The organism is Vibrio pomeroyi, from assembly GCA_041879425.1.
Lineage (GTDB): Bacteria > Pseudomonadota > Gammaproteobacteria > Enterobacterales > Vibrionaceae > Vibrio > Vibrio pomeroyi_A.
The window spans coordinates 1499457-1557127 of the sequence record CP090855.1 but is presented as its reverse complement, the minus strand read 5'-3'; the positions used below and the strand labels follow the sequence as shown (position 1 = coordinate 1557127).

At 45.2% G+C, this 57671-nt stretch carries 49 protein-coding genes and 1 pseudogene (2 of these 50 cut by a window edge); 24 read left to right on the top strand and 26 right to left on the bottom strand.

Annotated features, from left to right (window positions below):
* Positions 1-1594 carry the 3' portion of a methyl-accepting chemotaxis protein gene (locus tag L0992_22760; GenBank protein XGB69213.1) on the top strand. Its footprint begins 68 nt before the window's first position, so 1594 of the gene's 1662 nt are visible here — the last part of the coding sequence; its start codon lies beyond the left edge, outside the window; the stop codon is at positions 1592-1594.
* Between the two features lie 126 nt (positions 1595-1720).
* On the opposite strand, the gene L0992_22755 is transcribed toward L0992_22760, so the two are convergent.
* Positions 1721-2404, bottom strand: coding sequence for an endonuclease (locus L0992_22755; protein ID XGB69212.1), 684 nt, complete (start codon positions 2402-2404; stop codon positions 1721-1723).
* Between the two features lie 4 nt (positions 2405-2408).
* Positions 2409-3278 carry a LysR family transcriptional regulator gene (locus L0992_22750; GenBank protein ID XGB69211.1) on the bottom strand — a complete coding sequence of 290 codons (870 nt, stop codon included), beginning with the start codon at positions 3276-3278 and terminating at the stop codon, positions 2409-2411.
* Positions 3279-3540: 262 nt separating this feature from the next.
* On the opposite strand from L0992_22750, the gene L0992_22745 reads away from it, so the two are divergent.
* Positions 3541-3888, top strand: coding sequence for a DUF3316 domain-containing protein (locus tag L0992_22745; GenBank protein XGB69210.1), 348 nt, complete (start codon positions 3541-3543; stop codon positions 3886-3888).
* A 152-nt stretch (positions 3889-4040) separates the two neighbouring features.
* On the opposite strand, the gene L0992_22740 is transcribed toward L0992_22745, so the two are convergent.
* The gene (locus tag L0992_22740) at positions 4041-5678 is read right to left on the bottom strand and encodes a methyl-accepting chemotaxis protein (GenBank protein ID XGB69209.1); all 1638 of its coding nucleotides are present in this window, start codon (positions 5676-5678) and stop codon (positions 4041-4043) included.
* Between the two features lie 259 nt (positions 5679-5937).
* Between L0992_22740 and L0992_22735 the strand changes: the two genes are divergently transcribed.
* A complete protein-coding gene (locus L0992_22735) occupies positions 5938-6363 on the top strand; it encodes a DUF3010 family protein (protein XGB69208.1) in 426 nt (141 codons plus the stop codon).
* 63 nt (positions 6364-6426) lie between these two features.
* Here the strand turns inward: L0992_22735 and L0992_22730 are convergent, their stop codons facing one another.
* Positions 6427-7326 carry a DMT family transporter gene (locus L0992_22730; protein ID XGB69207.1) on the bottom strand — a complete coding sequence of 300 codons (900 nt, stop codon included), beginning with the start codon at positions 7324-7326 and terminating at the stop codon, positions 6427-6429.
* Positions 7327-7450: 124 nt separating this feature from the next.
* On the opposite strand from L0992_22730, the gene L0992_22725 reads away from it, so the two are divergent.
* The 4 genes from L0992_22725 to L0992_22710 all read left to right on the top strand — a co-directional run bounded on the left by L0992_22725 (position 7451) and on the right by L0992_22710 (position 12799).
* Complete coding sequence (locus tag L0992_22725) at positions 7451-8878, top strand: PLP-dependent aminotransferase family protein (protein XGB69206.1); 1428 nt, start codon at positions 7451-7453, stop codon at positions 8876-8878.
* Positions 8879-8997: 119 nt separating this feature from the next.
* The gene (locus L0992_22720) at positions 8998-10002 is read left to right on the top strand and encodes a LacI family DNA-binding transcriptional regulator (protein ID XGB69205.1); all 1005 of its coding nucleotides are present in this window, start codon (positions 8998-9000) and stop codon (positions 10000-10002) included.
* A gap of 145 nt (positions 10003-10147) precedes the next feature.
* Positions 10148-11611, top strand: a complete 1464-nt coding sequence (nhaC, locus tag L0992_22715) for a Na+/H+ antiporter NhaC (GenBank protein XGB69204.1) — start codon at positions 10148-10150, stop codon at positions 11609-11611.
* A 12-nt stretch (positions 11612-11623) separates the two neighbouring features.
* Positions 11624-12799 (top strand): pyridoxal phosphate-dependent aminotransferase, encoded by a 1176-nt coding sequence (locus L0992_22710; protein XGB69203.1) that lies wholly within the window; start codon positions 11624-11626, stop codon positions 12797-12799.
* A gap of 93 nt (positions 12800-12892) precedes the next feature.
* Here the strand turns inward: L0992_22710 and L0992_22705 are convergent, their stop codons facing one another.
* The 5 genes and pseudogenes from L0992_22705 to L0992_22685 all read right to left on the bottom strand — a co-directional run bounded on the left by L0992_22705 (position 12893) and on the right by L0992_22685 (position 17731).
* Positions 12893-13441, bottom strand: coding sequence for a carboxymuconolactone decarboxylase family protein (locus tag L0992_22705; GenBank protein XGB69202.1), 549 nt, complete (start codon positions 13439-13441; stop codon positions 12893-12895).
* A 277-nt stretch (positions 13442-13718) separates the two neighbouring features.
* Positions 13719-14282, bottom strand: coding sequence for an N-acetyltransferase (locus tag L0992_22700; protein ID XGB69201.1), 564 nt, complete (start codon positions 14280-14282; stop codon positions 13719-13721).
* Entirely contained in the window at positions 14283-15503 is a 1221-nt protein-coding gene (locus tag L0992_22695) for a methyltransferase domain-containing protein (GenBank protein XGB69200.1), read from the bottom strand.
* Positions 15504-15567: 64 nt separating this feature from the next.
* On the bottom strand, positions 15568-16554 hold the full coding sequence (gene yidZ / locus L0992_22690) for an HTH-type transcriptional regulator YidZ (protein ID XGB69199.1): 987 nt from the start codon (positions 16552-16554) through the stop codon (positions 15568-15570).
* Positions 16529-17731, bottom strand: a pseudogene (locus tag L0992_22685) (MFS transporter). The gene yidZ and the pseudogene L0992_22685 overlap by 26 nt, the downstream one beginning before the upstream one ends.
* 435 nt (positions 17732-18166) lie before the next feature.
* Between L0992_22685 and L0992_22680 the strand changes: the two are divergent.
* Entirely contained in the window at positions 18167-19330 is a 1164-nt protein-coding gene (locus L0992_22680) for a tyrosine transporter (GenBank protein ID XGB70412.1), read from the top strand.
* Positions 19331-19449: 119 nt separating this feature from the next.
* On the opposite strand, the gene L0992_22675 is transcribed toward L0992_22680, so the two are convergent.
* Positions 19450-21429 carry a methyl-accepting chemotaxis protein gene (locus L0992_22675; GenBank protein ID XGB69198.1) on the bottom strand — a complete coding sequence of 660 codons (1980 nt, stop codon included), beginning with the start codon at positions 21427-21429 and terminating at the stop codon, positions 19450-19452.
* 395 nt (positions 21430-21824) lie between these two features.
* Between L0992_22675 and L0992_22670 the strand changes: the two genes are divergently transcribed.
* Positions 21825-21998 carry a hypothetical protein gene (locus tag L0992_22670; protein XGB69197.1) on the top strand — a complete coding sequence of 58 codons (174 nt, stop codon included), beginning with the start codon at positions 21825-21827 and terminating at the stop codon, positions 21996-21998.
* On the opposite strand, the gene L0992_22665 is transcribed toward L0992_22670, so the two are convergent.
* Complete coding sequence (locus tag L0992_22665; GenBank protein ID XGB69196.1) at positions 21995-22879, bottom strand: SDR family oxidoreductase; 885 nt, start codon at positions 22877-22879, stop codon at positions 21995-21997. The genes L0992_22670 and L0992_22665 overlap by 4 nt on opposite strands.
* A 36-nt stretch (positions 22880-22915) precedes the next feature.
* Positions 22916-23515 (bottom strand): hypothetical protein, encoded by a 600-nt coding sequence (locus L0992_22660; protein ID XGB69195.1) that lies wholly within the window; start codon positions 23513-23515, stop codon positions 22916-22918.
* 202 nt (positions 23516-23717) lie between these two features.
* Here L0992_22660 and L0992_22655 point away from each other — a divergent pair, with 202 nt between their 5' ends.
* Together L0992_22655 and L0992_22650 are read left to right on the top strand one after the other, a co-directional pair.
* Positions 23718-24263 (top strand): TetR/AcrR family transcriptional regulator, encoded by a 546-nt coding sequence (locus tag L0992_22655; protein ID XGB69194.1) that lies wholly within the window; start codon positions 23718-23720, stop codon positions 24261-24263.
* 168 nt (positions 24264-24431) lie between these two features.
* Positions 24432-25016 (top strand): TetR/AcrR family transcriptional regulator, encoded by a 585-nt coding sequence (locus tag L0992_22650; GenBank protein ID XGB69193.1) that lies wholly within the window; start codon positions 24432-24434, stop codon positions 25014-25016.
* 120 nt (positions 25017-25136) lie between these two features.
* Here L0992_22650 and L0992_22645 read toward each other — a convergent pair whose 3' ends face one another.
* Entirely contained in the window at positions 25137-27002 is a 1866-nt protein-coding gene (locus tag L0992_22645; GenBank protein ID XGB69192.1) for a fructose-specific PTS transporter subunit EIIC, read from the bottom strand.
* A gap of 345 nt (positions 27003-27347) precedes the next feature.
* Between L0992_22645 and L0992_22640 the strand changes: the two genes are divergently transcribed.
* Entirely contained in the window at positions 27348-27650 is a 303-nt protein-coding gene (locus tag L0992_22640; protein ID XGB69191.1) for a PTS fructose transporter subunit IIB, read from the top strand.
* Between the two features lie 7 nt (positions 27651-27657).
* Positions 27658-28431: a PTS sugar transporter subunit IIA gene (locus tag L0992_22635; GenBank protein ID XGB69190.1), complete on the top strand. Its 774-nt coding sequence runs from the start codon at positions 27658-27660 to the stop codon at positions 28429-28431.
* Positions 28432-28579: 148 nt separating this feature from the next.
* Here L0992_22635 and L0992_22630 read toward each other — a convergent pair whose 3' ends face one another.
* A complete protein-coding gene (locus L0992_22630) occupies positions 28580-30358 on the bottom strand; it encodes a transporter (GenBank protein ID XGB69189.1) in 1779 nt (592 codons plus the stop codon).
* 604 nt (positions 30359-30962) lie between these two features.
* The gene (locus L0992_22625) at positions 30963-31802 is read right to left on the bottom strand and encodes an AraC family transcriptional regulator (GenBank protein ID XGB69188.1); all 840 of its coding nucleotides are present in this window, start codon (positions 31800-31802) and stop codon (positions 30963-30965) included.
* 378 nt (positions 31803-32180) lie between these two features.
* Between L0992_22625 and L0992_22620 the strand changes: the two genes are divergently transcribed.
* The 4 genes from L0992_22620 (at position 32181) to L0992_22605 (ending at position 37534) form a co-directional block, all read left to right on the top strand.
* Positions 32181-34085 (top strand): fructose-specific PTS transporter subunit EIIC, encoded by a 1905-nt coding sequence (locus L0992_22620; protein ID XGB69187.1) that lies wholly within the window; start codon positions 32181-32183, stop codon positions 34083-34085.
* A 90-nt stretch (positions 34086-34175) separates the two neighbouring features.
* Positions 34176-35393: a mannose-6-phosphate isomerase, class I gene (gene manA / locus L0992_22615; GenBank protein ID XGB69186.1), complete on the top strand. Its 1218-nt coding sequence runs from the start codon at positions 34176-34178 to the stop codon at positions 35391-35393.
* A gap of 259 nt (positions 35394-35652) precedes the next feature.
* On the top strand, positions 35653-36093 hold the full coding sequence (locus L0992_22610) for a PTS sugar transporter subunit IIA (protein ID XGB69185.1): 441 nt from the start codon (positions 35653-35655) through the stop codon (positions 36091-36093).
* 13 nt (positions 36094-36106) lie between these two features.
* The gene (locus L0992_22605; protein ID XGB69184.1) at positions 36107-37534 is read left to right on the top strand and encodes a fructose-specific PTS transporter subunit EIIC; all 1428 of its coding nucleotides are present in this window, start codon (positions 36107-36109) and stop codon (positions 37532-37534) included.
* A gap of 76 nt (positions 37535-37610) precedes the next feature.
* On the opposite strand, the gene L0992_22600 is transcribed toward L0992_22605, so the two are convergent.
* Positions 37611-38387: a transporter substrate-binding domain-containing protein gene (locus L0992_22600; GenBank protein XGB69183.1), complete on the bottom strand. Its 777-nt coding sequence runs from the start codon at positions 38385-38387 to the stop codon at positions 37611-37613.
* A gap of 124 nt (positions 38388-38511) precedes the next feature.
* On the opposite strand from L0992_22600, the gene L0992_22595 reads away from it, so the two are divergent.
* Complete coding sequence (locus L0992_22595; protein ID XGB69182.1) at positions 38512-39252, top strand: amino acid ABC transporter permease; 741 nt, start codon at positions 38512-38514, stop codon at positions 39250-39252.
* Positions 39253-39397: 145 nt separating this feature from the next.
* On the opposite strand, the gene ugpC is transcribed toward L0992_22595, so the two are convergent.
* The 8 genes from ugpC to L0992_22555 all read right to left on the bottom strand — a co-directional run bounded on the left by ugpC (position 39398) and on the right by L0992_22555 (position 48820).
* Positions 39398-40528, bottom strand: coding sequence for a sn-glycerol-3-phosphate ABC transporter ATP-binding protein UgpC (gene ugpC / locus L0992_22590; protein XGB69181.1), 1131 nt, complete (start codon positions 40526-40528; stop codon positions 39398-39400).
* 56 nt (positions 40529-40584) lie between these two features.
* Positions 40585-41319, bottom strand: coding sequence for an HAD family hydrolase (locus tag L0992_22585; GenBank protein ID XGB70411.1), 735 nt, complete (start codon positions 41317-41319; stop codon positions 40585-40587).
* The gene (locus L0992_22580; GenBank protein ID XGB69180.1) at positions 41309-42790 is read right to left on the bottom strand and encodes a CehA/McbA family metallohydrolase; all 1482 of its coding nucleotides are present in this window, start codon (positions 42788-42790) and stop codon (positions 41309-41311) included. Before L0992_22580 ends, L0992_22585 begins: the two co-directional genes overlap by 11 nt.
* A 104-nt stretch (positions 42791-42894) precedes the next feature.
* A complete protein-coding gene (locus L0992_22575) occupies positions 42895-44175 on the bottom strand; it encodes an extracellular solute-binding protein (GenBank protein XGB69179.1) in 1281 nt (426 codons plus the stop codon).
* 6 nt (positions 44176-44181) lie between these two features.
* Positions 44182-45129, bottom strand: coding sequence for a carbohydrate ABC transporter permease (locus L0992_22570; GenBank protein ID XGB69178.1), 948 nt, complete (start codon positions 45127-45129; stop codon positions 44182-44184).
* A gap of 23 nt (positions 45130-45152) precedes the next feature.
* Positions 45153-46037 carry a sugar ABC transporter permease gene (locus L0992_22565; protein XGB69177.1) on the bottom strand — a complete coding sequence of 295 codons (885 nt, stop codon included), beginning with the start codon at positions 46035-46037 and terminating at the stop codon, positions 45153-45155.
* A gap of 84 nt (positions 46038-46121) precedes the next feature.
* Complete coding sequence (locus tag L0992_22560; protein ID XGB69176.1) at positions 46122-47024, bottom strand: LysR substrate-binding domain-containing protein; 903 nt, start codon at positions 47022-47024, stop codon at positions 46122-46124.
* A 170-nt stretch (positions 47025-47194) separates the two neighbouring features.
* Positions 47195-48820 (bottom strand): ABC transporter substrate-binding protein, encoded by a 1626-nt coding sequence (locus L0992_22555; protein XGB69175.1) that lies wholly within the window; start codon positions 48818-48820, stop codon positions 47195-47197.
* 143 nt (positions 48821-48963) lie between these two features.
* Here L0992_22555 and mpaA point away from each other — a divergent pair, with 143 nt between their 5' ends.
* The 3 genes from mpaA to L0992_22540 all read left to right on the top strand — a co-directional run bounded on the left by mpaA (position 48964) and on the right by L0992_22540 (position 51202).
* Entirely contained in the window at positions 48964-49662 is a 699-nt protein-coding gene (gene mpaA, locus L0992_22550; GenBank protein ID XGB69174.1) for a murein tripeptide amidase MpaA, read from the top strand.
* Positions 49663-50024: 362 nt separating this feature from the next.
* Positions 50025-50495 carry a hypothetical protein gene (locus tag L0992_22545; protein XGB69173.1) on the top strand — a complete coding sequence of 157 codons (471 nt, stop codon included), beginning with the start codon at positions 50025-50027 and terminating at the stop codon, positions 50493-50495.
* A gap of 503 nt (positions 50496-50998) precedes the next feature.
* Positions 50999-51202 carry a hypothetical protein gene (locus L0992_22540; GenBank protein ID XGB69172.1) on the top strand — a complete coding sequence of 68 codons (204 nt, stop codon included), beginning with the start codon at positions 50999-51001 and terminating at the stop codon, positions 51200-51202.
* Between the two features lie 360 nt (positions 51203-51562).
* Here L0992_22540 and L0992_22535 read toward each other — a convergent pair whose 3' ends face one another.
* The gene (locus L0992_22535) at positions 51563-52372 is read right to left on the bottom strand and encodes a helix-turn-helix transcriptional regulator (GenBank protein ID XGB69171.1); all 810 of its coding nucleotides are present in this window, start codon (positions 52370-52372) and stop codon (positions 51563-51565) included.
* A 104-nt stretch (positions 52373-52476) separates the two neighbouring features.
* Between L0992_22535 and L0992_22530 the strand changes: the two genes are divergently transcribed.
* A complete protein-coding gene (locus L0992_22530) occupies positions 52477-53283 on the top strand; it encodes a sulfite exporter TauE/SafE family protein (protein XGB69170.1) in 807 nt (268 codons plus the stop codon).
* Between the two features lie 205 nt (positions 53284-53488).
* Here the strand turns inward: L0992_22530 and L0992_22525 are convergent, their stop codons facing one another.
* Positions 53489-54502 carry a hypothetical protein gene (locus L0992_22525; protein XGB69169.1) on the bottom strand — a complete coding sequence of 338 codons (1014 nt, stop codon included), beginning with the start codon at positions 54500-54502 and terminating at the stop codon, positions 53489-53491.
* A 1341-nt stretch (positions 54503-55843) separates the two neighbouring features.
* Here L0992_22525 and L0992_22520 point away from each other — a divergent pair.
* Complete coding sequence (locus L0992_22520) at positions 55844-57049, top strand: DUF1611 domain-containing protein (GenBank protein XGB69168.1); 1206 nt, start codon at positions 55844-55846, stop codon at positions 57047-57049.
* Positions 57046-57671: the 5' portion of an alanine/ornithine racemase family PLP-dependent enzyme gene (locus L0992_22515; GenBank protein ID XGB69167.1), read on the top strand. The gene runs 511 nt beyond the window's last position; the window shows 626 of its 1137 coding nt (coding positions 1-626); it begins with the start codon at positions 57046-57048; the stop codon falls past the right edge of the window. The genes L0992_22520 and L0992_22515 overlap by 4 nt, the downstream gene beginning before the upstream one ends.

The following is a 57671-nucleotide window of genomic DNA, read 5'->3' as shown; positions in this document are numbered from 1 at the left end:
GATGATGAGCGTGACGTATATGAAGAGCACCGAGCTAACCGCACAACAAGTAGAATCGACGCGTAGCAATATGATGGCGATGAAAGAAAAGGAACTTAAAGCGTATCTGCAAATGGCTCAATCTTCTATCAGCCCGTTCTTGGACAGAGGTGCAACATTAGAAGAAGCCTTACCGACATTAAGAACACTCGAGTATGGTGAATCTGGCTACATCTTTGGCTACGACTCTAAAGGCATTCGAGTAGTGGTTGGGCAAAACAACGATGGTATTGGTAAAAATTACTATGACCTGCAAGACAAAAAAGGTAATTACCTGATTCGTGACCTAATCAAGAACTCAAAGCTTGGCGAATTCACCACTTACTACTTTCCAAAACTTGGTCAATCTGAAGCCTTACCAAAACTCAGCTACTCGATATTCATCCCACAATGGGATTTGATGCTGGGTACCGGTTTTTATACTGACGACATTGATGCGGTCATCGCAGAGATGAAAGAGAGTTCGAATGCTGCGCTGCAAAGCTCACTGACTGCCATCGCTATTTTCTGTGGCTTAATCGCTCTTGTGGTTGCCGTGTTTGCAGTCGCAGTGAACCGCACAATTATGAAGCCACTTGAGCAGTTTGACCGTTCAATCAGCGCGTTTGCGAGTGGTGAAGCCGATTTAACCGCTCGAATGGAAACCTTCAAAGCACCCGAATTCACTAAGCTGAGCGAGAACTTCAATGCCTTTGTAGCAAGCCTGCAAACCATCATTCGCAGCGTCAGCGATGTGGGTCAGCAAGTCGTAGCCGAAACGTCTAGCATGTCTTCTCGCGCAGCTCAGGTGGACGAAATTGCCACAGGCCAACGTGAAGAAACTGAACAAGTTGCAACAGCGATGACTGAGATGACCACAACCGCGCAAGAAATCTCGAGCAACGCAAGCCAAGCGGCGGATTCAGCCAAGCTTGCAGAAGGTAACGCGAAAGAAGCGCAGCAAATCGTAAACGCAGCTGCGGATTCTGTTGCAGGCCTTGCTAGCGAAGTGTCAGAAGCCAACACTGTGGTATCACGTTTAGAAGGCGATGTGCAGAACATCTCCTCTTCGTTGGCGGTGATTCAAGACATTGCAGAGCAAACTAACCTGCTTGCATTGAATGCCGCAATTGAGGCTGCTCGTGCAGGTGAACAAGGTCGTGGTTTTGCAGTAGTAGCAGACGAAGTTCGTAAGCTGGCAAGCCGAACTCAAGAGAGCACCGGCGATATTCACAAGATGATTGAGCAGCTAAAAGCCGCGTCAGACGCCGCGGTAAAAGCAATGGATTCAAGCCAAAACCGCAGTGCTCAAACGGTTGAAGAAGCAAACGCTGCTGCCGCTGCACTGGCGAAGATCCAAGAGTCGATCGATACCATCATGGACATGAACTCGCTTATTGCTACGGCAACAGAACAGCAGAATATTGTCGGCCAAGAGATATCTCAACGTATCGTCGTGATATCCGATCAAAGCTCGCAATCAGCCGCACTAGCAAACCAAAATCGTACTGGTAGCCAAAACCTAAACAGCCGTGCGAATGAGCTTTACCACTTGGTGGATCGTTTCACGGTATAGAACTATTTTTATCTCGTCACGGACAAGTAAACGACTCGGAATTTAATATAGCTCGGGCTTCAGAACCTTCATTCTGAAGCCCGATTTTTTTCTTGAGATGATTTGGCAAATGAGGAGCAACGTCGTTTAAGCCAAAGCTTCAACGCCATTTTTTATGCAATCTTGAGTTAAAGGACAATATTGGCACTTCGGTTTGGGGTTACAGAACTGCTGTCCATGATCGACTAGCAAGCCATGATAGTGACCGTACCTTTTTGTATCCAAAGGGATTGTACTTTCCATTAAGGCTCGGAACTTCTCATACGATTTAGGCACATCGAGTCCGTTGCGAGTGAAGATCCTTCTGGCGTACGCATCAATCACAAAAGACGGCTTACCTATCGCATAAACCAAAATCGCATCAGCCGTTTCGCCACCAATTCCTTTAACTTCTAATAACTCTTTTCGAAGCTGATCTTTGTCCTGCTTGCGAACCACCGACATATCGTATTGGTACTTCCAAAACCATTCGGTCACAGCCTTTAATTTAATGGCTTTTTGATTGTAATAACCACTGGATCGAATCTTTTGGGCAAGCTCATCAAGGTCCATTTCAGCAACCGACCTTGGGTTGCATTGCTCACCTAAGTTAATAAGTGCTTTCTCTGCGTTCTTCCAGTTGGTGTTTTGGACCAAAATAGCGCCTAAAACGATCTCGTAAGGATCATTCCTTTGCCACCAATCAAAATAGCCGTAATGCTGTTCGAGTGTATCGAACACGCTGAGTATCAACTCGCTTTGACTTGCTGAATGACGCTCAATTTCGGTCATAGAATTAATCCAATTGCTCAGAAAGGAAATCGACGAGCAAACGAACCTTTGAAGACAGGTTGCGGTTCTGCGGGTAGAGCGCCCAGATCCCCTCCTTATCATCTCGATAGTCGGATAACACTTCGACCAACTCACCAGAGTCAAGATCTTCACTCACGTAGTATTCTGGAAGTTGCACCAAGCCGATGCTCTGCTTAGCCGCATCCAATAAAGCTAAACCACTATTACACTTGATTCGCCCATTAACACGAACCGAACGAGGGCGACCGTTTTCTTTAAAACGCCAGTGCTCAAAGCCACCGACTAGGCATTGGTGATGGCTTAACTCAGAAAGCGTATGCGGCTCGCCATAACTCTCAATATATTCAGGGCTTGCACACACGTAGAGTTGTCGTTGGGAGAGCTTCTTTGCCACAAGGCTTGAATCTTCTAAGCGACCAAGACGAATCGCCACATCAACGCCAGAATCGATAAGGTCGAGCTTTTGGTTGGTCAGCATTAGCTCTAGCTCGACTTGCGGGTGAAGCTTTAAGAATTGGTGAAGTATCGGGGCGAGTTGGCGTTCACCATAGGTCACGGGCGCAGTCACCTTCAATAAACCTTTTGGTGTGGATTGCATCTGCGTTACGGCTAATTCCGCAATCTCTAAACCCTCGACCAACAACTTACATTGCTGATAATAGAGCTGCCCAGCTTCGGTGAGAGACACCTTACGAGTCGTTCGATTAAGTAGTTTTACCGCGAGGCGCTCTTCAAGGTTAGCCACTCGACGACTGATTTGAGCCACTGACGTAGCAAGCTTCTGCGCCGCACCAGTAAAGCTCTCACGCTCTGCTACTGCAACAAACTCACTTACCCCTTCCCAATTGGCCATGCCTTTACCTTATATTGAATGATGGTTACCCATACAGTGTATTGAAGTTACAAATTGCTGTCACCTTGCTTGATATGCTTTGCGCATAAATCTTCGCCACCTACAATCGTTCAAAATCATTCCAACCAACTGCTGACATTTCTCATTATTCCTTACCGAACACTAACAAAATCGTCGTCTCCCCTGACACTCCTCCTACCACTTCATTGATATGTTGGTTCTGTACCGGAACACAGGTACTTCAACACAGTAAGGTACTCCTATGAAAAAATTAATCATACTTGCATCAACTCTTGTACTTAGCACAACAGCGTTCGCAGCAACCAAAACAACGATTCAAGAAACAACGCTAAAATCTGATACATTTGTTACTGAAGCGGAAGCATACGATGCAGGAACTAACCTTATGGATGAGTTAAGCGCAAAGACACCTTTTGAGCTTTCTAGAGAACTGCCACAGTTCCAACAAACCACAAAATACGATTCGTTCAAGATTGATGACGCGAACATGGAAGTGAAAAAAATCACTAACATGAACGGCGATGTTCATTACCAAGCGAACGTAAAAGTTGACTACCGTTACACATACAAAGACGGTCGCAGCAGCTAACACTGAATGATTGATTCGGTCCAAAAGCCGATCACACGTTTAAAAAGAAAGCCCGCACTCATAGAGTACGGGCTTTTTTCGTTAAGCGCTGATTAATGGAACCCAAACGAGCAACCATTATTAGCTCATGTTCGTCAGTCTACTTTTGAAAATTAAACTTCAAACTGAGAAACTAGGCTATCAAGCGCTTCACACTGCTCTGCCAATGTCATACATGCGTTCTCCGCGCTGCTTGCCATCTCAACCATTTGCATGGTGCTTTCTGCGATGCGTTGAACATTCTTGTTCACTTCTTCAGATACTTGAGATTGCTGAGAAGCTGCCGTGGCGATTTGTGTGTTCATGTCGTTCATCTTACCGATCGAATTACGAATCTCACCCAAAGATGACGCTGCTGTACCCGCTTGAACAATGGTTTTCTCGCCGCTGGCTTTACTCTCGTTCATCACACCAACTGCATGTTTTGCGCCTACTTCCAAGCGCTCAATCATAGATTGGATTTCGCCCGTGCTGTCTTGAGTTTTACTCGCCAAAGCGCGAACTTCATCCGCAACCACAGCAAAGCCACGCCCTTGTTCACCCGCACGTGCCGCTTCGATTGCTGCGTTTAGTGCCAGTAGGTTTGTTTGCTCAGCAATGCCTTTGATCACGCCAAGAATAGACGCGATGTTCTTCACATCGGTATCCAGTTCTTGAACCACTCCGCCCGCGTTCTCGATATCTTGCGCAAGGCGTTCAATCGATGTCACGGTTAAGCCGAGTGTAGTATCTGCCGATTCCACTTCATGGTTCGCCACATTACTTGCCGTTGCCGCGTCTAATGCGTTACCACTCACCACTTCACTGGTTGCTTGCATTTCATGAACGGCAGCCGCGACCACTTCACTTTCTCGCTGTTGATTCGACGAGAATTCAGCAACACTTTGCGTTAGTGATTTGATGTTTTCCATTTCTGAGCGAACGGCATTCGATGTGAAGATCACTTGCTCTACAGTGACATGAATCTTGCCAACAAACTGGTTAAAGGCAGAGCTTAAACGAGCGATCTCGTCATTACCTTCGACCTTCATTCGTTGAGACAGATTACCGTCACCCGAAGCGATTTCATTCATCGCTTTTTCAACGTTCTGAATGGGTTGAATAATGAAACGGTTCGACAACCACATCGCGAAAATTGCAGCAAATACAGCGACAGCCATACCCACTTCGATGATCAACTTACTTGATTCGATAGAGTCATCGGCTTGCTGACGAAGCTCTTTCTGCTTTAGTTCAATCAGCGTTCTGATATCACGCAGTTGCTTACGAATAATCGCAAATTCAGCGTCTAACGCTGGCGAGTAATCAATGTTGTATTGGTGCGCGTTCGCAGGGTCTGCAAACATAGGCTCGTGCAGCGAAACCCACTTACTCATCGCGTTAACCAGCTTTGATAGCTCACCACGAGAAGAAGGATCCAACACACCTGCTCTGTAAAGCGTTTCAACGCTCTCAAAACGAGGAACCGCTTTATAAGCGTTGTCTTTAAATTCGAACTTTTGGTATTCAATCGCTGCCTGATCTTGAGCAAGTAGCAGACCTTGTGCCGAAGCGATGATTTGGTAGATATCGCGGTAGCCGTCTTCTAGGTTATCTAGAACCGGTTGAACCACATTATTGAGCTCGTTATTAATCGCAGCTTGAGCATTTGATCTGATAACGTTGAGCACGGTAACGGTAGAAAAAACAATCACGATCACCAACAGCGGGATCGCGATTTTACTCTTAATCGAAAGATTATTGATATTCATTGGGATTAATAACCACACTTCAAATAGGGATGCGCGCGCAATATACAGCACACATATGAAATCCCGCTAAGCTTTTGTGAGCTTCATCTCATAGCAAACGATACCGTAAATTCGTGTGTTGTTTTTTCAATCAAAGGTTAACTTTCGGCGACTAAAATACTCTCTGATTTAGACTTATTTGCCGCTGATACGCGCAAATACTGGAGAAGTGTTAGAAATAACACCATAATGTAGGGCTCTAAAATAAGTAGGTAAGAACATGAAAATTTGTGGTGTTGAAATCAAAGGTAACGATGCAGTCATCTGTCTTCTTTCTCTGTCAGACGGCGTATTTAACATTCCTGATTGCCGAGTTTCTAAGGTTGCGATTAGCGACGCAAACGACACACAGAATATGAAAGACTTTCAATTCTCTTTTGCAAAGTTAATGGAAGATTACCAAGTAGAAAAAGTTGTAATTCGCCAACGCCAAACTAAAGGCAAATTTGCTGGCGGTGGCTTCGGTTTCAAACTAGAAGCTGCAATTCAGCTTATCGACGGCCTAGACGTAACCGTTGTGTCTCCAGCTGAAATCAAAGAAAGCCTTAAGCGCAACCCTCTTATGATGAAGTTCAAAGAGACTGGCCTTAAGCAATACCAAGAAGCACCGTTTACAACGGCTTACGCTTGTTTGATGAAGCGCTAATCATCAATCGCTAGCGAAAAATTGAGTAAAAAAAGAGCCTGCATTGTCAGGCTCTTTTTTGTTTTAACGATTCAAAGCCGCTTGTCTCCGCAACTTCACCAACTCAGGCTTCTTCACCACCAGATAAACCGCATCGGCAGACAAGGCGAAGCCCATTGCACCATAGATATCGAATGATTCACCGAAGATCAGCCACGCTTGAATTGCGGTTGTCGGCGGAACGAGATAGAACACCGATGCAACACTTGAAGATGCTCCGTGTTCCACCATGTAAAGCAACAACAGTATTGCGACACAAGATAAAACGACCACCAGCCAAATCAGCGTCAACGTAAATTCTACTGTCCAATTCACTTGCATGGTTTCGTAGCGCATCGCAAACGGCAGGAACAACGCTGCAGAAGCCAAGTATTGCACCATCGCACCGCCCACCATATCAGTCCCTTTACAAAAACGCTTCTGGTACAAAGTGCCGCAGGTAATACCGACCAGCGAGACTAAACATAACAATGTCGCCAGACCTTTTTGGTCATCCGATTGCCATTCAATATTACCCATTAACACTAAGCTAATACCCGCAAAACCAAGCGCTAAACCAAGCCATTGCGCAAAATTAAAACGCTGCGAGGTACAGCTGACCATGATCAGCGCGGTAAGTATCGGTTGAAGACCTACCAATAAAGAACTCAACCCTGCAGGCATCCCCATATCAATCGCCAGATATGTACCACCTAGGTAAAAACCGTGAATCAATATCCCAACCACACACGCATGGAAGAATGCTCGGCCACGAGGGATACGGCGCTTAAGGATTGCAATCAAAACCAAGAACAGCGCCACGTTGGCTACCATCCTAAGTGAAAGTAACGTCGCGGGTTCGGCGTATTCCACACCAAGACGTGCGCCAACAAAGCCTGACGACCACAATATTACAAACACGAACGGAATCATTTTAATCAGCATTACAAACCTCTGGTCAACTCTTCATCAATACTGTTACCTTAGTTGGGTACAGATAACTAATAAAGATACAGATATAACACTTTAAATGGTTACAGATTGAGAGTGAGCAACGAGGGAGAACAACGTGGAAGCAGAAGTCAGCGGCAATAAATATCTCGCTACCGAACAACATATTAAGGCTCAAATCGATAAAGGGCTCTTTCACCCAGACGATCGACTCCCCTCGATCCGCCAGTTAAGTGAACAATTAGGTGTCAGCAAAAACACCGTGATTCGAGCCTATCAAGAATTGGAGGCTACGGGTTGGGTTTACTCGGTTCCCAAGTCCGGTTATCGCGTTAAAGCACCGAACACCACAAGCTGGGATGCGCCCAGCCAACCACAAAAAGTTGACCTGTTGTCTGTCACCAAATCGGTACTCTCTCGTCCAAAAGGTCGTATGAAGCTATTGGCTGGATCAGCTCATCCAAATATCAACAATCCCGCTATCCGGAGCTTGTACGCCGAGATCGGTCGCCACAGTCGTTTGCAAACTCAGCTTCCTGGTTATTACCAATTGCCCCCAGGTGACGAGCAATTAGTAAAACAATTGTTAAAGATCACCCATGATCTGGGCGTACACGCAGGATCGAAAGAGATTGCGATTACTCACGGGGCACAACAGGCGATCAGCTTAGCGTTACGAGCATTAACCAAGCCGGGTGACATCGTGGCAGTAGAGTCACCGTGTTACTTTGGCAACTTACTGTTACTTGAGTCGCTTGGTTTACAAGCCCTTGAAATACCAAGCAGTGTTAGCCACGGAATAGATATTCCTTCACTACAAAACGCTCTAGATAAATGGGAAGTGAAAACGCTGCTTCTGACACCAAACTTTACCAATCCGACAGGCTCAAGAATGCCTCTGGCTAATCGAAAAGCGTTATTGGAGATAACCGGATCTTTGCCGATTATCGAGGATGATGTGTTCGGTAGCCTAGCGTTTGATGCGCCGATAGCTAGCCTAAAAGAACTGGATGACCAAGACCGAGTCATCTACGTGAACTCACTATCCAAAACTTTGGACTCTCGCCTTCGTGTCGGTTGGCTGCTTTCAGGGCGTTATCAGCCCTTAATTGAGAAGTATCTGTTATGCGATAACATGGGCAGCTCGAACCTCATGCAATCAGCAGTCGGCCAATTTCTCACAACGGGCAAATACCGCAGCCATTTATCCAAAATGAAACGACTCTATCAAACCAATCAAAAACAGTTCCAAAACCTATTAATACAAGCATTAGATAGTTACCCACATCTTGTCGGACGCTACCACCTATCAAAGCCGGAAGGCTCATTTCTCAACTGGATAACACTGCCAGAATCGGTCGACAGCTACGCCGTCTATCAGGATTGCTTGAAACATAAACTAGGCATCTTACCCGGCACCGTTTTTGGCACACACGACCAATACAAACACTGCCTGCGCTTCACTGTCGCCAACATCGAAGAGAGCAAAGATTGGAAAGAAGGGATCGTGACGTTGGCTAAGTTGATAGCTAAGCATGCACATTAGATATTCCAATATTCGACTAATATTCTCAGCCCAGAGTTAATAGCTTTGACCTTAATAACATATTAAACATTAGAGATTCGCTACACTCGCAGCCTTTCTATGCTTGGCAGAATTAAAACGTGGCAACAATAAAAGATGTAGCAGCACTTGCAGGGGTTTCAACAGCAACGGTTTCTCGTGTATTAAACCGTACCTGCTATGTTGAACCCATAACGCTAGAACGTGTAGAACGAGCAGTAAAAGAGCTTAATTACCACAAAGACGCGCGAGCAACCGCCTTGGCAAGTAGAAGCAGCAACACACTTGGGTTGCTAACGGGTAACCTTGCGGATCCATTTTTTGCCTTAGTCGCAAAAAGTGTTGAGGAAGTGGCGAGAACCAACGGGTATCAATTGGTCGTGGTAAGTGGCGAACACAATGCTCAGCGAGAAAAAGAAGGCCTCGACTTTCTGATCAGTCAAGGCTGTGAAGCGATGGTCATCCATTCAAAGATGCTTGAGGACGCTACATTACTGCGTTACTCGGCTCAATTACCTGCAATGGTTTTACTCAACCGTACGATCGCTCAAATATCGAATCGCTCGGTTTGGGTAGATAATCAACTTGGGGCTCAAGTATCGGTACAGCACCTCATCGAATTAGGCCATCGAAAAATTGCCTATGTCTCGAGCGACCTTCCAATCCAAGACAGAACAGACCGTTTACAAGGCTACCGAGAAGCCATGAAAGCGGCCAATATCGAAATACAACCTAATTGGATCATCAACCAAAACTTTAGTGAATCAGGTGGTGAAGCTGCAGGTGACATCTTGGTAAGCCAATGCCCAGAGGTCACAGCCGCAGTCACCTTTAATGATGTTATGGCAGCGGGATTAATGACGAGCTTACAAGATCAAGGTATCTCAGTTCCCAACGATATTTCAGTCATCGGCTTTGATGACGTTTTGCTCGCTCGCTACCTTTACCCTCGGCTAACCACCATGCACAACCCTATCGACGAGATGTCGACTTACGCGGCTAACCTTGCAATTAAACTTAAAGCAGCAGGATACGCACCTCCCAAGCAACATAGATTCGAAGCGACACTGGTTGAAAGACAAACAGTTAAGCCAATCAAGCACTAAAATGAGACAAAATGTGACCAAAATCTCATGTACACACCTCATGTAACCGCTTACATGAAAACAGCATTGAAGTCGCACTTTCGATTTCATAGCAGGCTTATTATCCATTCCGAACAAACCCTACATTCACCTGAGGACAACAAATATGAATAACTCAAAGCCTCTACCATCGTTCGGATTAGCATTAGCGCCTATAGCCGTTATGTTTGCGCTGCTTGCTATTGGATACGGTGTTTTAGGACTTCGCATTGAAGTTCTACTTCTGATTTCTGCTACTTTCACGGCATGTATTGCTTGGAAGATGGGCTACAACTGGGATGACATCATCAACGCGATTGTTGAGAAACTCGCAAAAGCGATGCCTGTTATCTTGATCTTGGTTTCAGTGGGCGGCCTTATCGCGAGCTGGATGATCAGTGGCACCATCCCTTACATGGTTTACTGGGGACTTAAAGTCATCAGTGCTGAATACATACTCATTGCTGCCTTTTTTGTTACTTCTGTTGTCTCTGTATGTACTGGTACTTCTTGGGGATCTGCGGGTACTGTAGGTGTTGCACTGATGGGTGTTGCGGCAGGTTTAGATGTATCATTGGCTGCTGCTGCCGGCGCCGTTGTTTCTGGTGCATATTTTGGCGATAAGATATCGCCTCTTTCAGACTCAACGAACTTTGCACCTGTCGTTTCAGGTACAACCTTATACGAACACATTCAACACATGCTTTACACAACGCTACCAGGCTTTGTGATTGCTTCTGTTGTCTTTTTCTTCGCAGGCCAAAGTGCCGATATCAGCACAGTTGGCGAGCCAGAAAAAGTGACTCAAATCCTTGCTGGGTTAGATAGCCTTTATAATTTCAATATTCTTCTGATTATTCCGCCAGTGATGATTCTTTGGGGTGCATTAACCAAAAAGCCTGTTCTGCCGCTGATGTTAGGTGCGTCTGCCCTTGCGGTCGTATTAGGTATGGTTCTACAAGGTTTCTCTCTACAGCAAGGTTTCCAAGCTTATGTCGACGGCTTTAATGTCGCTCTGTTTGAAGCGAAAGGTACTGCGATTGATGGCCTGATTCCTGATGTGTCTAAGCTGCTAAACCGTGGTGGTTTGTTCTCAATGATGAGCACTATCCTACTGGTTTTCTGTGCGTTCTCTTTTGCAGGTATTTTAAGCTTAACCGGAGCACTGAATGTGGTGTTAGGTCGTTTCTTGCATATGATTCACTCAACAGGACAACTTATCGCATCAACAGTGATCGCGACCATTACTGTGGTTTTCACGACATCAGATGGCAAACTAGCCCTTCTTATCCCAGGTGAGTTGTTCCAAAACGCTTACCGTAAAATGGGATTAGATACCAAAAACCTATCCAGAACCATCGAAGACGCAGGCACAATTATTGAGCCACTGGTTCCTTGGACAGCTGCGGGTATTTACATGGCAAGCACACTCGGTGTAGCAACGTTAGACTACCTACCTTGGGCTATCCAATGTTACACCGGTGTCGTTTTCGCTTTGATTTATGGCTTCACTGGGTTTGGTATTACACGCGCAAAACCTGAACAATCAGAAGGCTCCATAGAAACTTCTCTAGCTCACAGCACTAAGTAAGGCTCACATCTTATGAATTCTTTCGACAATACGATTAGCCGCCGAAATACAGGGTCGGTAAAGTGGGACTTTATGGAGCAGAAGCTAGGACTAGAAGGGGCTGACTTGTTGCCAATGTGGGTGTCTGACTACGATTTCCAAGCTCCCCAGAAAGTTCTCGATCGTTTAGCTCAAGATATCGCTCATGGTATTTTTGGGTACTCAGAACGTCAGGATGACTATTACCAAGCTGTAATTGATTGGTTTAGAGACCAACATGACACTGAAATAAAAAAAGAGTGGATAACCACGATACATGGTGTGTTACCGGGTATCGCAATGGCGCTGCAACTGCTCACTCAAGAGAATGACCAGATCGTTATTCAAAGCCCAGGCTACGGTTCATTTCGTAAGATCATCGAACTGAATGACCGCAGAGTTTTGAACAACCCGCTGATTGAATCTGATGGTCACTACCAGCTTGATTTTGCTCACTTGGAAGACTGCTTTGCTAGTGGTGCAAAGGCGTTGATCTTCTGCAATCCTCATAACCCAACAGGCAGAGCATGGAATGAGGAAGAGATAACCCAAGTTGCTGAGCTTTGTAAAAAACACGATGTGTGGCTGATCAGTGATGAAATTTGGAGTGACCTAACGCTAACACCTAATGTATTCCATTCGACGTTAAGCTTACCAAATTCGCTAACCGACAAACTTATTGTGGCGACCGCGGCCAGTAAAACGTTTGGTTTGTCATCATTGAGAATCTCAAACTTCATTATTCCAAATTCGGTGTTGAAGGAGCAGTTTGTTCGCCGTTTGGATGCTCATGGCATGGATTGCTTCAATAGCCTATCAATGTCAGCGGCAACCACAGCGTATCAAGAGTGTGAAACTTGGTTAGTGGACTTAAAACACTACCTGCAAGACAATATAGAAACGCTGAACGGATTCATAAAAGCTGAATTGCCTCATATTCGCTTCATGAAACCCGAAGCGACGTATCTTGCGTGGCTAGATTGTCGTGCAATGAAACTAAGCGATGCAGAGCTAGAACGAAAACTCATTGCTGCTGGTATTGTACCGAGTATGGGGTACGCATTTGGCGAAGAAGGTTCAGGGTTTATTCGATTAAATCTAGGATGTCCTGCTGAAGTATTAGCAGACGCTTTGGTAAGACTTAAAGCAGCATTAGCTCCAAATAGATAAGCAATAAGAAAACATAACCCAATCAATACAACAAAGCCCCACTCAACCGAACGGGGCTTTCATCATTCTTACCATTTAATTGGTTAAATGCGATTAACCTTCCCAAGCAAACTGTTCGAATACTTTGTCTACGGGTGTTTGAGCAACGTGGTTTACGTAGTTACTGATCACTTTCTGTGACAGGCCAAGAATCACTTCTAAAACTTGCTGTTGGCCGTAACCCGCTGCGAAGAATACTTCCATTTCGTTTGCTGGCACATTGCCGCGATTACGAACCATGCTCAGTGTGAAGTCGTGCAGAGCTTGCAGCTTTTCTGTTGGCATTGCGGTGCGATTACGCAGTGCTTCAGTGATCGCAGGATCAACCTTCATTGAATGTGCAATGCCTGTGTGCGCAGGTACACAGTAGTGACACTCATGTTCAACGTTAATGGTTTGCCAAACAACGGTAAGCTCTTCGGCATCAAAAGATGAATCATTAAATAGTTGGTGAAGCTGAGTGTACGCTTTCAGCGTGTTCGGGGATTCAGCCAAAACACCAAATAAACCCGGAACTCGACCCATCTGCTTTTTCGCACCTTCAAGAATAGGTTGGCTTTGTTTTGGTGCTGATTCTACTGAGTGAATTTTGAAATTGCTCATCGTTCTATTCCTATCAATTCTGATTCTAAATTTTTTCATTTACGGAGATTTAGCTACTGCTCTCCGTTGGTGTGAAAACAATATAAACCAAATTAGAACGATCGTTCAAGTAATATTTTGAACAACCGTTCAAAATAAATATCGAGTAAGAAATTAGAAGGAAAAATAGACTATTTAAAATCGAGCTATTTTTAACTTATCCTTTTGATTAAAAACAAAAAAGCCCATCAAGTTCACTTGATGGGCTTTCATTCATCTAAGATTTTGTTTTTAGCGACTACCAGTATTCAGCGTGAGCCAAAGCTTCAACACAGCTAGACTGTTCGCTCGTCACTTTAATTTCACTGTCAGTCAGCGATTGAGCGATCCAACCGTGAGGGTAGCTCAACTCAAATGGCGCTGGGATTTGTTCAACAGAGATTTTCTCAAAGCCCACTCTTGAATAGTAACTAGGATCACCGTATGTCACTGCAAGTTCAACGCCCTGTTCTTTTAGAGTCTGTAAGCCGGAGTTAATCAGCTTTTGGCCAATACCGCGCTTTTGAACCTGTGTGCTCACCGCTACTGGTGAAAGCAAGTACGCCTTGGTTTCATCGTCAAATGAAAGTGGCGTAAAGATAATCGCGCCAACAATCTTGCTGTCAGATTCACTAGAATCATCTTCAGCAACAAAACAGCGTAGCTCTGTCGAATCCGTAGTCGTCAAAAGATCGTTGGCAAGCTTACCCACTGTTTTACCTTCGTTCTCGCCTTCCGAATCGGTAAAGGTTTGAGTAAAAAGTTGAGTGATCGTTTCGATCTCGCTTGAATCATGTTGTCTAAACTTCATAGTGTTCTTCACTTACTGTACTTTCTTCAACACAAAGAAGTGATAATCAAAATCACGCTTAGCTGAACCTTGAGAACCTTCCACAAGTTCGCTCTTATTGAAGAATTGTTTAATTTCATTGTCGCAATCTGCGAGCGCTTTTGAGTTTGGCATCGCTGCTTTCAAAGACTCGACTTGCTTTTGCAAAGGCTGATAATAGGCAAGCCACCCTTCATCGCTCATCGCAAAGTCACCCAAGACTTGATACCCCGCCGCCTTAGCATGCTTGATACGTTCAGCTACCGTGGTCATATCTGGATACTCTCTTTGCCAGAACGCTTTGATTGATTCGCTCGGGGCCTCCGTGTTCCAAACCAAATCATTCACAACCAAGATGCCATCATCGGTAAGTAGCTTCCGCCACTGTTTCAATGCCTTCTGGACACCCATGATGTAAGCGCTGCCTTCTGACCAGATCAGGTCGAATGACTTAGCTTCAAACGGCAAGTCCATCATGCTTGCGCACACGGTTTGAACATTACTTTCTAATCCAGATGCTTGTGCTTGCTGAGTTAGAATGTCCAAACTCGGTTGATCATTGTCGACTGCAATAATGTGTACGTCGGCTTGGTGCTTTTTGATGGCCTTCGCTAACACATTGGTCGCGATGCCTTTGCCACAACCAATCTCAAGCACGTGCTTCGGTGAAATCGGAACTTGTGCCAATGCCGCTAAAGTATCTTCAGCCGTTCCTGGTCCTAAACGCTCTAAGCCCTCAAAGATGGTGCCAAAATCGGCCATGTATTGATCATGTTCATTCATGTCTTTCGATAACCACTTCAATCGCAGAGCCTGTTTCTCATCAAAGCCCTGCTTAATCAACCAATCGAGGTGTGCATCTGGCGCAAGCTTATCCATCGACTCATGCCACTCTTCTAATCCGCTTTCTCCTAACATTGCCGCTAGTAGGTCGCGTGATCGTTGCTTTTGAACGAGATCTTCATCCAACTGCTTAAGGCGATTTTCCAGTAAGCCACGCTCTATCTTTGCATCTAAACAAGCTTGGCACTCTTTGAGCGTCAGCCCACCCGCTTGCAGTTGCTGTAACAACCGAACACGCTGCAGATCCTTTTCAGAATAAAGACGATAGCCATTGCTCTGGCGTTGCGCTTCAATCAAACCGAGCTTGCCGTAATACAGCAATGTGGAGCGACTCAGCCCAACTAAATCGGCCAATTCAGAGATACGATACATGCACTTCCCCTCTCATTTCGGTAGCAAAGATAAACTATGAAGCTGTAGTCAGGTCAACAAAATTCTAGACATTTATTTTGTCTTTTCCTTCTTTGCCTTCAAATTGGTAAAGCTCTCTGAGCGTGTCTTTTAACCATAGAACGATCGGATTGTAGGCATTGCGTTTGTGCCAAATCATGGTGAATGGGATCAGCAACTTATTGGCACTCTCTTCATCTAAAGGGATGGGCAAGCAGGTAAGATTGGGGTGAAGTTGCTCTGCGTAACGTCGGCAGTAGTTGGGGGCAACCGTCGTCATAGTGTGATTGGATTGAGCCGCCATAAACAGAGACTGCTCGAAGCCTGCAAGCGTAAGGGCAATGTTTCGGTCTAGTTGCAGATCGGTAAGCACTTCATCCAGTGCCCACGTTTCGCTTTTTTCCCACACAATATTGATATGCGGGTATTTGAGAAAAGCATCGAGGTTCCACTCCTCCAGCAAAGCTGGGTGATCTTTTCTAAGATACACCACTGGCATATCGTGGAATAACACCTCAAAATCAATAAAGTATGGCAGCGCATCTAGAGACTCTTTCGAGCGCGGATGGCTTTCTCGTCCGGAAAATCCGATATCAGATTCGCCACGCACGATAGAGTCTATTGAATCGTAATCCCAGTTGCGCATTTTGATCTTCGCATTTGGATAGCGTTGATATACGCTTTGCGTCAGCGCATTAAGCATGATCAGTGACAGAGGGGATTCTGCCTCTAGATTCAATCGCACATCTTTCGGCGCTTCGTCACCACGAGTAGTGAGAATTTGGCTGCCAATCTGTAGCCAGTCTTGAAGATCTTTCACCATGCTTAGTGCGAGTGGTGTCGGCGTTAGACCTCTTGGTGTTTTCACAAACAGAGGATCATCGAACCAGTCTCGAAGCTTGGTCAGTGATTTACTCACCGTTGAAGGCGTAACATTAAGCTTTTTAGCAGCTTTTGAAACACTCTGCTCTTGCAGCAGTAATTGCAGAGTGAACAACAGATTCAAATCAAGACGGGCTAGTGGCTTCTTCATAATCACTTTTAACTTGGGAAGGACCTACCCATAGTATTAGAGCAATACTGATAACTCCACCAGCAGCCAGTATAAATACCAACATATTCAATGCACTGAGTCCGATAGCGCCCATCAACCAGATAAACAGTGCCGACGTACACACCTGAGAAACGCCCAATATCGAGCTCGCGACACCTGCTCGATGTGAATAACAGCTCAATGCTTGGCTCATCGCGACACCAAAACCTAGCGAGAAACCACCACACATAAAAGCAAAGCCCAGCAGGGTTACATAATGCCCTAACCCACCATCAATCGATGCAAGCAGCAAGATAGCTGCAATAACAAAGCACGTTTGAGATGTCAGCATCAGGCTTTTCTGCTTAAACACATTCAGTGCAAACGGCGCAGAGAACGACACCAACATACTGACTAATGCTGTGAGAGCCATGGTATACGAGTATTGACCACGGTCGAAGCCAAGCTCTGTCATGATCAACATTGGAGACACATTCACGTAAGTCAGAATCGCCGTCACGCCCAAACTAGTCATGATCACTCGGCTGATAAACAAGGGTTCCTTAAAAGTTTCGGTTGAAGATGATTGAGACACAGAAGCTTATGTTACTTCCGAATCTTTTCTATTCGGCTTAGTTTCTCTTAGTACTAACACCGACAGCAAACACACCACTACGCCCATACTTGCCATAGTCGTAAATAGACCCGGCCAAGGATACACTGTCATGATTAGATGACCGATCACAGGCGCAAGCACTGGCACAATACAGGTAATGCCATTCATCATCGACAACACCTTGGCGCGCTTTTGGTCGTCTAACACATCTCGCAAAATTGCGAATGCCACTACATAACATGAACCCGCACCAACACCTTGGAAAAAGCGCACCGCTAGAAACGGTTCCGCGCTAGTCACAATTCCACCTAACATCGAAGAGATAGCAAAGACAATCGCACCGAAAATCGCGACAGGCTTTCTTCCTACATTGTCGGCAAATTTACCGGCGAACAGCATGGTAGTTGCCATGCCCGCAAGATAGATAGAAAACGCCACATGGAGTTGCGCCTCCGAGGCATTTAAGTCAGCAGCGATTTGAGGCAAACCAACCAAATACAAATCAATCGCAGTTGGATACAAGAGAACAAGCGCGAAACTACAAAACAGAAAACGATACATAACACCCCCACATAATTGGTGTGAGGACAATAAGAGCGAAACGCCAAACTACCGAGTGGCATCTACGACAACGGATCTTTCCATTTACGACAAACCCTCAGTATGTCGAAAAGGCACAGACAAGCATTCATGCAATAAGCAAGGTTTTGACTCAATTCTACTGAAATTAAGACACCGATTTTTCAGCTGTAAACCGCTTCCTATTAATCGGCGAGCAATTTACAAAAGTTATCAGAACGATAAATAAAGTCACCGCGTGAATGTTTAAATTAACCACCCATATCCAACGTAAATTCCTGCTTAAATTTTTTAGAAAAATTCAAAAATAATTAGAATTTAACCCCTAACTTTACTGAGTAATTTGTTAGGCTTGGCAACAAATATTTACAATCCAACTAAAAATTAATTGGATACTTTAAGGTTGCTTTCTTGAATATGAAATTATTCGGCAGTTCTTTGATTCTTTCAGGAACTGCATTAGGGGCTGGCATGCTTGCTATTCCCATGGTGTTGGCCCAGTTTAGCTTCATGATCAGCTCAGTGCTGATGCTACTTATCTTTATCGGCACCACTTACTCTGCACTCCTACTGGCAGAGGCGTGTACCAAAACTAAAGACAACAGTGGCATGAGCAGTGTTGCTTACCTCACTCTAGGCAGCAAAGGTAAACACTTTATCAATGCACTCTTTTACCTGCTGTTGGTATGCATGCTCATCGCTTATATCTTGGGCGTGGGTGACATCATCCATAAGCTACTGCTCGACGTCGGCGTAAGCATCTCTGCTTCTGCTGCTTATACCGTTTTCAGCCTATTTATGGGTGTGATTGTGGTAGCGGGTAAGTCTTATATCGACAAGTTGAACCGTGGCCTATTCATCATGATGGTGGTGATGCTGTTTATTGTTATCGCTTCTCTGTTTAGCAATATCCGTCTTGATTACCTAACTCAAACTAGCCAATACACGGCCAATGACGTGGTGCAATACAGTGCGGTTATCTTTACCAGCTTTGCCTCTATGGTGGTGATCCCGTCACTGGTTATCTACAACCGTGAATCGACTCAAAAACAAATCCGCAATATGATTCTGCTTGGCTCAGTGATTCCGCTCGTGTGCTACCTCACTTGGTTGTTCGCGATTATCGGTAACCTTGGTACAGACGCGATCAGCCAATTCCACAACATTTCAGAGCTAATCTCTGCGTTTAGCGGACAGTCTGCTTGGTTAAAAGTAGTGATTGCTCTGTTCTCAGCACTGGCATTGGTAACCTCTTTCCTTGGCGTGTCCATGGCGCTGTATGACCAAAACAAAGACGCGGTAACCAACAACAAGCTAATGGCTTACGCTCTGACCTTTGTACTGCCTTTAGTATTAGCAGAGTTGTTTGCTAACCAATTTGTAAGCATGCTCGACTATGCAGGCATGGTGTTGGTGTTCCTAGCTATTTGGGGACCACTCGCAATGGTGGTTAAGGTTCGTAGACCTGACTTCCCTCACCTACAAACCGAGGGCAGCTACACAGCAGCCGGTGGCGACACCGCACTAATGGCGACATTCGGTTTTGGCGCGTTGATTTTCGTGTCTTGGTTTATGGGCTAGAACTTATGGGTTAGCCTAAACATTGCTGATAAAAAAGCCCGTGAGTCATAAGATTCACGGGCTTTTTAGTTTTTACTGGGACAGCTCTAATCGAACTGCCTTTGGGCTATTTTAAAAGACTAGCTCTTAAACGTACTAGCGATCTCTTTCAATGAAGCCGCCAGTTCAGCTTGCTCTTTAGCTGTTGCTGCAATTTGAGTTGCGCCTGTGGTCGACTCTGTCGATTTCTGCTCAACTGCCATGACGTTTTGCGCGATGTCTTGAGTCACAACGGCTTGCTCTTCTGTTGCGGTAGCGATCTGTTCCGTCATACTGAAGATCTCGCTTATCGCTGCTGAGATACTTTGTAAGGTGTGTTCAACCTCTTTGGAATCTTCTACCGCTTTTGATGACATCTTCTTGCTGTTATCAATCACGTTGAAGGCTGTTTGCACATCAGACTGTAATGAACTGATAAAGCCTTCAATCTCCAATGTCGATTCTTGTGTGCGCTGAGCCAGTGTACGAACCTCATCGGCAACCACCGCAAAACCACGACCTTGCTCACCCGCGCGCGCTGCTTCAATCGCCGCGTTCAGTGCCAGTAGGTTAGTTTGTTCTGCTACCGACTTAATCACATCAATCACACTGTTAATGTTATTACTGCTCTCGTGCAGGTGCGTGATCTTTTCAGCGAGGTCATTAATTTCAGATGCCAGCTTTTCGATAGAGTGGTAAGAATTTTGAACTGTACTCAAACCTTCTTGTGACTGTTCATCGACCAGTTTAGCGGAGCTTGCTGTCTGCTGAGTTTTCGCGGCCACTTCATTTACCGTTGCTGATAATTCTTCTGTCGCCGTCGCAACTAGACCGATTTGATCTTGTTGTTGAACCAAGGTGTTCGAGTTGTAGTGACAGGTTTGCGAGGTTTCTTCAGCGGCTGAAGCCAAAGTCAGACTCGATTGAGACAGATTGTCGATAACGTTTGAAAACTTCTCTAAGGTTTCGTTGAGTGCCGAAGAGATCTGTCCAAGCTCGCTGTTACCAACGTACTTAGCACGAACCGTTAGATCATTGTTATTACGAACTTTAGACAACATCACTGTCAGGTCTTTCACTCTCATCGTCAGGTCGCTGATCGCCTTAAAGCTCACGAAGGTTGCGAACAACGTAATCAAAGCAAACAGACCAATACTCATCATCATCGCAGACTGCGCCTCTGACATCTTTTTCTCGGTCAGCGTAATCAGTGATTCAGCTAGGTGGTTTTCTGTTTTCTTTAGCTGAACAATACGAGCAGTAGATTGAGAGAACCAATACACAGGGTCAACATCAAAGCCGCTCATCTTAGATTCAGCCAAGCTACGAAGCTTTTCTACTTCTGCCACAGAGCGGTCATTCAACTGTTGCTCAAAGAAACGTACGTTCGCTGGGTTGCTCAACACATCGAAGTTTGAGAAGTAGGTATTTTGCTCTGTCACCAAAGAGATGAATTTCACCAGCATACCCGGGCCAAATTCATTTTTAGAAAAGGTGTTATTTAGGACAGCACGCTCGATACCCGCTCGCTCTTTACCTTGCAAGAAGTTGTAGTAAGCGATGGTTTCTGTAGTGATGGTGGCGTCAGAACTTAATTCAGCAATCAACGCCGATACGCTAAGTAGTTTTGCATTCAGTTGGGTGTAGTAACCCAAAGCCTCAGAAAGTGGGATAGATTGAGAATCCACTCGATTACGAATCGTCGTTATCTGATTAAGGCTTTGGCTTATCTCTGTGTTCAGGCGATTAATCTGTGGAAGATTGATATTGGCAGACTGCCAGTAATCGTTTCTTTCATTACGTCGGTTGTCGGCATTGGTTCTCTGCGCGGCTAATTCACTGACAAATTTGGTTCCTTGAGAGCCAATAAAGCCAGCTGTCATGCCTCGCTCTTTTTGTAACTCATGCACTAACTCACTGTACACAACCGAAAGGCGTGTCAGTTGATTCAATGAGGACATTTCAGTCTTTGTTTCTACGCCTTTGGATATCGCAGAAACACTGAGCCAGAGAAACCCTAAGATCGGTAAAATAAGCAAAGCGATGATTTTTTGCTTAAAAGACATATCGGTTAATTTCATTTTTATTTCCTAGCGGCTAACGAATCTTTATCTATCGTGTAATTAGACACACTTCTAAAACGGTGTACCTTTACTGAGATCATAATAATATTTAGTTTTATCAATTACCGTGCCATATTGGACGACAATCGATAACGCTAGCATTTAACCTTACAGAATTCATTGACTTATTTATAAAACTGTTAGCTATGCAACTTTAGAAAACACAAAAAACGTGCAACAACATTTTTCCGACGCAAGTGACTGAAAAATGACAGTTTTTAATAACCCTAAAGAGGTATGCACACACCATTTTTCACCTCAGTTGTCGCTATATATTCAGCGCCAACTATGTATAATGTCGTGCTCAAAAAGTTACGAATTCAATTAACGTAGAAGCATAATTAGAGGTTTTTATGGACTGTCCCGCTTGCGAAGAACACATTGGATGGGAATGGGTAGAAGAAGCAGCAATCGAACCTAATGAAGAATTCGATTGCCCAGAGTGCGAAGAAACGCTGATGTACAGTATCGATGAAGGCACATATTACGGCGCGCAGCATAAAACCGTCGAAGTCGTCGACAACTAGCCCTTATCAGACTCGTGATTAAGCTGGGAAAAGTGCTCACTTAAATGATGTTTTCCCACGCATGGCGTAATGGCATCACCTTCCATTGCGCTTAAGAAAAACTCCGCAGGCCCAACTCGACTTTCCGGTAGCCACCTTATCACGCACAAAGCCAGTTTCCTAACCCAGTCGGGAACATAAGTAATTCGCGCTGTTTTGCCCTGAGACTGAAAAGCAAGCTCTGCTATTTGTGTTGCACTGAGGATATCAGGCCCACCCACATCCAATTCTTTTTCGTCATTAGGTAACGAAGCCAAGATAAATTCGGCTAGATCTATGCCATGAATTGCATTCAAACGAACATCCCCTGAACCAAAAAGGTGCACCCTTCCCGACTTAGCCATGTTGTAGAACTCTTCGATGTCGGCAAAAAATCCATTCGGACGAATCACGCAAGGTGCTAATTGTTCTGATGCCAGTAAGCGCTGAGCAAAGCGCTCTTTTGCTTCAAGTAAACGAACGTTTTTAATCACGTTCGCCCTAAATGCCGATATATAAACGAACTTCTTAACACCTGCTCGTTCAGCTTCTTCCAACAAATTTAGGTTGGCTTGATAGTCGACATCCATATAACTCAGTCCCTCTTTCTGACGTGTGATACCAACGCAAGAGATGACGATGTCCACTCCATCGCAGCACCCTTTTAGGCTATTAGCATCGGTCACTTGTGCGATCTGAACTTGAGAATCGTTCAGGCCGAGATCCTTCAATTTATCAGCACTGCGAGCCTGCGCTTTGAAGTCAGCATCACACGCTTGGAGTGCTTCGATAAGATGGCGACCTAAGTATCCTGTCGCCCCAGCCACTAGAATTCGGCTTTTGAGCTCATTCGTTACGTTCATTGATAGACAACCTCATTTATTAAAAAGCCTCAGTGATTAGACAGTTTCGTTTTCCGGACGGTAAGGTTCTTCGCGTAGAATGTGGCTGATTAATAACTTCAAATAGAACACAGGTAAGAACCACTCTAAACCGGCCGGTGATTCCACAACATAAAGTGATAAGATCAAGCTCAGTGTATACAGAATCAAAGCAACTGGACGTTGTAAGTAGAGTGCAGTTTTCAATACCAAGGCACACGCCAACATCATGTAACCCCCTGTCACTGCTACCCACATCAGGTTCATATCCAAAAACAGCCAACTGAATACTGTTAACTGAATGAAGTGAATAGCGATAAAGGTCATGTGTTGCTTAAAGCCTTCCCCTTCTCTGTGAAACCAACGCTTGGCACTTGATGTCGCGTTGGTAATCACGCCACCCAGCATGTCGATGGTTAACAGCACCGCTGCTAGGTATTGTCCCCAAGACCAGCCCAACTCTGCATGATTGGCATACGCAGCAATCAGCGCACCCGCTATGAACGGAATGTACAGTTGCAGGTTCTTCTCTGCTGATGTCGCACCCGGACCGATAAATTTATCTAGTCCGCCTAAGAAGCCCGCTCTGAATGGGGGCAGGTTCCAATCAATTCTCATAGTTACCTCGAATAATCGTCGTTTAATTTTTATTTAGAACACTTGGTCTTTTTAAATTAGATCGAAGTTTAACCACTGTAAAGAATTATTTTGACCACTTGGACTAATTTAAACTAAGATGACACTCATCAGCTGCATTAAGCTATTGCTTCAGTTGCCTAAATTGACTAAACCTTCAACTAATGAACTGCGAGGAATACTCATGCCAAAGATCGTCGATCATGACCAAAGACGCGAAGAGATCGCACTGAAAGCCGCAGGTGTGTTTTTGGAGTTTGGTTATAAAGAACTGGGAATGAGACAGTTATGCTCACACCTCAACATGAGCAAAAGCGCGGTTTATCACTATTACAAAAGTAAAGATGAGCTGTTCAAGGCTGCGACCGAAGCGATTGTTCGACACGATAGCGGTAACCTCGCCGACTTGCCTCTAGCTGCGGATGCAACCATTGAGCAAAAGATTGAAAACTTCGTCTATATCTTCCAAGCCATCGAATCACGTCACTTCCAAGAAATGAAATTGGTCTTTGATTACATTGATGTGATTGGTCAAGAAGCTGTGGCTGAAGATGCCAGCATCGAAATCGCCAACAATAAGTATCAACAACTGCTCGCCCAATACATCGATGCCGAAAATGCAGTCGAGCTGTACAGCATCCTCATCGGCCTGCTGACACACCAAACCCTGTGTGGTGGAAAGCTTGAACCTGAGCATGTGCGTTCCGTGGCAAGCAAATACTTAGCCTAACCGGTCTCTCGAAAAGTAAGAACATAGCTAAACAGTATCAAAGGCTTAGTTGCTTTAAGATGTTCAAATAAGATCGATTGCCCTCAAGCGGGTCTAATCACCACTTTACTAGAACGAACGTTCAGCATAAAATATTGAACATATGTTCAGATTAATGAAGTAGATGTTATGGCGAAGACCGCGAAGTTCGATAGACAAGATGTAGTAGATAAAGCAACTAACCTGTATTGGGAAAAGGGCTTTCACGCGACATCTATGCGTAACCTGCAAGATGTGATTGATATGCGTCCGGGCAGCATCTACGCGACGTTTGGCAGCAAAGAAGGTCTGTTTAAAGAGACGCTTGCTCGCTATACCGAACTTGGCATCCTCAATCTGAACCGTTTCCGCAGCGAAACAGACTCTCCAATCAAAGCGCTCGAAAGCTTCGTAAAACGTGCTGTGGTTGAATCAAAACAAAGCTCGCCAAATGGCATGTGTATGTTGGCGAAAACGGTGGCCGAGCTGACTGATGAGCACGCCGAATTATTGGAAGAAGCGAAGAAATCACTGAAGATCATGGAAGATGAGTTCGCTAAGCTGATTACCGAAGCACAAGAACTGGGTGAAATCAGTAAAGAGCGCGAACCCGCTCAACTTGCTCGACATGTTCAAGTTCAGATCGCAGGCCTACGCACCTACGCAAAAACCTGTGACGACATCGATTTACTTAACTCTATGGTTGAAGACGTATTTAAGTATCATCCTTTCTAAAAGCTGAGCTTGTTTTAGAAGTCATACAAAAAGACTCCACTGTTAGCCATAAGCTAGAGCGGGGTCTTTTTAGTTTTGAGCTAGTTAACTTTATGGATGATTAACTTTGCGGTCTAACGATTACACCTTTCTCATGATCAACGCCTGCGCATTGAGCATCGCCTCTTTGGTGCTGACATCTAAGGTTTTCACGTTCGCAAAGCGCTCGACTTCCTTAATCGCGACATCGTGCGCGAAGATCACCAACCTCGCCCGATCAGTGTCTTTCTGTGTGATGCGATTACCAATCCCGTTAGCACCTTGTGTTTCGACTTTAATCCGAACCCCAAGATGATGCGCCGCTTTTTCCAGAGACTTCGCTGCTAAGAAAGTGTGAGCAACACCAGATGGACAAGAAGTGATCGCGAGTACGTCCGCTTGCCCTTCTTCGGTCACCGAACCACCAGCAAACTGGTTGGCACTCGCTTCACCTTCGACCACATTCTTTTTCAGCAGTATCACGATCAAAGCCGTGGTGAGAGCACCCGCCAGTGTGCCAATGATGTAGCCAATTTTTCCGTCAACCACAGGCAAAACAATCCAGCCACCCCATGGTGCATGATTGACCACATGGAACATAAAACCAACCACGTTCCCAACGATACCACCAGCCACAACTGCAGGTAGAACACGTGCAGGGTCGGCGGCAGCAAATGGAATCGCACCTTCACTGATACCGATCATTCCCATGATGCCTGCGGCTTTGCCCGCTTCGCGTTCGTCTCGCTTAAACTTCTTCGGAGATATAAAAGTCGCGAGAGCCATGCCGAGTGGGGGCGTACAAATCGCAATGCCAACGCCGCCCATCAACCAAGGCTGGGTGTTTACCTGAGTTTGAGCAAACAACGTAGCGACCTTGTTGATCGGGCCGCCCATATCAAAGGCCGTCATCGCACCTAAAATACTGCCAAGTACCATTTTTCCAGAACCTGCCATGCCCGTGAGCATTTGGTTCATCTCAAGCATCACTTGAGCTATCGGAGAGCCAATCACCCACATCACGGCACCACAAGTTACAAAGGTGCCGACCAGTGGATAGATGAAGATAGAGCTCAGCGAGATCATACTGTCTGGCAGCTTGATCTTCTTTAGTAGGTTCACCACAAAACCCGCAAAGAAGCCGACCACTATCGCCCCAAGAAAGCCGGTGTTGTATTGGTTCACCGCAACCCAAGAACCAATCATACCGGGCGCTAAACCCGGTTTGTCGGCCATTGAGTAGGCGATGTAGCCGCCTAATACGGCAGTAAAGAGGGTTAAGCCAGCGATACCCATCTGCGCGATATCTGCCAGCACGCCACTCTCTGGTACTGCGCCGTGACCCGACATCATCACCGACAAAGACAACAACACACCGCCCGCGACCACGAATGGGATCATGTGCGAAGTGCCATACAACAAATGTTCTTTGAGTCTATTGAGAGATTGCGCCCAAGGACTGAGCGGTTCGACATACACTTCATGATGGCTAGAGGCATAGCTATCGAAAGAATCTGAATTGGCTTCAAGAAACAGCTCTTGAGCTTCCTCAACCGACTCGACTGCCTTTAATTTTGTAACAAAGCCATCTTCGATCAATTTGGTCGAGATCTGAGCCAGTACCTCGATATGATGGTCGTCGTTGTTGTCAGGTGAAGCGAGCATGAAGAACACATCAGACAGTTCACCGCCATCAGCACCATAATCAATGCCCGTTCGACTGATGCCTACTGCGACAGCAGGTTTAGCAACGGCGGTACTTTTCGCATGTGGAATCGCAATACCATCATCAAAGCCCGTATTACCAATGGCCTCACGCTTCCAGATATCATCAAGGAATTCACTTTTATTGGAGAGCTTGCCCGCACGATCGAGTAACTCGACAAGCTCTTCAAATACCGCCTGTTTAGAGTCTGCTTGTAGTTCCAAGCAGATAATCTCGGGCTCGATAATATTAGTGATATCCATGGTCTATTCTGCCTCGCCTGATTTCAGACTGAAGTAATTAGGTTCTTCCGACCTAAATTAAAATTTCGATGTTAATAAGATGAAAAGATTAACGGTGTGAAGGCACTCAATATATAGGACGAAAGGTGCATTAACTGGATTATTGTAACCAAGAACTCAGAGTGTGACTTTCACCTTGGAATAAAAAACGGCAATCCATAAAATCCACAGAACCCATAAACATATCGCCCCTCCTCTATGCGAGCTTTCCATACTGGATTTCCCGCTCAAGATAGCTTTTGCAAAATAGCTTGTGAAAGATAGCTTATGTAACGTAACAGGGACGAGATTAAGCCGAGAATAATAATGAGAATTGTAGCGGTAACTGCGTGCCCTACAGGCATTGCGCACACCTATATGGCAGCTGATGCTTTAAATAAAACAGCCCCTAAATTCAACGTTTCAATCAAGGTTGAAACACAAGGCGCTATGGGCATTGAAAACTTACTGACTGCACAGGATATTGCTCTCGCAGACAAGGTATTGATCGTCTCTGATATCGACATTGAACAACCAAACCGCTTCGACCCAGCGAAAACCTTATTCATTCCCATGGAAGAGGTATTGTTGAGTGTCGATAAAGTCTTTATTAAGCATTGTCGCACCTAGACCTTTCATGAACGAATATCAGATCACCTTCTTCGTTGACGATCCTGCCGCGAACTCACACGTCGCGCAGCCACTTAGCCGCTTGGCAAAGAAATTCAAAAGTACCATCCGTATTATCAATATCACTCAAAACCGAACGGCCGATCTCTCCAAGTCTGTCGCGATGTTGCAAGTGGGTTTGCTTCGTGGTGATTTATGTCAGATTACCGCGGTCGGTATCGATGCCGAGCTGGCCTGTTTCGTTCTTAAAGATGTAATCGCCGAGCATTACGCCATGGTTGGCTCACAAGTGAATCATGAGTTCTCGAACGACTTAATCCAGCGCATGCCACAAATATGTCCGCCTTGTGACATCAAGTGGCACCATGCCAAAGCACAAACCCAACTGACCAAATTTGAATGTCTAAAAGGGCTTGCTCATTTGGTGTATCCAGAAGACCCGGATGAACTGATTCTTGCGTTTATTAAACGAGAAGAGCGCTCGTCTACATGTGTATCCCCAGGGATTGCACTGCCCCATGTGATGTTTGAATCGACTCAAGATCTCTCGATTGCAGTTATCGTCAGTGACGACCCGATTGACTGGGCCTCCCGCATCGGCGAAGTGCATGTTGCTATTGCTTTGGTGCTGCCAACAAAGCCACAGCGAGAGCACATTGTGGCGGCCACCAACCTAACCAAAAACCTGCTTCACGATCAGGTCAATGAGCGTTTACAAAAGACTCGAAGCAGTGTCGACCTACAAGCTTTGCTCATGTACATCTCTTCTCGTCTGATTTAGTTCATCTCTCCCTTTTAAATTCAATTTCTTAATCAACTAAGTGACTCACTCCATTGGTTGTAACTCCATGTTTCACATAATAAAAAACGGTTGAGCAATTACGCTCAGCCGTTTTTTTCTATATGGCCGATTTAGTAAGTTTAGTTACCTAAGCCGTTTTGTTCTCTTGTTTCGCATCTTCTACCGAGTCGTCCACGGCTTTCACCAGCATCAGACCAACGATGAACACGATACCGCCACACAATACGAACATCATTCTTCCCCAGAATGGGTTCGGTAGAGCAAACATCGCCATCACTGCCACACCAGACACTGCAATCAGAGAGCCCAACATATGACGTTGTTTGTTATCCAGTTTCTTCTGCGCTGTTGATTCAGAAACCAATGGCGTCGCAAGGTTGTTGAAGAAAGTATCTACATCTTTCTGACGAGACGCTTCTAGTGGTTTGTAGAACAGTGTAGAAAGAACAAAGAAGCCGCCCGTAAACACTAGGTGTGCAATCAGACCTACAGCTACTTTCAAGTCAGACCATTCGCGGCTCGTTAGCGGCTCTAGGTTGAACAAGTTTTGCAGCATTTCAGCCGTAATCACAAAGCCTACGATGTAAGAAACAATCGCACCAACCACTAGCGTACCCCAACCTGCCCAGTCAGGAGTCTTCTTGAGGAAGAAGCCACAGAATGCTGGAATGGTCATTGGGAAGCCAATCAACGCACCCACGTACATCATGGTGTCGAACAAGCTCAAACCTTTTAGCGAGTTAATGAATAGCGCGATAAGGATGATGGCAAGACCGAAGAAGGTAGACATCAACTTAGACACAATCATCAGCTCTTTCTCTGTCGCGTTTGGACGAAGAATCGGTTGGTAGAAGTTGATGACAAAGATACCTGAGTTACGGTTTAAGCCTGAGTCCATTGAAGACATGGTTGCTGCGAACATCGCTGCGATCAGAAGTCCTACCATACCTGCTGGCATGTATTGCTCTACGAAGTATAGGTAAGCAAAGTCGCCTGCTTTAGAACCTGCATCTGGGTAATGTGCTGCAAGGTCAACGCCTTGTCCTGCTACAAACCAAGGTGGCATGAACCAAATGATTGGACCGATGGTCATCAGGATACACGCCAACAGAGCCGCTTTTTTCGCGTTCTTCGAGTCTTTTGCCGCTAGGTAGCGGTAAGAGTTCAACATGTTGTTGGTGATACTGAACTGTTTGAAGAAGATAAAGAACGCCCAGATTCCGAAGATGCTTACGTAGTTCAGATTGTTACCAGAAACGAATGATGCGCCTTCTGCCACAGGGAAGTCTTTAACGATTTCAGTCACGCCACCACCTTGTACGATAGCAACCGCTGCACACGTTACCGTTACCGCCATGATGATAACCATCTGCATGAAGTCAGACGCGATAACCGCCCAAGATCCGCCTGTCACCGACATCACCAACACTACAAGACCCGTCAGAACGATGGTTGTCGTCATATCGAAGCCAAAGATGCCCGATGCAATGATCGCCAAACCGTTCAGCCAGATACCTGCAGAAACAATACTGTTCGGCATACCAGACCAAGTAAAGACTTGCTCGTTGAAGCTACCAAAACGCATACGGATCGCGTCAATTGGCGTTACCACACGTAGTTGACGGAATTTCGGAGCGAAGTACAAGTAGTTCATCAGGTAACCAAATGCGTTCGCTAAGAAGATAACCGCGACAGCCATACCATCGGCATACGCTTTACCCGCTGCGCCAGTGAAGGTCCAAGCACTGAACTGAGTCATAAACGCAGTCGCGCCAACCATCCACCACAGCATGTTACCGCCCCCGCGGAAATAATCACTGGTTGTACTGGTGAACGTTCTAAACATCCAACCTATTGCTATAAGGAAAAGGAAATAAATTCCTACGATCAGAGTATTGAGTTCCATGTATAAGTCTTCTTTATTATTAATATCTGAAGAGCATATTATCCGTAGAAATTTTAATTTGTAGTATTATAAGTCAAGGTTGTGATAGACCGTATAAACTTGAATATTTGATTTTTAAGCATGAATGAAACGTCAATAAATAAAGAATAGAGCACCATAAACTAAGCATTCAAAATCAATGCCTTACAAACATTTCAATCAGTAACCCAGTCAGAAATAATTAACTTTTGTCGTCTCGATAAATGGATTTTAATTTACTTACAATTCATTTGATGCATCCGATTACTATCTGAATTCTTAGATGTTTGATTCAATAAGTAGAGCGCCAAAAACAATAAATAGCTCGCAAAACCGCCCCTTATTGTTATTAATCGGCGTTATCTAGAGAATCGCGGAAAATACACAAACCATGATAGTCAGTTTAGTAATAGATAAGAGAAAGCCGTTAAAAAGAGGAAACTTAGAGGAAAGCAAAAATTAAATTGATTACCACAACACAGGGTCAGTTGCGGTAATCAAGTCATACAAAATACGGTCGTATAAGACCAGTTCGAGAAGCTAGTTTGAAACGGATAATTTGAAACAGTATTAGATTGAAACGGTATCAGATTGAACCGCGATATTCGGTTGGGGTTCTTCCTGTACGGTTTTTAAATACCCGGCAGAAGTAGTTCACATCTTTAAAGCCGCAACGAACAGACACTTCATTGAGCTTGAAGTTGTACTTCTTAAGCATGAACTTGGCACGGTCGACTCGCACTCGCGTGATGTACTCGGCCAACGTCATATGACCTTGCTGGCGGAACATTCGCGACAAGTGGTTGGATGAAATGCTAAAGCGCGAGGCGATGCTGTCTCGGGTGATGTGGCGGTGGAAGTTCTCTTGAATGTAGATACAAATACCCTGATACACATCCTGAACTCGGCTGTGAGATTTCTCGACGGGCGCATCTAACATGGTTTTACTGTATTGCAGCAGTGCTTGCAGTAGCAGTTCATCCATCGGCTGCTTGTTACTCTCGCGCGCGAGTGAACTGAGCGCCTCCAAAATGTTATCAATCGCAAAACCCGAGCGAGTCTGAATACTGTGCTTTTGAATATCGTAAAAGCTCTCTTCCCCTTTGCGCTTACTCACCAAACTTAAACCAAGCTGACGACGCCCAAATAACATGCTCAGCACCGAACAGTCAGTGTCCCAATTCGGCTTGTTCCAACAGTTAGGCGGGATAAAAATCGCGTCTCCGGCCTTAGCAATAACATTGGTGATCTTGCGATCATGACTCTCCATTTCATTTATATACTCTCCGTCTAGCACCAGCTCTAAACGTGGAAAGTTCACCTGATAACTGCATGCTGAAGGTGTGTGAAAATCTCCAGCAAACCAGATGTTGTGAAACGGTTCTCGCTCGTTTAATACCGACGAGATTAAGTCATGAAAAATCATTTATTCGAACTCTTATGGGCAGCAATAAGGCTACGGGAATAGATATACTCCTTAGTGAAACATAGCGCTATTGAGCAAAATCACAATTTGAGATCTAGGTTACAAAAATCTAGTCGTGGAAATAAATCTCCAGTCACAAATCTGATATAGCACATTGTTCCCCCGATGACTCCACACGCCGAACCCCTTGAAAATAAAAGCCTCAAGCAGACTCAACCTATGTCAATAGAGGCCGAAAAACGCGCCACTAACCGATCAAAATCACACTCCATTTATAACGCAACAATCATCCAGTAAATGCGTTTTTTCTTCACTACAGAAGGCAAGTAATCAATTTCAGAATACCCCTAACAAAATAAAAAAGAGTAGGGGTTCATTATGATCACGACATTGATCAATCAAGATTTGATTAAGCTTTCGCTTAGCGCCAATTCCAAAGAAGACGTATTTAAAGAGCTGATAGACGTGCTGTACGCACAAGGTCGAATTTCAAACAAAACGCAGTTTCTTGCCGACATTAAAGCGCGAGAAGAACAAGGTAATACCGGCTTTGAAGAGGGCATCGCCCTACCACACGCGAAAAGCAGCGCAGTGATCAAACCTGCAGTTGTTATCGGTGTCCACAAAGAAGGGATCGAGTACGGCGCCGATGATGGTCAGCCTTCAAAACTGTTCTTTATGATTGCCTCTCCCGATGGCGGCGACAATCACCACATCGAAGTATTGGCAGAGCTTTCTTCAAAATTGATTGAAGAAGGTTTTATCGAAAACTTTATGAATGCCGACTCTGAACAAGCGGCGTTAGAGCTACTGCTTACCAAACCTGAACCTGCTGAGACAGAAACCAATATTGAGAAACAAGGCTTCATCATTGGTGTGACAGGCTGCCCCGCTGGCGTCGCACACACCTATTTAGCAGCGGAAGCGCTAGAGAAAGGTGCAGCAGCACTTGGCTACGATGTTAAGGTCGAAACCAACGGCTCTATTGGCGTTAAAAACAGCCCAACTCAAGAAGAGATTAAACGCGCCGACGCGATTGTCGTCGCTTGTGACAAACAGGTCGACATGGCTCGCTTTGCTGGTAAACGTGTCATCTGCACCAACGTAAAAGCGCCAATCAAAGACGCACAAGGCTTGATTAAGCAAGCTCTCAATGCACCGAGTTACCAAGCTGAACAAGCACCTACCAACCAATCTGTTGCAGAAAAAGCCTCACAAGCGCGTTCAGACCTTTATCGTTACTTGATGAATGGCGTATCTCACATGATCCCATTCGTGGTCACAGGCGGCCTCTTGATTGCCCTAGCACTAGCCATTGGTGGTGAGCCGAGTGAATCTGGCATGGCGATACCTGCTGGCAGTATGTGGAACCAAATCCTAGAGGTGGGTGTGGTTGCCTTCACCCTGATGATCCCAATCTTGGCTGGCTACATTGCTTACGCGATTGCCGACCGCCCAGCTCTAACACCTGGCTTGATTGGCGGTTGGATTGCCAACAACGGGTCTTTCTACGGCGCTGACGCTGGCACTGGCTTCATTGGCGCAATCATCGCAGGTCTATTAGTGGGTTATTTCGTTAAATGGATTACTTCGTTTAACTACCACAAGTTCGTTCAACCGCTTGTGCCGATCATGATCGCTCCGATCACTGGCTCTCTATTCATCGCAGGTTTGTTCATCTTTGTTATCGGCGCGCCAATCGCTGGGCTGATGGATGCTCTTACTGCCCTGTTAACTAGCATGAGCACAGGTAACGTGGTTCTGCTCGGCATCGTACTGGGTGGTATGGCTGGCTTCGATATGGGTGGTCCATTCAACAAGGTGGCATTCCTATTCTCGGTCGGCATGATTGCTAGCGGTCAAACTCAGTTCATGGGTGCAATGGCGTGTGCAATCCCTGTTGCTCCGCTGGGTATGGCTATCGCAACCAGAATCGGCCGTAAGTTCGACCTGTTCGAATCTTCTGAAATTGAAGCGGGCAAAGCAGCAGGCGCGATGGGCTTAGTGGGTATCTCTGAAGGTGCGATTCCTTTCGCCGCTCAAGACCCAATGTCTGTTATCCCTGCCAACGTGCTTGGCTCAATGACAGCTGCAGTAATGGCGTTCTCATTTGGCATCACTAACAGCGTTGCTCACGGTGGTCCAGTAGTCGCTCTACTTGGCGCAATGAACTACCCAATGCTGGCTCTTTTTTGCATGGCATCAGGTGCAGGTGTGACTGCGGTTACTTGTATCGCCCTTAAAAATCTACGTAAAGCCAAGCTAACAGCAGCAGCGGCTTAAGCCATTTCAACTCCAATGGCTTGAGCCCCTCTACTGTCCTCTTTAGGAACGAATAGAGTTCAAGCCATGTTTCCCTTCATGGTGATTTCGATGTCTGATTTTTCTTTAGCGAACGATTCGTTCGTACAACACTTTTTCTACCCTATGACTAACGTAATTCAAAACTACGCATGGGGTAGCCCTTCTTCGTTCAACCAACTGTTTGGTATTGATAACCAGTCTGGTGAGCCGCAAGCGGAGATGTGGATGGGCGCTCACCCGAATGGTTGTTCAATGGTGAACGACAACGGGCAGCAAACCACCTTGTCGAGCTTGATCTCTAAGAACCTAAACCTGTTTTTAAGCGAGAAAGTGGCAAGCCGTTTTGGTGAACTTCCGTACCTATTCAAAGTGTTAGCAGCGGAGAAAGCACTCTCTGTTCAAGTACACCCAAACAAACAACAAGCCGAATCTGGATATGCTTTAGAAGAGCAACAAGGCATTCCGATGACCGCGGGCAACCGTAACTATAAGGATGCCAACCACAAACCAGAACTGGTGTATGCCCTAACCGACTACACGGCGATGAATGGTTTTAGGTCAATCAGCGAGATCCTTGAGCACTTTCATTACCTCGATATTCCTGAGCTGAACTCGATGGTAAACGATCTCGCGGGCGACCAAACGCCTAATGGTTTAGCGTGCTTTTTTGCCAGCTTGTTATCTCTGGAAGGTGAACAAAAAGGGATGGCGCTAACCATGTTGATCATGAAGGCCAAGCTTTCTGATAAACGTGTATTCCAATTGATTTCAGAACTAGAAGCTCAATACCCAGGTGATGTCGGCCTGTTCGCTCCGCTGCTATTGAATGTGATTACCCTAAAACCGGGGCAAGCCATGTATCTGGACGCCGAAACGCCCCACGCTTATATCAAAGGCACAGGCTTAGAGATCATGGCGAACTCCGATAATGTGCTGCGCGCCGGGTTAACGCCTAAGTACATGGACGTGAACGAACTGGTTTCTTGTACTCGATTTAATGAGAAGCCTGCGGATAGATTACTGCTCAGCCCGATTGAGCAAGGTGATGTGATGGAATACGAAATTCCAGTCGAGGATTTTAAGTTCTCTATCGTGCAAAACTCACATCAACGACAGATCACGACCGAAGGTGCCGAGATCCTATTGCCGCTCGACGAATCTATGGTGCTCACTCACCAATGCGGCGAAACCTGCGTGATAGAGAAAGGTCAGTCGGTATTCATTCCTGCTTATGCTGAGAGTTACAAACTGGACTGCGTTGGACGCGTGGCGCGTGCTTACAGCTAGCTCCCTCAGAACTCAGTACACACTGTTCATGCCCTGCTTTTGCGGGGCATTTTTGTTTTTGACGAAGGCTATTAGCGTGTCAAAAACCTAATCTAAAACACCATCAAATATAATCAATATCACACCGCATAAATGATGCAAATCACACTTAATTTTGCTGGATACAAATGTACAGTGAAGGGCTTTTATTTGCTATTTCGCTAATCAGGTTAATCCATTAATTTTAATTCAAGAACTTCAATAGTGAATGAGTTAATAAATGATCACACAACTAACTAACGTCAACTTAATTAATAACAACCTTCAAGCGAATAATAAAAAAGATCTGTTTGAAGAATTGGCAGGCATGTTATTTGAGAATAACCGAATCAGCAGTAAAGAAGCCTTCTTGGCAGACATCGAAATTCGTGAATCTCAAAGCATCACCTCAATGGACGGCATCGCTTACCCACACTCAAAAAGCAAGGCAGTAACTGAGCCAGCGATTGCGGTCGGTGTTAAGCGTGAAGGCATTGAGTATGGCGATGAAGACGGTATTAACCCAACCGTATTTTTTATGATTGCCTCACCAGATAACGGTGCAGACCATCATATTTATGTACTACAAGAACTATTTGGAAAATTCAGTGATGAATTTATTCAAAATATCCATAACGCAAAAGATGAACAACAGATCCTTAATATTTTAATTAATTCATAAGGCGTAGACAATTATGAGCACCCTAGCAAATCAAGCTACGAATACCAGTAGCAATTCTAATAATAAGAATAGTAGTAGCGACTATAAAAAAATCCTTAGTACCATGAAAGGTCACCTGCTTTTCGGTACATCACACATGCTGCCTTTTATCGTAGCCGGTGGTGTTCTGTTGGCTTTAGCGGTAATGGCATCAGGTAAAGGTGCGGTTCCAGCAGACGGCTTGTTGGCAGACATATCTAACATCGGTATCAAAGGCCTTGTTCTTTTCCCAATCATTCTTGGCGGCTTTATTGGTTACTCAATTGCAGATAAACCAGCACTGGCGCCAGCGATGATTTCTTCTGGCATCATGGCTGATATGGGCGGCGGCTTCCTTGGCTGTATCGTGGCTGGCTTCATCGCCGGTGGTGTGGTGCTTCAACTTAAGAAGATCCCGCTGTCTACCAACATGACCGCGCTGGGTGCTTACTTCATCTACCCACTTCTAGGCACATTAATCTCTGCAGGTATCGTGCTGTGGGGCATCGGTGAACCAATCAAACTGTTCATGTCTTCAATGAACGAGTTCCTAGCTTCAATGGCTGGCGCGTCTAAGATGGTTCTGGGCACAATCCTTGGTGGTATGACGGCATTTGATATGGGCGGCCCAATCAACAAAGTAGCGACCCTATTTGCTCAAACTCAAGTAGACACACAACCGTGGCTAATGGGTGGCGTAGGCATCGCGATTTGTACACCACCTCTAGGTATGGCACTGGCGACGTTCCTATTCAAAAACAAGTTCTCTAAACAAGAACAAGAAGCAGGTAAAGCGGCGGCAATCATGGGTTCTATCGGTATCTCGGAAGGTGCTATCCCATTCGCAGCAAACGACCCAATGCGTGTACTTCCTTCAATCGTTGCCGGTGGTATCGTTGGTTGTGTGTTTGGCTTCATGACAGACGTTCTACTGCACGCACCGTGGGGTGGCCTAATCACTGCGCCAGTATCAAGCAACATCCCAATGTACGTGGTCGGTATCGCACTTGGCTCACTAACCACAGCGGTTATCGTTGGCTTCTGGAAACCAGTCGCAGTAGAAACGGAAGAAGACATGGTTGAAGCTGCGCCAGTTCAAACTCAAACAGCACCTGTAGCAGGCGAAGGCGAGTACGACATCGTAGCTGTAACATGTTGCCCTTCTGGTGTTGCACACACCTTCATGGCAGCCAAAGCACTAGAAAAAGCAGGCTTAGCGGCAGGCCTTAAGATTAAGGTAGAAACTCAAGGTCAAAACGGTATTCAGAACCGCATCACCGACCTAGATGTAGCAAACGCGAAGCTGGTTATCTTGGCTCACGATATTCAAGTGAAAGACGCTAACCGCTTTGCTAATGCGAACGTGATTGAGTGTTCTACTAAGGAAGCGATGAAGAAAGCTGCAACACTGGTCGTCGCATAACCCAACGTCAAGTTAGCTCCTAACTCTAGAGCCCTCCCCCCCTAAGGGCTCTATTTTTCTCTTCTCTATGAGCTCGTTACATGCTCTTCAGTCCCCACTTTTCAGCGGTTTGCTTGAAGAAACCTTGCGTCTTCTTCAATTCAACCCAGTGGTTAATGTAGTTAATCCAAACCTGATCATCTTGTGGTAGTAGCATCGCAATTGGAGTTGGTTTACGTGGCTCTTTCACCGGAACTATCGCGAGTTGTTTAAACTTCTCTACTAAGGTTGCAGCCTCTACGTTTGAAGTCACAGAGACATCAGCGCGGCGAGCTAAAAGCTCTTGGAAATCCCGTGCCGGCGCTTCAATCACGATGTGTTGTGCCGATGGGAAGAAGTCCTTCACCATTTTTTCTTGTACGGTGCCGAGCGTGGCGGCAACTTTGATTTCTGCTTTGTCAAAGTCACTCCAATCAGAGAACTTCTCTATGTCTTTCTTTTGCACTACAGGGACAAAAGCCAGATAGAAATAGGGGTGGCTGTACCCAGCGACTTTTGCTCGAGACATGTTGAGCGATGCGCTGCCAGTCACGTCGTATTTGTTGGCTGTGATGCCATTCACCAAGGTTTTCCAGTCTGTTGCGACGTATTCCACTTTAACGCCTAGGTCCTTAGCCAACTCAGTCGTGACATCGATATCAAAGCCGCGGTAGCTATTGGTCGCTGGATCCTTCATTGTCATTGGGTTCCAATCCCCCGTTGTACCAACGCGAAGAACTCCCGCATCCAGTATCTCCTGCAAACGACTTTGTGCATGTGCAATTTGTGTAAAAGCAAGTAAGCACATTCCTAATGCAATTAAGCTTTTCTTCATTTTATATTCCTTCAAAGAATGCTGATTTCTAAGTGATGAATGTAGATATTCTTCTTAATTATTAACCATTAAACAGATTTGGTTGTTAACATGGCAATAACAAATGGAGTTTTTGGGAGTAAATGTGAACTATCGTCACTTATCGCTAGTTTCTCTGCTGTTTCTGACAGGATGTTCAGACTACCAATGGGGATGGTATGTACTCGACCCGTCGACGGAGCAGGGGCGAACTAACATTCAGTTTTTGATAGCTGGTTTTAGCGAGACTATTAAGGTTTCGTTGCTAAGCATGTTTTTTGCTATGGCTCTGGGTCTATTGGTCGCCTTTCCAGCGCTTTCCAATTCTCCAATACTCAAGGGGATTAATCGACTTTACGTAGAGGTGATGCGTTCTATCCCTGTGTTGGTGTTGCTATTGTGGGTGTATTACGGAATGCCGACATTACTCGATGTCTCTTTGAACCACTTCTGGGCAGGGGTAATATCATTGACCATTGCCGAGAGCGCCTTTATGGCAGAAGTGTTCCGTGGGGGGATTCAAGCGATTAATCGTGGCCAACATGAAGCGGCCGAATCCTTGGGATTGACCTATTGGCAAAAAATGCGATTGGTTATCCTACCGCAGGCATTCCGTCAGATACTGCCGCCCTTGGGCAATCAGTTTGTTTATATCCTCAAGATGAGTTCTCTAGTGAGTGTGATTGGTTTGAGTGATTTAACAAGGCGAGCAAATGAGCTGGTGGTGAACGAATATTTACCTTTAGAGATCTATACGTTTCTGGTTTTGGAGTACCTTGTTCTTATTTTGGTCGTATCGCAAGCGGTTCGTTGGCTAGAAAAAAGGATTGCGATTCCGAGCCATTAAATGGTTCTAACCCCCAAGAGCGTTTAGCTATCTCCAACAAAAAAGCCTCGAGAACAGTCCCGAGCTCCTGTTGATACTCCCCCCTAAGAAAAATCCCCACTCATCTGAGCGGGGATTTCTTTATTTTGACTATTCACACGTCGACTTATTCAGTCAATGCATCTTCTGTCTCTAAATCAAACAGGTGACACTGAGAGGTATTGAAATGAAGCATTGTCTCCTGTCCGCTTTCCGCCGTTCGGTCTGCATCGAAAGGGACACGAGCCACCAGCTTGTCTGCTCCGAGTTTGAAATAGAGATACAGCTCGTTACCCATCGACTCGACCACATCAAGCCTGTGCGTTTGGGTATTCACTTCCGACAGCGGCGCATCGTGATTAGCCAGTTGAATGTGTTCTGGACGAACACCGAACCACACCCACTCACCCAATTTTTCACGAGCGATAATCTGCTTGTCTTGTGGCAGCGTCCAACGAGTACCACTTTCAGAGACCACGTTCATCACACCGTCAATCTCATCCAACCTTACCTTGAGAAGATTCATCGCTGGCGAACCAATAAAGCCCGCGACAAACTTGTTTGCTGGGTATTGATAAAGGTTCATTGGCGTATCGACCTGCATGATCTCACCTTGATTCAACACACAGATGCGGTCACCAAGAGTCATGGCTTCCACCTGATCGTGTGTCACGTAGATCATGGTGGCGTTTTGCCCTTCTTGCTTCAGGTTATTATGCAGCTGCGCAATGCTGACACGAGTTGAAACACGCAGCTTTGCATCCAAGTTAGACAGAGGCTCATCAAACAAGAACACATCAGGCTTGCGCACCATCGCACGGCCAAGCGCCACACGCTGCCTTTGACCACCGGACATTTCACCTGGCTTATTATTTAGCAGATGTTCGATATCGAGAGTCTTGGCTGCATCTTCAATACGTTCATTGATTTCATGCTTTGGCAGCTTTTGTTGCTTCAGACCAAAAGCCATGTTTTCGTACACCGACATGTGCGGATAAAGCGCGTAGTTCTGAAACACCATCGAGATACCACGATCTTTAGGTGGCAATTCGTTTACACGCTTATCGCCAATGTAGACATCGCCTTCTGAGATATCTTCAAGGCCTGCGATCATACGAAGAGTGGTGGATTTTGCGCAGCCAGACGGCCCAACAAACACCATAAACTCACCTTCGCGAATATTCAGATCGACACCGTGTACGGCCTTAAAACCATTTGGGTAGGTTTTTTCTACCCCTCTCAGTGTGACTTCAGCCATAACCTGTCCTTAAATCAATTCGTTAAATACTATCTTTGCAATCTGTCGTGGACGTTTTAGCCACGTTCTTGCAGTTGGTTGAGCTCAAAATGGGCGACCGATGCGATAACCAGATCCGCCACTGGCTCTAACTCGCTGTGTTGCGCCGTGCCAGTCAGTACGCCAACATTACTTGCGCCTGCATTACGGCCAAACTCCATATCTGAAACCGTGTCACCAAACATGATCACTTCATGAGGCTCAATGCCGCACTTTTCACAGAATGCATTAAGCAGTGCTGGCGCTGGTTTAGGTTCGATATCGCCATCGGAGTAACCAACATAATCGAACATTCCGCTCAAGCCAGATTGCTCTAGTGTGTAAATGGTCGAGTCTTTGGTATCCGCAGTCGCGATGCCTAAAATCATGCCTTGCTGCTTAAACAGACCGAGCTTTTCGGTCACACCCGGTAGGGCTTCAATCCAGCTTGGGTTCTCTTCCACTTCGTCATTGAAAGCTACTTTGGTCACCTTAGTAAACTCTGTAAGCGAGACATTAGGTTGCAGCATGTTGAACCACGCTGTCGCGGTATCTTCCACTGGGTTTGAGGCTAATAGTCCATAGTTATCAACCACATCACCTTCAACACCGATGGCCAAGAGTAACTCAGCAGGTGTGACAGTTTGATTACCTTGGTGTTGGTCACTGTAAGATTTCACACGTTTACAAGCACCACGAGAAACGTTAAGCCACATCTTGTGGAATTCTAACAATGTGCCGTCTTTATCAAATAACATCGCCTTAAACTTCATCACGGCTCATTCGCTCCATTAGTTCTCCCCAAGTACGCACTAAGGGTTGGTTAAATTCTGGTTGTTTGCCGTCGAATACGGCGTTGATGCAGCCTTCAAATTCGTGCTCGTTAGATGAAGGTTGAGTACTGTTCATTAGTGCTGAAGAAAGCTCCCCACGACGAATATCAACACGGCACCAACGGTAGCCCTCATCAATATGAATACTTTGCAGCTCATCACTCAAAGCCACTCGGTCGACAATCTCGCCATCTACCACGCACTCTGCGTAGTAAGGGGTTTCTGAGTCAGAGACCGAAATTCGGTATGTTAGTGGTTGGCCTTGAGAGTCGTTGCCCGGTAGCAAATCACCTAAGTTGATATCAAACTTCAAGCCGCAACGGCGCTCTAAATACACCTGACCATTACGCAAACCAGACAAGATCCCTTCGCCACTCAAACCATGGCTGTAAACGAATGTTGATGGGTCACCGTAGATAGAAGGCTCGTCCGATTTTGGATTGCGTTCATGAGGTTCAAGGTGTGAATCGCTGCCGCCAATCGCGGTAATCCTCTGACCGCAATTCCACATTTCATTGAGAACCAATAACGCCTCTTCGGTCGCTTTCGGTGAAGTCGACCAAGTTGGGTCACAACACACTTCAAACGTAGATACTTGGCTGAGATCCACTTGATCGTAATGCCAGTGCCACGGCTTCATCATCGGATGATTAATGCCAAGGGAACTGTGTCCGCCATTGTGTCCACTTCTAGCTAAGCTTAATCCCGCTTCCATGGTTGCTTGGCTGCTATGTTCAACGTCTCTAAGGTCCAAAGACTTAACCGGGCCATGGACATTGAAGTGCCCGAGATCGGTCGTGACTTCTAACGCCGGTAAGAACAAACACTGTTTAGATACGGGCAACTTAGGCTGGCAAATGTTGTGCTCAGTGAAGAAGAAGAAATCGAGCCCTTGTGATTCAACAATATCTTTAGCCGCTGCCAAGGTATTGTGACCATCAGAAAGCTGAGTGTGAGCGTGTAAATCACCACGATACCAACGAGAATCAGAACTCAGCATGTGGCTGTAATCAAACTCGATATCGTGTTCGCTTGTCACCGTTGGGTTCAGTTCTAACTCAACATCGTTATTAACTAACTCATCAGAACAAAGCACATCGACTTGATACTGCATCGCACGCTCGGTGCGAAACTCACCTTCCAGGTTATAAAGTTCTAAGAACCACTCGCCCGATGGAATCGCACCATCAATCGCGCCTAGGCCAGAATTTTGCAGTTGGATAGTGAGTGACTTGTGCGCTTTTTCAAACAGCACTTTGCCACGAAATGCTTGGTTGGCATCATACGCCGCTGCGTACAAGAATCCTTTTTTCACCGTTGTGCCGGTAATCGTTACGCTGTGAGAACCTGCTGGCACATCAAAGGGGATACGTACTCTGCCAAACGGCAGCTCACCTTGAAATTGGGTCATTGTCTTCACCAAATTCGTCCTAATTGAAGGACTGGGTCAAAAAGAGGCCCACCCGAATAGATGGGCCTTTATGCATGTAAAGATAATTTAAATCACTTTACAGATTAAGAACGATTCGCTCGGTCTAGAGCACGTTGCGCTTTCTTAGCCGCTTGTTTTAGCGCTTTGTCAGCAGGCATGTTTTGGATTTGAATCTGGTCCGCAGCTACCTTAAGCGCATCCATGATCTTACCGTTGGTAGGGTCTAGGAAGTCTTTGGTCGCCGTGTTCGCTTGCTTCAGCGGGATCAGAGCTTGTGGGTTATCTTTAGTGAACGCTTGGTATTCTGGTACTGCAGAAACGCTGTTACGCACAGGGATGTAGCCCGTAAACATTGACCATGCCGCCGTGTTCTTCGCGTTGGTGTAGAACTCAACAAACTCGAATGCACCTTTAGCCGCTGCGTCATCTGTGCCTTTTGGCATCACGTAAACCAACGCACCCGCTTGTGGCGCAGAAGGGTTTGAGCCCCAACCCGGTTGTGTGGTTGCAGAAAGCTTAGTGAAGTCCAAATCACCTTGGTCACCCGATGAACCGGTATAGCCAAGCGCGTTGTCTTTCATCACGTCATCAATGGTTTTGTACCAGTATTCCCAACCTTGACCACCGTAGTGAATACGCATGATTTGATCATCGTGGATCCACTTACGGAAGCTATCCCACACCTCAACCCATTCAGCTGAGTCGATTAGCACTGTTTTACCGTCATCACTGATGATCTTAGCGCCATTAGAGAAAGCCGCGTCAATCATGTTGTCTTGACCCCACATCGGCTCCCAACCGTAGAAGGTCACGTTACCTTTCTCGTCACGCTGTGTGACTTTCTCAGCAACCTTAGCCACACCTTGCCATGTGTTTAGGTCTTGCTCGGTAAAGCCGTTATCTGCCAACACCTGCTTGTTGTAGTAGAACACTTGAGTTGTGCCGTAAGCAGGTAGGCCGATGATGGTGCCATCGTCTGCCGTCACTTGATCTTTAAACGCACCGATGAAATCAGAGAAGTTAAATTCTTCATCCATGAACGGCGTTAGGTCACGGCTCAAACCACGTCCGTGCATCGCTTCCGCACGGCCTGAATCTAGCAGCACAAGTTCAGGTGCTGTTTTCGACGCTAAACCAGCTTGCAGCTTCTGGTAGGTTTCCGTGTAGTTACCTTGCAATGCAGGCTTCACCACATACTCATCTTGGCTCGCGTTGAACTCTTCGATGAGCTTAGTCATCATTTGCTGTGGCTTAGTACCACCGGAATACCAAAAGTTAACTTCGGTTGCGGCAAGAACACTGCTAGAGAACATAGACGCGCTTGCTGCGCCAGCACACACTAGTGCGAGAGTTTTTAATTTCATTTCCGTTTACTCTTTTACGCCGTTATCGGCGATACCTGAAAGAATCGTCTTTTGACAAATGACGAATAGAATTAACAAAGGCAATACTGCAATGGTGCTCGCCGCCATGATTTGCGACCAGTTCAACCCATAGTTACCTTCGGCAATAAAGTAGTGACGAATACCAGTAGCGATCAGATTTAAATCCTGAGTTGTTATCACTAGGCTCGGCCACATGTAGCTGTTGTAATTGGTAATAAAAGTGATGAGGAACAGTGTTGCGACTGCTGCTCGGCATTGCGGTAAGATGATTGCCCATAAGATCTTGAGCTCACCTGCACCATCAATTCGTGCCGCTTCAATCAGCGACGGATGCACCTTGATAAACACTTGGCGTAGATAGAACACACCGAAAACCGACGCCGCGTTCGACGCGACTAATCCCATGTGTGAATCCAACAAACCCAGTTTCGCCAAGGTGATGTAAGACGGAATGTAAGTCACTGCGCCCGGCAGCATGTAACAACCCATCACGACGAAATAGAGCACCGTCTTCGAACGAAACTTCAGCTGAGTCAACGCATAAGCAAACATCGCGGAATTCACAATCACCAATAGAGTCGTGAACAAAGCCACGCTAAAGCTGTTGAAGATGTACAAGCCAAACGGCGCACTGTGAAAAGTTTCGACAAAGGTTTCCCAACGGAACTGTTCTGGAATCAAGTCCAGCGGGTTAGCAAAGATCTCATCGTTGCTTTTCAGCGACCCAGACAGCATCCATAAGAACGGGAACACCATTATGGTTCCGCACGTTGCCAAGAATAGGTGCTTCGCCAGTGCGAGAAACGAACGGCGATCCACTGAGGCTTTCTTTGACACAACCTCTGATTTGGTCGCTTTGGTTTGGGCTCTAACTTTGGCTTTAGCTACTCTTTGATTTAATACTTGGTTAGCATCCAATACTTGCGTGGTCATAATTCTGTCCTTTCAAAAATCGACTAGTAGTACACCCAGCGCTTGCCGATGTAGGTATTAATAAGTGCCAACAATCCAGTAATCAGGAATATCACTAACGATGTCGCGGCCGCAGGTCCCATTTCGTAACGTTCGAACGCTTGTTGGTAGAACAAGTACAACAAGGTACGTGTCTCACCACCCGGCCCGCCCTGCGTTAGGATCTGGAACTGATCGAACGCCTGCATTGCCGTGATAATGTTGACCACCACCAAGAAAAATGTGGTGGGTGAAATCAGCGGCAGAGTTATCTTCAAAAAGCGCGTTAAGCTGCTGCATCCATCAATCAAAGACGCCTCATACAGTGACTCTGGGATCTTGTTGAGCGCACTGATGTAAAACAGCATCGTCCAACCAATCGCCTGCCAAACCGTCACGATAATTACCGCAATTAAGGCTGTGTTACCGTTTTCTAACCATGGAATCGCGCTAAACCCTGCCGACTCCAGTAAGTGGTTTGCCAAGCCTGATTTGGTCTCAAATACCCAAGACCACACAATCGACACCGCGACTGTGGGTGTAATCCAAGGTGAGAAGATCACCGCACGGTAAAATTGACTGCCCTTGAAGTTTTTGTGCAGCAACATCGCAAACACAAGGCCAAGAATGATGGTTGGAATGACCACACCAACAGAGAACCAAAACGTGTTGAGCATCGCTTGGATGAACTCGTAATCCTCAACCATGTACTCGTAGTTTTCTAGGCCGATAAACGAGTAATCTGGCGAGATGTAATCCCAATCAGTGAAGCTGATATAAATCGAATAACCAAATGGTACGAGCCAAAAAGTAAACAGTGGCACCAACAACGGTGCAGTAAATAGCAGTACCTTTAAGCGGTTTTTCATTGGTTCTGAGAAAGCACTCATGGTGACCTCGTCCTTATTTGTATGCGGTTAAATTAAGGGGTTTGTGTGACAGGTTAGTAAGAGCGTCCTTCATTTTTTTTATGGCTACCCATTAGAAAATCTTTCTTCCAGTTCACCGTCTTCCATCTGGTGATAAAGCCAATCACAAAAGAAATTCACCTTGGCACTGCGTCGGTGTTTAGTTATCAAATAGTGGGCAGATTCGGCAGGCATCGAAGATTCCGTCGCCAGAACAAGATCGTTTTTCTCCAACAGCTCAGACACCGCAAGCGAACGCACCAACAACACGCCAATCCCATGTTTGACCGCCTCTAATGCATGCAAAGAGTTACTCACTTCGAGCAGCACCTTCGGTAAAGTCATCTCGAATTGGTTGTGACTCAGCCATTGCAACCAGTTCTCTCGGTAGCCTTTTACTTGCACGGTCGGCAGAGCAGAAAAATCATGCTCAACCAAGGAGTCTTTATATTGGTTCTTAAATTCTGGGCTACACACCAACTGCCAATGCTCTTGAAACAGTCGCTCACTATGGGTGTCTTCACTTTCAACTTTGCCGTTGGTCAGTTCGATATCGACATTCTGACAAGGGTTGGTTGATGGCCAGTCCACCAGCTGAATATCGAGCCTGATAAAAGGGTATTTTTGATAAAAAGATGGCAGGCGAGGTAACAGCCAGTTATGGCAAAAGGTGTGATTCACGCGCAGGCTCAATACGTCGGTTTCTTTTTCCCCGAACAGGATTTGAGTCTGTAATTTCAGATGGGCCAATGAGCCCGCAACAATCGGTTGATAATGCTGGGCAGCCGACGTCAGCTTTACGCCTTTGGAGCTGCGTTCAAACAGTGTGGTGTCGAGAAAGGTTTCTAAACTTTTAAGCTGCTGACTCACTGCAGCTTGCGTAACACAAAGCTCTCGCGCGGCAGCGCCAATAGAACCGAGGCGGGCAACAGCTTCGAACGCAACAAGGGCACGTAGAGGGGGTAACATGGCTTCACCTGATTGAAATAAAAGTGAAAAATACTTCAATCAGGTTTCAGTTTTTTGCGCTTACCGTTACAGATTAATGACGAAGGGACGTTGATCAGATATTTATGATCAACGTCCCTTTTCTCTATTTCATATTTTTAGCGGTGTGTCGTCGCGTGAATCAAACGCAATTACTCTTTGATGTAGAGATCCTTAGAGTAGATACGCCCTTCTACATTGTTCTTCGCAAAACCACCGACACTTGGTCGTACTAGACGAGCCTGCATGTAGTAGTAGATTGGCGCGATCGGCATGTCTTCTGCCAGTAACTGCTCTGCTTGGTCATAGAAACCTTGACGATCTTGCTCACTGGTAGCAGTTAAGGCGCTATCCATTGCTGCGTCGTACTTGTCGTTATTGTAACGAGCAAAGTTACCCGAAGAACCAGAGCGCAACAGGCTCAGGAAGGTCGATGCTTCGTTGTAATCACCACACCAAGAGGCGCGCATTACATCGAAATCACCTTGGCGACGTGACACCAAGTAAGACTTCCACTCTTGGTTTTCCAGTTCAACTTGTGCGCCTAGGTTACCCTTCAGCATTGACGCAATCGCCACTGCAATCGACTTATTCGACTCACTGGTGTTGTAAAGCAGTTTGAAGTCCAACGGATTAGACGCATCGTAGCCCGCTTCTTTCAATAGCTCCTTTGCTTTTTGGTCACGTTCCTTCTGAGTCCATGTGCTGTATTCAGGTTGTGTCGCATCAAAACCAGCCGTGTACTCATGAGCAAAGGTATAAGCCGGTAAGTTGCCGACCTGAGTAACACCGTTAGTGATAACGTCACGCATCATAGAATAAGAGACGGCTTTACGCACTCGCGCATCATCAAAAGGTGGTCGCGTAGTATTAAATGCGTAGTAGTAAGTACACAGCAGCGGCACGGTAGTAAACGCATCTTGGTATTTGCTTTTAAGCTGCTGCGCCATGTGTGTAGGTACGTCCGAGGTAATATCGACCTCGCCCACGGCATAACGGTTAATAGAGGCATTCTGATTCTCAAACGGAATATAAGTCACTTCGGTTAAGTGAGTATCTGAACTGTCCCAATATTTCGGGTTCTTCTTCAGTTCAATACGCTCGTTCACCACCCACTCGTCTAGCACAAATGCACCATTACCAACAAATTGCTTAGGATCGCTCCACGGCTTGTCGCTACTTTCTAGGGCTGCTTTATGCACTGGCATCATGGATGTGTGGCCCGTCATCGCCACAAAGTAAGGTACTTGGCTGTCGAGTTCAAAACGGACGGTGTGCTTATCAACAGCTGACACGCCTAGCTCTTCAATCGGCTTCCTACCTTCTGCCACATCAGCAATATTGTTGATTTTGGTGAGCTTCAGATACCACACATTTGGCGATGCTGTTTTAGGGTCAACCGCTCGTCGTATCGCATACACGAAATCATCGGCCGTCACCGGATCGCCATTCGACCATTGAGCGTCTTTACGCAGGTGGAATACAAACGTCTTGTTGTCTTCGGTTTCCCAAGCTTCCGCCACACCAGGGGTAATATTGCCATCGCGATCTTGAATCACTAAGCCTTCGAACAGGTCACGTAGAATGTGCATTTCTGGTAGGCCTTCAGCCTTTGCCGGGTCAAGTGTCGCCGCTTCCGCATCATTCGCGCGCACCAAGTGTTGCTGCTTTGCCAGAGTAGTTCCCGCTGGCAATGTGTCAGCAACGGCAGTTACTGAGATAAAATGGGTCAATAGAGATGAAATGAGTAACGCCGTTGAGTGTTTCTTAAAATCCATATGTTTTTGCTCTCCTAGCCTATCTTTGAAGCAAGTAATAAAATTAACAATGCGACTGTTGACGAGTTTTAATGCTTTCGTTTATCTAAGTAGTTTTTGTAATCGTTAATACTTGATAGTACTTGATCAATCAGGAGATAAAGGTGAGTTTAATTCCAAGAACGGAAAGAGCTGCATTTTCAATAAAGCCGCTACCATACGGAAAGTCGGTATTGGGCGCACCTTTGCTCTATTTCCCCTCGCAAGTAGAAAGCAAATCTCGAGGGCTAATCATAGCAGGCACACACGGTGATGAAACCGCGTCTATCGCAGGTTTGTCTTGTGCGCTAAGAAGCCTGCCTGCAGCCAACTTGCGACACGATGTGATCTTGTCGATGAACCCTGACGGCAACCAACTAGGCACTCGCGCCAATGCTAACCAAGTCGATCTAAACCGCGCCTTTCCGACTCAAAACTGGACAGAAAACGGCACCGTCTATCGCTGGAGTTCTCACACACCGGTCAGAGATGTAAAAGTGAAAACCGGCCAAGCCGATCAGCTTGAACCGGAAGTGCAGTCACTCATCAACCTCATTGAGCAGCGTAAGCCCAAATTCGTCATCTCTTTCCACGAACCACTCGCCATGGTCGACGACCCAACCCAATCGGAACTCGCCACTTGGCTAGGCAAGCAGTTCAACCTGCCGATCGTCGAAGACGTAGACTACGAGACCCCAGGCTCATTCGGCACCTGGTGCCAAGAAAGAAACCTACCGTGTATTACCGTAGAACTGCCGCCCGTTTCTGCAGACTTCGCGATTGAAGAATATTTGGATGCATTTCTGGCGATGTTGGGGAAATGAGGAGAGTTAGAGCAACTCATTTTTGGACAATTCCGTGTCAGTGACTTTTCTAAATTAGCAATTCATGGATAACTACAGATATGGGAAATCACTCAATTTAGTGTTCTGTATTGATGGAGCAGATCACTTGTGCTTTTTCATAGACTCGTATAGGAATGAGTGATCGTGGTTTCTAATTTAGCGATTGGCGGATTATCTGAGGTCTGAGCAATCTCTAAATCACAGGCCCAATTCACCGTACCACTTCAGTTATGAGCTAAGCTCTTAGCTTCTTTTGTGTCTAAAGTCATCACCATGTTGAAAAGCTCCTCAAAATATCTATGTTTAATAGACGATATTAATTTGTAAGGATTATTTTTAGTATGAGTACAACTCCTATCAACATTCTGTTTGTTTGCGTTAAAAAAGGCGTAAGAGCGGCTATCGCTAAAGCAATTGTAGAGCAGCAGTCTAATGGGATGGTACAAGCAACTTGCTCAGGGTTTGAGACTGGAGGAACACCCCAAGCTATCTTAGACGAATTGTCTAACTTACTTTGTGTACCTATACAGACCGAAAGCAAAACTGTTTTTGAATACAAAAAGACAAAAGAAAACTTCGATTACGTGATTACGCTATGTGACCAAATAAGTATTGAGCAGTGTAATTTGTTTGTTGAATGCGTAAACGTGGTTTATTCACACATACCCAAAAAGCTTCGCTGGAATATCCCCAACCTTGGAGCCGCCCTAGAATTATCAGGGAATGACAGAACCATGTTTGTAAAAGAGGTCGTAGACCAAATAACCTTTGAAGTGTCGCAACTCGTTGTAAAAACTCAACTAAAAAGCTGAACTACTTCTCATGTAAGGCTACACCTTAAGCTGCTGAAGCAACAATAAGGCTAGTGCAAATTAAGTGAAGATGTTACTTATCTCAGTTACAAAAGGCGCATAGGACTATTATCACTCAACGCGTTCTTTCTGCCATCACGGTTCCGTACCTCACTCTCACTGCACGTGTTAAAAACTAAGAAGTAGTAGTCACTGTTCTATCAATCTTTGGGCACTGACTTTTCAGAGTCCTAGAAAAGCCTAATGAGTATTCCTTGAACCTTAGAGCACCTCCTAGCTTAACGCCAAGGTATAGAATAATGCTTCGCTTAACAGAGTGTTAAATCCCGTGATAACAGAGCCTTACCTTTTCAAAGTCACACTTTCGATGTCCACTAGAAAATAAACTATATTTTTTTACAATCTAGTCTACTGTTAAAAATAGAAGGGATTCTTCTAATAACGTCATCAATTGGCAATCAGAACACAGAGATTCTGTCGCCTAGGCTAGAAAAGGAAACACTATGGTTTTACAATCATGCCGCATCACTTTCACCAATCAAAATATCTTTATTTGTCAGTCAGTCGAGCATTCTCTCAGCCTTCTTGAGGCTGAAATTAACAATGGTATTTCAAAAGTTAGAATCGAAGCTAGTGATGGTTATGAGGTTCACTCCTATCATTTTGATTCGATTGAGGAGTCCATTGAAAGCCTCATGAACCTCTAAGGCGGCCGTGATAAATTAAGCACCTATATCAAGCTATAGGTTTATCCAAGTAAAATGAAGCTTAGTGAAGTGTCAGTCTGATTGACGAAGAGCGTACGAAATTGCACTAGTCTGACTGGGCGTTACAACTTTGTCCTTGCACATAATGCTACCCATAATTGACACTATATAGTTTTTAGACATCACATGAATTGTATTTTGGGAAATTCAAGTTATCTAAAAACGCTAGCATGTTGCCGAAACTAATAACGGGGCAAAAATAAGCTAGAGCCTATAGGCTAGATTGCTCGTTTTGGGTTAGTAAATGTATGTAAACCTCATTACATAAAAACGAACCTAATTCAGGTAAGCTCTTTGCAACTATATGCCACGATTCGAAAAGTAACGCGTGGGTGAATCGCCATAGACCCGACGAAACATTGCGATAAAGTTACTGGGCGTCGAATAACCCAAAACATATGCGACGTCTCCCACTGATTCTCCGCGCGCCATCATTTCTAACGAATGTATTAGTAGTATTTGTTGCCGCCATTCACTAAAACTCATGTTTAACTCACTTCGAATCAATCGTCTTAACGTCCGAGATGACATTGCCCCGATATTTGCCCAATGCTCAACAGAGTGTTTGCTGTTTGGATCAATTAAAATTGCTTGAGTGACTTTTTGTAATCTAGGGTCTTTGGGCAATGGGATGTAGAGTGACTCATGAGGGCTACCGACGATTTCATCAGATATTACGGAAAGAATACGTAAACACTGTGTAGGTAGCTCGTCTGTTTTGTTCCATCTCGATGCCCTAATCGAAAGGACTTTCAAGACATCGCTCATTTGGATTACACAAGGCCTTATTGGAAACTGCTCACAGCTCTCTGGAGTGAACAGTAATGAACGACCTTTCAGAGGACCACAAAAATAAACACTGTGCATCGCACCTGGGGGGATCCAACCAGCTCGGTGAGGTGGTAGTATCCACGCTCCTTCATCGGTTTTTACCTGTATTAGCCCTTCATCTATACAAAGTAGCTGGCCTCGATGATGATTGTGCCAATTATGCGGCCGTTGAGCCAAATGATTGACGTTACTCCTTTCATGCTGCCACTCCTTAGCGATCAGCGCGGCTCCATTTTTCCATTCACTGTAATCAGAGTTTGTCATTTGATTTAATTCCATTTTGGCCACTACTCATTATTTTCTGTCTTATTAACGTTACCATAACAAGTTAGCGTTCGAGTAACATTTTAACAACGACCATTTTTATCGAAGGCAGAACCATCATGAACGAACCTATCTTTATTATCTATTACATTACAGCAGGCTTGGGCATTGGCTTTCTCGCTGGACTCGTTGGTGTGGGTGGGGGTGGAATGGCCGTCCCTATTTTTGCATTTCTGTTTTCACTACAGGGAATAGCTGATACAGAAGTGGTACATCTTGCGTTAGGGACATCGATGGCTTCGATGATTATTACAACATTGGGCAGCATGCGTGCTCACTACAAAAAAGAGAATGTAGAGCCAACAATGGTAGTAAAAATGTTGAGCGGAGTTCTAGTCGGAACATTTTGCGCCACATTCGCAGCATCGTATCTACAGGGAGTTTATCTGGCAGGTTTTTTCAGCGTATTCATGTTGTATGTAGCTTATAAGATGTTTCTTAACACTGAAAATGAGTACAATCCAAATCCACATGGGACTATCGGTAATATCACTGTAGGCTCTGTGATTGGCTCTGTATCAGCACTTGTCTCTATAAGCGGTGCGGGCTTGATCATCCCTTATCTTGTCCAGCAAAATTTTGAGGTCAAACGTGCTATTGGCACATCCGCTGCGATAGGTTTCCCTATCGCACTATCTGGAAGCCTCGGATACATGTTAAACGGATGGGAAAATACAGATTGGAGCAACTTAGTATTAGGATACATATACCTTCCTGCAATGATCAGCTTCTCCATTAGCAGCTACTTAACTACTAGCCTCGGAGTGCGTTGCGCAGAGTATTTCCCAAACAAAGTTCTTAAGAGGATCGTTGGTATTTTGTGTGTTCTTCTAAGTTTCAAAATGTTAGTACAGGTACTTAATTAGGGTAAATAACATTGTCATCAGTAAGTCTTGTAATATGATATGGAGACAACCTTGCTGTTGCCCACCTATTATATATTTGATGATTATCCGTGTTCTGCTTAAAAGTGTAACTAATTTTGGTGTAGCGACAAGCCAGCAAAACATACTCCTCGCTTTGCTGGCCCAAGCAGACAATGTGTAAGAAAGCTCCGCATGGTTGTTATTCTTATGGCTTTGTTAACCTAGCCAGAATTACATCCAAAATTTGCTGGTGATTGTCCCTTCTAGAAACCTCGTCACGCTCCTGGCAAAGTACTTCTTCCCCTTCTGATGCAAGAATTTTAATGCCACGCTCAGTACATTCTGCAAACGCACTAAACTGAGTCGCACTGGGAATCTCTTGATATTTCACATTGGGAAGAGCAACGAGTGATTCGGCTGGTGTCAGTGCAGGATGTGGCCGTTCAGAAAGCGTCACCACAGTGATGACATTGTTCATCAAGGCCAGTGTTTCAGGAGCAAAGGTTTTCGTTAGCTCAGGGTTGATAACGACGACCGATTTCAGTTTGTTTTCAGACTGAAATCGGGGGAATTTTTGATCCGGGATGTTAGTAATATCAACGTTATTTTCACTTAACCAATGACAGTCCATATTGGTGGCGTTGTGACACGATGTTCGGTATTTTTCCGGGCTTATTTGGGCTCCGGAGAGTATCAGCATAGATGTGCCGCCCAGAAAAAAGCCGACACCCTGCACTTCTTCAGTATCTACGCCTCCGGACAGTATGCCGACCGAACTTAATTCGTTCAGCCCTAATATCAAATCACTGGTTCTGAATGTGATTTCATCAACAGCCATTTCTGCATTGATTTCGTTCGGTGCAGGAGGCTTAGGTATAATAACGATATAACCTTGTTGCGCTAGGCTTGAGGCTATCCAACCACTGTGGGAAAACGCTGACCGCGTTCCGCCCTGCGACAAAAGCACAACGGGAAATTTTCCACTTGCTAAAGGGGCATCTAACTGTGTTTCGATTGATTTGAAAATGTTCCCCCTACCAAACGTGAAGTTGGTTTTTTCGTTCGTCGTAGGATACCAGTAATAGACTTCTACAGGCTTGTCTCTGTCTTCACTAAATATTGCTTTGAATGTTAGCGCAGAATGGTATCTTGGTTCCTTCGCGCTAGCACTGACACATAAGGTACCGAGTAGACACAACATTATTATCTTGGTTTTCATTTTCCTTCCCTCTACCAGTCAAGATATTACTCTCTACGACATATAGAAAAATAATGTGCAGGAGATTATTTATTATTTTTTCCAAACATAACAATAAAGTTACTCGCGTCGAGTAACCAAAAGCAAGTGCTTGCTATGAACTGCGCTAACACACTCTTGTCGGATAGACGGCACCTGTTGCCAGGTGCCACCCTCCTCAGAACCGTACGTGCAACTTTCACTGCATACGGCTCAAGCCTCCTCAAAGGCACCGTTAAGTACCCAGTAATTAGATCGTTTTAGGATTAGAGCGATACCAACAATTGGTCACGGCACTAACCCTTCGTTTTAATTACCTTTGCGATATGCACTTGAAGCTTTAATACTTCCCCAATGGTCACTCAGTAATTGATAGACCACGGTTCATTGTAAGAAGACGCACTAATTTCATTTGAAATCATCATTTGCTTTTCTTCTTTAATAAAGTTCTTCAAACTCTTTCGCAACGGGAGACCAGTTAGAAGTCAGCTCGCTTTCGCGCCAGATACAAACCTGTATCCGCTTCGTTACAAAGCGGCATTCGCTTTTTCTAACCTCCTTTACCTGCATACCTATCGGCAATCTTCACAGACTGCTTTCCCATAGGGAGATATACAGGCTTACCCTGTTCCGTATGTCGCGTAAAATGTCAACTTAGATGCCCACAATGGTGCGGAGAGTACAATGACCACGAAAGAGCATTGTCCAATCTCTTTCCGACTCTCGTTGCCTTTTGGCTACAGCGTATTAACCACTTCCGCTGCTTCAGCGTATAACGCGCCTTAAATGGATTCACATTACATTCATCATATTGACTCCCTAGCACTTACCCGAACCGTGGTTTTCAGGAGGAACATCCTCTCACGATTTTGTTCCCACTCAGCCTCATAGCCAAGTTTCGTTACATTGTCAGATCCGCTGCTTTATTCAGGATCCTAGGGTCATCTGGTGATACAGATGGTTCACTCTTTCGTGGTGAACAACGCTTCATACGACTTCAGGTCGCACGGACAAAAACGCGTTAGATCAAAAACTCTAATTTACTTAACTGATATTAGAAAAAATATCTTGAAGCCTTAAAGCTGAGAGGTTGATACGGCCACGTTGAACAATGAGTCTTAGATCTCTAATCAGTCACGTTAGCATAGGTGAAGCCTGAAAGTAATAGACTTAGAGGACGTATGAATAATAATCAACAAAAGTCTGGTGAGTGTGTTACCTTGGTTGTTCTCCCTACCGCTTAGTAGGGGCTTCTTTTCTTTTCCGAACTCGCATCTCGGCACTCCTTAGTTGCCCTCCTAAGCCTCATAGCAGGCTTTAATTATGTCTATTTCAACCCAAAAGTTAAGAAACATCTTCAAACTCACTAGAATTGAAAATTTCAAAACCAACTACGATGTAACCCATATCGCTCCTTGGCTACCACTTGCTCAGAAAGTGAAACCTGTCATCCCTTCGGCAATTATATATTGCGAAGGTAATTTCGGTGAAATTGATGGTAAAACCGCTAATGGGCTAGTGAGGCATTCATTAAGCTATCGTATTCTATCGGTTATTGATAGTGTGTCTGCCGGCTTAGATGCTGGAGAAGTACTTGATAACAAAGCCAATGGAATACCGATCCTTGCCAATGCTGAAGAAGCTATCATTCACGCGGAAAGTATTCCCGATTACTTCATTTTTGGCATTGCGCCATCAAGTGGTTTTTTATCTGACTTAGATAAAAGTATCATTTTAAATGCCATGTCACTAGGAATGAACATCGTAAATGGCTTACATGAATTCCTAACCGATGATCCTCTATTTTTAGAAGCTAGCTTAAAGAATAACGTTCGAATATTCGATACTCGCAAACCCAAAAATAAAGGCGATCTGAAAACGTTTAGCGGGAAAATACACAACGTTAAATGTCCGAGAATTGCTGTCATGGGGACGGATTGCGCGCTAGGAAAACGAACAACAGCGACAATATTGGCGAATGAACTGATTAAAAAAGGCCTTAACGTCGTTCTGATTGCCACTGGGCAAACAGGCATTATGCAAGGCGCACAATACTGCGTTGCACTCGATGCTGTTCCTTCACAATTTTGTGCCGGTGAGTTGGAATCTGTCATTGTACAGGCCTATGAAAAAGAAAATCCGGATCTGATAATTATTGAAGGGCAAGGAGCTTTAAGTCACCCTGCGTTTTCAACCAGCGCTTTTATCTTACGTGGCAGTTGTCCAACGGGTGTGATATTGCAACATGCTCCTACACGTTTATATCGTAGTGATTTTCCTGATTGCCCAATGCCTTCGATTGCCTCAGAAATAAATCTTATCGAAACGTTTTCTAATACCGGTGTTATTGGACTAACACTGAATCATGAAGATATGTCTTTAGATGAAACCTGTCGTGCGATAGACAGTTACACTACCGAATTTGGTCTACCGGTTACTGATGTCTTGTCACAGCCTGTTGAGCATCTACTGCACATCGTATCGTCAACCTTCCCTATAATAGCAAGTAAACTGGCCGAAAAAGGGTGAACTACCCTAGGTTACACATCGATTGTGGGAAAGTTCACCATAACGCTCAGTACCTGATTACTCAGCTCTCACTAAAAAATATATCCGTTACGCCTGTAACAAAAGCCTTCCTCGGCCACCCTATCATCGCACAAGTTCTTATTGATGCTGGCGCAAAAATGTTAGCCGATTCAAGAATCGAAAATCTTCAAAAGATGACTGAATCTGGCATTGCTATCCCTAAAATGCTGATACGTACACCCATGCTCAGTCAAGTGGCGAGCGTAATAAAATACAGTGATATGAGTTTAAACTCTGAAGTTGAAGTGATTCAGGGGCTTTCACATGCAGCGGAACAACAAAATTGCTGTCACGATATTATTATTATGGTTGAGCTTGGCGATCTAAGAGAAGGTGTGATGCCTAATCATGTGATTGATTTTATCCGTGAGATTGTTTCTTTACCGAACATTACGATAAAAGGAATTGGTACGAATTTAGCCTGTCGGTATGGTGTCGCTCCAGATGAGCAAAATATGAATGTTCTTTCTGATCTTGCCGATGGAATTGAAGCTACATTTGGGATCAGTCTAGAAATTATTTCAGGGGGTAATTCTGCTTCAGTTAACTGGGCTCTTCAGAG

What these genes read in the sequence shown, in the direction of transcription:
- L0992_22755 (XGB69212.1), bottom strand. Translation starts at nt 2,404, where the DNA reads ATGACCGAAATTGAGCGTCATTCAGCAAGTCAAAGCGAGTTGATACTC.
- L0992_22750 (XGB69211.1), bottom strand. Translation starts at nt 3,278, where the DNA reads ATGGCCAATTGGGAAGGGGTAAGTGAGTTTGTTGCAGTAGCAGAGCGT.
- L0992_22745 (XGB69210.1), top strand. Translation starts at nt 3,541, where the DNA reads ATGAAAAAATTAATCATACTTGCATCAACTCTTGTACTTAGCACAACA.
- L0992_22740 (XGB69209.1), bottom strand. Translation starts at nt 5,678, where the DNA reads ATGAATATCAATAATCTTTCGATTAAGAGTAAAATCGCGATCCCGCTG.
- L0992_22735 (XGB69208.1), top strand. Translation starts at nt 5,938, where the DNA reads ATGAAAATTTGTGGTGTTGAAATCAAAGGTAACGATGCAGTCATCTGT.
- L0992_22730 (XGB69207.1), bottom strand. Translation starts at nt 7,326, where the DNA reads ATGCTGATTAAAATGATTCCGTTCGTGTTTGTAATATTGTGGTCGTCA.
- nhaC (XGB69204.1), top strand. Translation starts at nt 10,148, where the DNA reads ATGAATAACTCAAAGCCTCTACCATCGTTCGGATTAGCATTAGCGCCT.
- L0992_22710 (XGB69203.1), top strand. Translation starts at nt 11,624, where the DNA reads ATGAATTCTTTCGACAATACGATTAGCCGCCGAAATACAGGGTCGGTA.
- L0992_22705 (XGB69202.1), bottom strand. Translation starts at nt 13,441, where the DNA reads ATGAGCAATTTCAAAATTCACTCAGTAGAATCAGCACCAAAACAAAGC.
- L0992_22695 (XGB69200.1), bottom strand. Translation starts at nt 15,503, where the DNA reads ATGTATCGTATCTCTGAATTGGCCGATTTAGTTGGGCTGAGTCGCTCC.
- yidZ (XGB69199.1), bottom strand. Translation starts at nt 16,554, where the DNA reads ATGAAGAAGCCACTAGCCCGTCTTGATTTGAATCTGTTGTTCACTCTG.
- L0992_22680 (XGB70412.1), top strand. Translation starts at nt 18,167, where the DNA reads ATGAAATTATTCGGCAGTTCTTTGATTCTTTCAGGAACTGCATTAGGG.
- L0992_22675 (XGB69198.1), bottom strand. Translation starts at nt 21,429, where the DNA reads ATGAAATTAACCGATATGTCTTTTAAGCAAAAAATCATCGCTTTGCTT.
- L0992_22670 (XGB69197.1), top strand. Translation starts at nt 21,825, where the DNA reads ATGGACTGTCCCGCTTGCGAAGAACACATTGGATGGGAATGGGTAGAA.
- L0992_22665 (XGB69196.1), bottom strand. Translation starts at nt 22,879, where the DNA reads ATGAACGTAACGAATGAGCTCAAAAGCCGAATTCTAGTGGCTGGGGCG.
- L0992_22660 (XGB69195.1), bottom strand. Translation starts at nt 23,515, where the DNA reads ATGAGAATTGATTGGAACCTGCCCCCATTCAGAGCGGGCTTCTTAGGC.
- L0992_22655 (XGB69194.1), top strand. Translation starts at nt 23,718, where the DNA reads ATGCCAAAGATCGTCGATCATGACCAAAGACGCGAAGAGATCGCACTG.
- L0992_22650 (XGB69193.1), top strand. Translation starts at nt 24,432, where the DNA reads ATGGCGAAGACCGCGAAGTTCGATAGACAAGATGTAGTAGATAAAGCA.
- L0992_22645 (XGB69192.1), bottom strand. Translation starts at nt 27,002, where the DNA reads ATGGATATCACTAATATTATCGAGCCCGAGATTATCTGCTTGGAACTA.
- L0992_22640 (XGB69191.1), top strand. Translation starts at nt 27,348, where the DNA reads ATGAGAATTGTAGCGGTAACTGCGTGCCCTACAGGCATTGCGCACACC.
- L0992_22635 (XGB69190.1), top strand. Translation starts at nt 27,658, where the DNA reads ATGAACGAATATCAGATCACCTTCTTCGTTGACGATCCTGCCGCGAAC.
- L0992_22630 (XGB69189.1), bottom strand. Translation starts at nt 30,358, where the DNA reads ATGGAACTCAATACTCTGATCGTAGGAATTTATTTCCTTTTCCTTATA.
- L0992_22625 (XGB69188.1), bottom strand. Translation starts at nt 31,802, where the DNA reads ATGATTTTTCATGACTTAATCTCGTCGGTATTAAACGAGCGAGAACCG.
- L0992_22620 (XGB69187.1), top strand. Translation starts at nt 32,181, where the DNA reads ATGATCACGACATTGATCAATCAAGATTTGATTAAGCTTTCGCTTAGC.
- manA (XGB69186.1), top strand. Translation starts at nt 34,176, where the DNA reads ATGTCTGATTTTTCTTTAGCGAACGATTCGTTCGTACAACACTTTTTC.
- L0992_22610 (XGB69185.1), top strand. Translation starts at nt 35,653, where the DNA reads ATGATCACACAACTAACTAACGTCAACTTAATTAATAACAACCTTCAA.
- L0992_22605 (XGB69184.1), top strand. Translation starts at nt 36,107, where the DNA reads ATGAGCACCCTAGCAAATCAAGCTACGAATACCAGTAGCAATTCTAAT.
- L0992_22600 (XGB69183.1), bottom strand. Translation starts at nt 38,387, where the DNA reads ATGAAGAAAAGCTTAATTGCATTAGGAATGTGCTTACTTGCTTTTACA.
- ugpC (XGB69181.1), bottom strand. Translation starts at nt 40,528, where the DNA reads ATGGCTGAAGTCACACTGAGAGGGGTAGAAAAAACCTACCCAAATGGT.
- L0992_22585 (XGB70411.1), bottom strand. Translation starts at nt 41,319, where the DNA reads ATGAAGTTTAAGGCGATGTTATTTGATAAAGACGGCACATTGTTAGAA.
- L0992_22580 (XGB69180.1), bottom strand. Translation starts at nt 42,790, where the DNA reads ATGACCCAATTTCAAGGTGAGCTGCCGTTTGGCAGAGTACGTATCCCC.
- L0992_22575 (XGB69179.1), bottom strand. Translation starts at nt 44,175, where the DNA reads ATGAAATTAAAAACTCTCGCACTAGTGTGTGCTGGCGCAGCAAGCGCG.
- L0992_22570 (XGB69178.1), bottom strand. Translation starts at nt 45,129, where the DNA reads ATGACCACGCAAGTATTGGATGCTAACCAAGTATTAAATCAAAGAGTA.
- L0992_22565 (XGB69177.1), bottom strand. Translation starts at nt 46,037, where the DNA reads ATGAGTGCTTTCTCAGAACCAATGAAAAACCGCTTAAAGGTACTGCTA.
- L0992_22560 (XGB69176.1), bottom strand. Translation starts at nt 47,024, where the DNA reads ATGTTACCCCCTCTACGTGCCCTTGTTGCGTTCGAAGCTGTTGCCCGC.
- L0992_22555 (XGB69175.1), bottom strand. Translation starts at nt 48,820, where the DNA reads ATGGATTTTAAGAAACACTCAACGGCGTTACTCATTTCATCTCTATTG.
- L0992_22545 (XGB69173.1), top strand. Translation starts at nt 50,025, where the DNA reads ATGAGTACAACTCCTATCAACATTCTGTTTGTTTGCGTTAAAAAAGGC.
- L0992_22540 (XGB69172.1), top strand. Translation starts at nt 50,999, where the DNA reads ATGGTTTTACAATCATGCCGCATCACTTTCACCAATCAAAATATCTTT.
- L0992_22535 (XGB69171.1), bottom strand. Translation starts at nt 52,372, where the DNA reads ATGGAATTAAATCAAATGACAAACTCTGATTACAGTGAATGGAAAAAT.
- L0992_22530 (XGB69170.1), top strand. Translation starts at nt 52,477, where the DNA reads ATGAACGAACCTATCTTTATTATCTATTACATTACAGCAGGCTTGGGC.
- L0992_22525 (XGB69169.1), bottom strand. Translation starts at nt 54,502, where the DNA reads ATGAAAACCAAGATAATAATGTTGTGTCTACTCGGTACCTTATGTGTC.
- L0992_22520 (XGB69168.1), top strand. Translation starts at nt 55,844, where the DNA reads ATGTCTATTTCAACCCAAAAGTTAAGAAACATCTTCAAACTCACTAGA.